At 72.0% G+C, this 54,999-nt stretch carries 55 protein-coding genes (2 of these 55 running past the window's edge); 26 read left to right on the top strand and 29 right to left on the bottom strand.

The window, feature by feature from the left end; translation table 11 throughout:
• The 3 genes in view from ACFYXS_RS07770 to ACFYXS_RS07760 are tightly spaced (each overlapping or abutting the next) and all read right to left on the bottom strand, a layout consistent with a single transcriptional unit that may run on beyond the window.
• On the bottom strand, positions 1-284 hold the 5' portion of the coding sequence (locus ACFYXS_RS07770; protein ID WP_319660034.1) for a DUF742 domain-containing protein. Its footprint begins 121 nt before the window's first position; the window shows 284 of its 405 coding nt (coding positions 1-284); its start codon is at positions 282-284; the stop codon falls past the left edge of the window.
• On the bottom strand, positions 284-853 hold the full coding sequence (locus tag ACFYXS_RS07765) for a roadblock/LC7 domain-containing protein (RefSeq protein ID WP_389245026.1): 570 nt from the start codon (positions 851-853) through the stop codon (positions 284-286). Before ACFYXS_RS07765 ends, ACFYXS_RS07770 begins: the two co-directional genes overlap by 1 nt.
• On the bottom strand, positions 853-3,354 hold the full coding sequence (locus tag ACFYXS_RS07760; RefSeq protein ID WP_389245024.1) for a nitrate- and nitrite sensing domain-containing protein: 2,502 nt from the start codon (positions 3,352-3,354) through the stop codon (positions 853-855). The genes ACFYXS_RS07765 and ACFYXS_RS07760 overlap by 1 nt, the downstream gene beginning before the upstream one ends.
• 389 nt (positions 3,355-3,743) lie before the next feature.
• On the opposite strand from ACFYXS_RS07760, the gene ACFYXS_RS07755 reads away from it, so the two are divergent.
• The gene (locus ACFYXS_RS07755; protein WP_389245022.1) at positions 3,744-4,589 is read left to right on the top strand and encodes a hypothetical protein; all 846 of its coding nucleotides are present in this window, start codon (positions 3,744-3,746) and stop codon (positions 4,587-4,589) included.
• 55 nt (positions 4,590-4,644) lie between these two features.
• Here the strand turns inward: ACFYXS_RS07755 and ACFYXS_RS07750 are convergent, their stop codons facing one another.
• Together ACFYXS_RS07750 and lon are read right to left on the bottom strand one after the other, a co-directional pair.
• Positions 4,645-5,067 carry a MarR family winged helix-turn-helix transcriptional regulator gene (locus tag ACFYXS_RS07750; protein ID WP_389245020.1) on the bottom strand — a complete coding sequence of 141 codons (423 nt, stop codon included), beginning with the start codon at positions 5,065-5,067 and terminating at the stop codon, positions 4,645-4,647.
• Positions 5,068-5,307: 240 nt separating this feature from the next.
• Positions 5,308-7,773 (bottom strand): endopeptidase La, encoded by a 2,466-nt coding sequence (gene lon, locus ACFYXS_RS07745; RefSeq protein ID WP_389245018.1) that lies wholly within the window; start codon positions 7,771-7,773, stop codon positions 5,308-5,310.
• Between the two features lie 147 nt (positions 7,774-7,920).
• Here lon and ACFYXS_RS07740 point away from each other — a divergent pair, with 147 nt between their 5' ends.
• The 4 genes from ACFYXS_RS07740 to ACFYXS_RS07725 all read left to right on the top strand — a co-directional run bounded on the left by ACFYXS_RS07740 (position 7,921) and on the right by ACFYXS_RS07725 (position 14,620).
• Positions 7,921-8,604, top strand: a complete 684-nt coding sequence (locus ACFYXS_RS07740; RefSeq protein WP_389245016.1) for a spermidine synthase — start codon at positions 7,921-7,923, stop codon at positions 8,602-8,604.
• Positions 8,605-8,665: 61 nt separating this feature from the next.
• A complete protein-coding gene (locus tag ACFYXS_RS07735; RefSeq protein WP_319660041.1) occupies positions 8,666-9,412 on the top strand; it encodes a response regulator transcription factor in 747 nt (248 codons plus the stop codon).
• Positions 9,409-10,503, top strand: coding sequence for an ATP-binding protein (locus tag ACFYXS_RS07730; protein ID WP_389245014.1), 1,095 nt, complete (start codon positions 9,409-9,411; stop codon positions 10,501-10,503). Before ACFYXS_RS07735 ends, ACFYXS_RS07730 begins: the two co-directional genes overlap by 4 nt.
• A gap of 247 nt (positions 10,504-10,750) precedes the next feature.
• Positions 10,751-14,620 (top strand): multifunctional oxoglutarate decarboxylase/oxoglutarate dehydrogenase thiamine pyrophosphate-binding subunit/dihydrolipoyllysine-residue succinyltransferase subunit, encoded by a 3,870-nt coding sequence (locus ACFYXS_RS07725; RefSeq protein WP_389245012.1) that lies wholly within the window; start codon positions 10,751-10,753, stop codon positions 14,618-14,620.
• Between the two features lie 85 nt (positions 14,621-14,705).
• Here ACFYXS_RS07725 and fxsT read toward each other — a convergent pair whose 3' ends face one another.
• The 6 genes from fxsT to ACFYXS_RS07695 form a co-directional block, all read right to left on the bottom strand.
• On the bottom strand, positions 14,706-18,515 hold the full coding sequence (fxsT, locus tag ACFYXS_RS07720; RefSeq protein ID WP_389245010.1) for an FxSxx-COOH system tetratricopeptide repeat protein: 3,810 nt from the start codon (positions 18,513-18,515) through the stop codon (positions 14,706-14,708).
• Positions 18,512-19,486, bottom strand: coding sequence for a hypothetical protein (locus ACFYXS_RS07715; RefSeq protein WP_389245008.1), 975 nt, complete (start codon positions 19,484-19,486; stop codon positions 18,512-18,514). Before ACFYXS_RS07715 ends, fxsT begins: the two co-directional genes overlap by 4 nt.
• On the bottom strand, positions 19,483-20,481 hold the full coding sequence (locus ACFYXS_RS07710; protein ID WP_389245006.1) for an AAA family ATPase: 999 nt from the start codon (positions 20,479-20,481) through the stop codon (positions 19,483-19,485). The genes ACFYXS_RS07715 and ACFYXS_RS07710 overlap by 4 nt, the downstream gene beginning before the upstream one ends.
• Before the next feature lie 5 nt (positions 20,482-20,486).
• The gene (locus ACFYXS_RS07705) at positions 20,487-21,728 is read right to left on the bottom strand and encodes a toll/interleukin-1 receptor domain-containing protein (RefSeq protein WP_389245004.1); all 1,242 of its coding nucleotides are present in this window, start codon (positions 21,726-21,728) and stop codon (positions 20,487-20,489) included.
• A 93-nt stretch (positions 21,729-21,821) separates the two neighbouring features.
• Positions 21,822-22,991 carry an FxsB family cyclophane-forming radical SAM/SPASM peptide maturase gene (locus tag ACFYXS_RS07700; protein WP_389245002.1) on the bottom strand — a complete coding sequence of 390 codons (1,170 nt, stop codon included), beginning with the start codon at positions 22,989-22,991 and terminating at the stop codon, positions 21,822-21,824.
• Positions 22,992-23,062: 71 nt separating this feature from the next.
• Entirely contained in the window at positions 23,063-23,281 is a 219-nt protein-coding gene (locus tag ACFYXS_RS07695) for a hypothetical protein (protein WP_389245000.1), read from the bottom strand.
• A 193-nt stretch (positions 23,282-23,474) separates the two neighbouring features.
• Between ACFYXS_RS07695 and ACFYXS_RS07690 the strand changes: the two genes are divergently transcribed.
• The 3 genes from ACFYXS_RS07690 (at position 23,475) to ACFYXS_RS07680 (ending at position 25,707) form a co-directional block, all read left to right on the top strand.
• Entirely contained in the window at positions 23,475-23,654 is a 180-nt protein-coding gene (locus tag ACFYXS_RS07690; protein ID WP_389245805.1) for a DUF6104 family protein, read from the top strand.
• Positions 23,655-23,918: 264 nt separating this feature from the next.
• A complete protein-coding gene (locus ACFYXS_RS07685; RefSeq protein ID WP_389244998.1) occupies positions 23,919-24,794 on the top strand; it encodes a DUF4097 domain-containing protein in 876 nt (291 codons plus the stop codon).
• Between the two features lies 1 nt (position 24,795).
• Complete coding sequence (locus ACFYXS_RS07680; RefSeq protein ID WP_389244996.1) at positions 24,796-25,707, top strand: helix-turn-helix transcriptional regulator; 912 nt, start codon at positions 24,796-24,798, stop codon at positions 25,705-25,707.
• Positions 25,708-25,772: 65 nt separating this feature from the next.
• Here ACFYXS_RS07680 and ACFYXS_RS07675 read toward each other — a convergent pair whose 3' ends face one another.
• Together ACFYXS_RS07675 and ACFYXS_RS07670 are read right to left on the bottom strand one after the other, a co-directional pair.
• On the bottom strand, positions 25,773-26,735 hold the full coding sequence (locus ACFYXS_RS07675; protein ID WP_389244995.1) for a zinc-binding dehydrogenase: 963 nt from the start codon (positions 26,733-26,735) through the stop codon (positions 25,773-25,775).
• A 90-nt stretch (positions 26,736-26,825) separates the two neighbouring features.
• Positions 26,826-28,055, bottom strand: coding sequence for an NADP-dependent malic enzyme (locus ACFYXS_RS07670; RefSeq protein ID WP_389244992.1), 1,230 nt, complete (start codon positions 28,053-28,055; stop codon positions 26,826-26,828).
• Between the two features lie 494 nt (positions 28,056-28,549).
• Here ACFYXS_RS07670 and ACFYXS_RS07665 point away from each other — a divergent pair, with 494 nt between their 5' ends.
• From ACFYXS_RS07665 to ACFYXS_RS07655, 3 genes are read left to right on the top strand one after another with little or no spacing between them, the layout of a single operon-like run.
• A complete protein-coding gene (locus ACFYXS_RS07665; protein WP_389244989.1) occupies positions 28,550-29,491 on the top strand; it encodes an ABC transporter substrate-binding protein in 942 nt (313 codons plus the stop codon).
• 34 nt (positions 29,492-29,525) lie between these two features.
• The gene (locus ACFYXS_RS07660) at positions 29,526-30,491 is read left to right on the top strand and encodes an amino acid ABC transporter permease (protein WP_389244986.1); all 966 of its coding nucleotides are present in this window, start codon (positions 29,526-29,528) and stop codon (positions 30,489-30,491) included.
• Positions 30,491-31,279, top strand: a complete 789-nt coding sequence (locus tag ACFYXS_RS07655; RefSeq protein WP_389244984.1) for an amino acid ABC transporter ATP-binding protein — start codon at positions 30,491-30,493, stop codon at positions 31,277-31,279. Before ACFYXS_RS07660 ends, ACFYXS_RS07655 begins: the two co-directional genes overlap by 1 nt.
• A 131-nt stretch (positions 31,280-31,410) precedes the next feature.
• Here ACFYXS_RS07655 and ACFYXS_RS07650 read toward each other — a convergent pair whose 3' ends face one another.
• On the bottom strand, positions 31,411-32,172 hold the full coding sequence (locus tag ACFYXS_RS07650; RefSeq protein WP_389244981.1) for a class I SAM-dependent methyltransferase: 762 nt from the start codon (positions 32,170-32,172) through the stop codon (positions 31,411-31,413).
• A 79-nt stretch (positions 32,173-32,251) separates the two neighbouring features.
• Between ACFYXS_RS07650 and ACFYXS_RS07645 the strand changes: the two genes are divergently transcribed.
• Entirely contained in the window at positions 32,252-32,881 is a 630-nt protein-coding gene (locus ACFYXS_RS07645) for a CGNR zinc finger domain-containing protein (protein WP_389244979.1), read from the top strand.
• On the opposite strand, the gene sodX is transcribed toward ACFYXS_RS07645, so the two are convergent.
• The gene (gene sodX, locus ACFYXS_RS07640) at positions 32,785-33,219 is read right to left on the bottom strand and encodes a nickel-type superoxide dismutase maturation protease (protein ID WP_389244977.1); all 435 of its coding nucleotides are present in this window, start codon (positions 33,217-33,219) and stop codon (positions 32,785-32,787) included. The two genes, ACFYXS_RS07645 and sodX, sit on opposite strands and share 97 nt — an antisense overlap.
• A 138-nt stretch (positions 33,220-33,357) precedes the next feature.
• On the opposite strand from sodX, the gene sodN reads away from it, so the two are divergent.
• Positions 33,358-33,753, top strand: a complete 396-nt coding sequence (gene sodN / locus ACFYXS_RS07635) for a superoxide dismutase, Ni (protein WP_018563636.1) — start codon at positions 33,358-33,360, stop codon at positions 33,751-33,753.
• 95 nt (positions 33,754-33,848) lie between these two features.
• Here sodN and ACFYXS_RS07630 read toward each other — a convergent pair whose 3' ends face one another.
• From ACFYXS_RS07630 to ACFYXS_RS07595, 8 genes are all read right to left on the bottom strand, one after another.
• Complete coding sequence (locus tag ACFYXS_RS07630; protein ID WP_389244975.1) at positions 33,849-34,085, bottom strand: hypothetical protein; 237 nt, start codon at positions 34,083-34,085, stop codon at positions 33,849-33,851.
• Positions 34,086-34,328 carry a hypothetical protein gene (locus ACFYXS_RS07625; RefSeq protein WP_319665723.1) on the bottom strand — a complete coding sequence of 81 codons (243 nt, stop codon included), beginning with the start codon at positions 34,326-34,328 and terminating at the stop codon, positions 34,086-34,088. It abuts the gene before it with no gap.
• Positions 34,325-34,996 carry an IS3 family transposase gene (locus ACFYXS_RS07620; RefSeq protein ID WP_389244973.1) on the bottom strand — a complete coding sequence of 224 codons (672 nt, stop codon included), beginning with the start codon at positions 34,994-34,996 and terminating at the stop codon, positions 34,325-34,327. Before ACFYXS_RS07620 ends, ACFYXS_RS07625 begins: the two co-directional genes overlap by 4 nt.
• A 20-nt stretch (positions 34,997-35,016) precedes the next feature.
• Positions 35,017-35,319: a transposase gene (locus tag ACFYXS_RS07615; RefSeq protein WP_389244970.1), complete on the bottom strand. Its 303-nt coding sequence runs from the start codon at positions 35,317-35,319 to the stop codon at positions 35,017-35,019.
• 127 nt (positions 35,320-35,446) lie between these two features.
• Positions 35,447-36,139 (bottom strand): hypothetical protein, encoded by a 693-nt coding sequence (locus ACFYXS_RS07610; protein WP_389244968.1) that lies wholly within the window; start codon positions 36,137-36,139, stop codon positions 35,447-35,449.
• 65 nt (positions 36,140-36,204) lie between these two features.
• Entirely contained in the window at positions 36,205-38,049 is a 1,845-nt protein-coding gene (locus ACFYXS_RS07605) for a hypothetical protein (RefSeq protein WP_389244966.1), read from the bottom strand.
• Between the two features lie 67 nt (positions 38,050-38,116).
• The gene (locus ACFYXS_RS07600) at positions 38,117-38,329 is read right to left on the bottom strand and encodes a hypothetical protein (protein WP_319665719.1); all 213 of its coding nucleotides are present in this window, start codon (positions 38,327-38,329) and stop codon (positions 38,117-38,119) included.
• A gap of 44 nt (positions 38,330-38,373) precedes the next feature.
• On the bottom strand, positions 38,374-38,589 hold the full coding sequence (locus ACFYXS_RS07595; protein WP_319665718.1) for a hypothetical protein: 216 nt from the start codon (positions 38,587-38,589) through the stop codon (positions 38,374-38,376).
• A gap of 363 nt (positions 38,590-38,952) precedes the next feature.
• Here ACFYXS_RS07595 and ACFYXS_RS07590 point away from each other — a divergent pair, with 363 nt between their 5' ends.
• Together ACFYXS_RS07590 and ACFYXS_RS07585 are read left to right on the top strand one after the other, a co-directional pair.
• Positions 38,953-39,213 carry a hypothetical protein gene (locus tag ACFYXS_RS07590; RefSeq protein WP_389244963.1) on the top strand — a complete coding sequence of 87 codons (261 nt, stop codon included), beginning with the start codon at positions 38,953-38,955 and terminating at the stop codon, positions 39,211-39,213.
• A gap of 295 nt (positions 39,214-39,508) precedes the next feature.
• A complete protein-coding gene (locus ACFYXS_RS07585; RefSeq protein WP_389244961.1) occupies positions 39,509-39,865 on the top strand; it encodes a hypothetical protein in 357 nt (118 codons plus the stop codon).
• A 76-nt stretch (positions 39,866-39,941) separates the two neighbouring features.
• Here the strand turns inward: ACFYXS_RS07585 and ACFYXS_RS07580 are convergent, their stop codons facing one another.
• Both ACFYXS_RS07580 and ACFYXS_RS07575 read right to left on the bottom strand, forming a co-directional pair.
• Positions 39,942-40,202 (bottom strand): hypothetical protein, encoded by a 261-nt coding sequence (locus ACFYXS_RS07580; protein ID WP_389244959.1) that lies wholly within the window; start codon positions 40,200-40,202, stop codon positions 39,942-39,944.
• A 289-nt stretch (positions 40,203-40,491) separates the two neighbouring features.
• Positions 40,492-40,938 (bottom strand): helix-turn-helix domain-containing protein, encoded by a 447-nt coding sequence (locus tag ACFYXS_RS07575; RefSeq protein ID WP_389244957.1) that lies wholly within the window; start codon positions 40,936-40,938, stop codon positions 40,492-40,494.
• 620 nt (positions 40,939-41,558) lie between these two features.
• Between ACFYXS_RS07575 and ACFYXS_RS07570 the strand changes: the two genes are divergently transcribed.
• Complete coding sequence (locus ACFYXS_RS07570) at positions 41,559-42,038, top strand: hypothetical protein (RefSeq protein ID WP_389244955.1); 480 nt, start codon at positions 41,559-41,561, stop codon at positions 42,036-42,038.
• 9 nt (positions 42,039-42,047) lie between these two features.
• Here the strand turns inward: ACFYXS_RS07570 and ACFYXS_RS07565 are convergent, their stop codons facing one another.
• Complete coding sequence (locus tag ACFYXS_RS07565) at positions 42,048-43,379, bottom strand: polysialyltransferase family glycosyltransferase (RefSeq protein ID WP_389244953.1); 1,332 nt, start codon at positions 43,377-43,379, stop codon at positions 42,048-42,050.
• 385 nt (positions 43,380-43,764) lie between these two features.
• Between ACFYXS_RS07565 and ACFYXS_RS07560 the strand changes: the two genes are divergently transcribed.
• Both ACFYXS_RS07560 and ACFYXS_RS07555 read left to right on the top strand, forming a co-directional pair.
• Positions 43,765-44,130: a YciI family protein gene (locus ACFYXS_RS07560; RefSeq protein ID WP_389244951.1), complete on the top strand. Its 366-nt coding sequence runs from the start codon at positions 43,765-43,767 to the stop codon at positions 44,128-44,130.
• A gap of 67 nt (positions 44,131-44,197) precedes the next feature.
• Entirely contained in the window at positions 44,198-45,514 is a 1,317-nt protein-coding gene (locus ACFYXS_RS07555) for an RNA polymerase sigma factor (RefSeq protein WP_389244949.1), read from the top strand.
• Here the strand turns inward: ACFYXS_RS07555 and ACFYXS_RS07550 are convergent.
• Entirely contained in the window at positions 45,478-45,711 is a 234-nt protein-coding gene (locus tag ACFYXS_RS07550) for a hypothetical protein (RefSeq protein ID WP_389244947.1), read from the bottom strand. The two genes, ACFYXS_RS07555 and ACFYXS_RS07550, sit on opposite strands and share 37 nt — an antisense overlap.
• 316 nt (positions 45,712-46,027) lie before the next feature.
• On the opposite strand from ACFYXS_RS07550, the gene ACFYXS_RS07545 reads away from it, so the two are divergent.
• From ACFYXS_RS07545 to ACFYXS_RS07520, 6 genes are all read left to right on the top strand, one after another.
• Positions 46,028-46,654, top strand: coding sequence for a histidine phosphatase family protein (locus ACFYXS_RS07545; protein WP_389244945.1), 627 nt, complete (start codon positions 46,028-46,030; stop codon positions 46,652-46,654).
• An 85-nt stretch (positions 46,655-46,739) separates the two neighbouring features.
• Positions 46,740-49,493, top strand: coding sequence for a SpoIIE family protein phosphatase (locus ACFYXS_RS07540; RefSeq protein WP_389244943.1), 2,754 nt, complete (start codon positions 46,740-46,742; stop codon positions 49,491-49,493).
• A gap of 51 nt (positions 49,494-49,544) precedes the next feature.
• Positions 49,545-50,435 carry a 1-aminocyclopropane-1-carboxylate deaminase/D-cysteine desulfhydrase gene (locus ACFYXS_RS07535; protein ID WP_389244941.1) on the top strand — a complete coding sequence of 297 codons (891 nt, stop codon included), beginning with the start codon at positions 49,545-49,547 and terminating at the stop codon, positions 50,433-50,435.
• A gap of 10 nt (positions 50,436-50,445) precedes the next feature.
• Positions 50,446-50,955: a GNAT family N-acetyltransferase gene (locus ACFYXS_RS07530; RefSeq protein WP_319665705.1), complete on the top strand. Its 510-nt coding sequence runs from the start codon at positions 50,446-50,448 to the stop codon at positions 50,953-50,955.
• 206 nt (positions 50,956-51,161) lie between these two features.
• Positions 51,162-51,575 carry an anti-sigma regulatory factor gene (locus ACFYXS_RS07525; RefSeq protein ID WP_319665704.1) on the top strand — a complete coding sequence of 138 codons (414 nt, stop codon included), beginning with the start codon at positions 51,162-51,164 and terminating at the stop codon, positions 51,573-51,575.
• 43 nt (positions 51,576-51,618) lie between these two features.
• Positions 51,619-52,548, top strand: coding sequence for an RNA polymerase sigma factor SigF (locus ACFYXS_RS07520; RefSeq protein ID WP_389245803.1), 930 nt, complete (start codon positions 51,619-51,621; stop codon positions 52,546-52,548).
• Positions 52,549-52,567: 19 nt separating this feature from the next.
• Here ACFYXS_RS07520 and ACFYXS_RS07515 read toward each other — a convergent pair whose 3' ends face one another.
• Positions 52,568-52,987: a hypothetical protein gene (locus ACFYXS_RS07515; RefSeq protein ID WP_389244938.1), complete on the bottom strand. Its 420-nt coding sequence runs from the start codon at positions 52,985-52,987 to the stop codon at positions 52,568-52,570.
• Between the two features lie 71 nt (positions 52,988-53,058).
• Between ACFYXS_RS07515 and ACFYXS_RS07510 the strand changes: the two genes are divergently transcribed.
• Entirely contained in the window at positions 53,059-54,027 is a 969-nt protein-coding gene (locus ACFYXS_RS07510; protein ID WP_389244936.1) for a diacylglycerol/lipid kinase family protein, read from the top strand.
• 318 nt (positions 54,028-54,345) lie between these two features.
• Positions 54,346-54,603, top strand: coding sequence for a WhiB family transcriptional regulator (locus ACFYXS_RS07505; protein ID WP_018563321.1), 258 nt, complete (start codon positions 54,346-54,348; stop codon positions 54,601-54,603).
• A gap of 132 nt (positions 54,604-54,735) precedes the next feature.
• On the opposite strand, the gene ACFYXS_RS07500 is transcribed toward ACFYXS_RS07505, so the two are convergent.
• On the bottom strand, positions 54,736-54,999 hold the 3' portion of the coding sequence (locus tag ACFYXS_RS07500; RefSeq protein WP_389245801.1) for a sensor histidine kinase. Its footprint extends 1,185 nt past the window's final position; only the last 264 of its 1,449 coding nucleotides appear in the window; the start codon falls outside the window, past its right edge; it ends in the stop codon at positions 54,736-54,738.

Here is a 54,999-nt window from a genome sequence, read left to right as displayed (position 1 = left end):
CGGACGACGCCCAGCGGCATGCGCAGCAGCGCGGAGATCTCGGCGACCGAGCGCATCCGGCGGCACAGTTCGACGATGGCGCGCATCTCCGGCATCACGCGCTCCGCCCAGCCCCCGGAGGTCAGTTCGCGGCGTTCCTGCGCACCGTCGATCGTGGCCACGAAGGTCTCGACGAGCAGCACGTGCCCGAAGGACGTCCGGCCACCGGTCAGCGCGTAGGGGCGCACCCGGGCCGAGCGGCGCCCCGCGCCGCGTACCGGGAGCGCGGCGGCGTGCCGGGGCATCAGCGGGCTCCTTCGATCGCCTGCCGCAACTCCGTGCGGAGTTGCGGGGTGAGCACATGGCCGGCCCGGCCGACGAAGAGGGCCATGTGGTACGCCACGACGCTCATGTCGCACTCGGCGTCCGCGTGGACGCCCAGCAGCGAGCCGTCGCTGATCGACATCACGAACACGCTGCCGTTGTCCATCGCCACGGCCGTCTGCCGGACCCCGCCGCCCTCCATCAGGCGCGCGGCGCCGTCGGTGAGCGACGCGATGCCGGAGACCACCGTCGCCAGGTCGGCGAAGGTGCCGGCCGGGCCCTTGGGCGGTCCTGCGGCGGGGTCGTCGTCATCGTCGGCGGACCGCTCGGACGCGTCCGCGGCACCCGCCGAGCCGTCCTGCCCGTCGGGCTCGTCCGCTTCGTCTGCTTCGTCCGACTCGGAGTTCAGCAGCAGCAGTCCGTCCGACGAGACGACGGCCACGGAGCGGACGCCCGGCACGTCGTCCACGAAATTGCGCAACAGCCACTGGAGGTTGCGTGCCTCGTGACTCAGGTCCCGCTCGCTCTGGGTGTCCGTTCTGGCCGACATCAACCGCGTGCCTCCTCGACGCCTTCGGCTTCGACTTGTTGTGGTCCCCCCGAGCTGACTTTCTTTTCCGCTGTTTCCGTCGTCCCCTCGGGCGCGTCCGTGTCGCGCCGGATCTCACGTGTCTCGGCGTCCGCGTCCGCCCGTCCGTCGCGCAGGCCCTGGGCGAAGCCACCGAGCTTGCGCCGCAGTTCCTCCGGGTCCACCGCCCTCCCCTGGCGGGCGTCACGGACCTGGGGCTCGCCCGACAGGCCGGTGGCGCGCGGGACGCGCTGCGGCAGTCCCTTGGCGGTCAACGGTGTCCCGTCCGCGGCGAGCGCGGGCGCCGGTGCGGGGACGGGCGCCGGTGCGGGCATGGGCGTCGACACCGGCTGGTCTGCGCGGGCGTGCTCGATCGGCTCGTGCCCGGTGCCCTCCCCCTCGGCCGCGGGCTCCCCCGCGTCCTGGCCGGCCGGCAGTCCGTCCCGCTCCTCGCGCGGGGCGGGCAGCGGGGCCGACCGGGGCCGGACCGCACGCGGCTGCCACGGCTCCCCCGCGACCGCGGCCTCGACCGGGCTCTGCGGCCCCTCCGGGTCCTCCGCGGGCGCGGTGAGCGAGGCGGGGACGACCACGACGGCGGTCGTGCCGCCGTGCTTGGCGTCGCGCAACTGGACGCGGATGCCGTGCCGGGCGGCCAGCCGGGCTATCACGTACGCGCCCATGCCGGTGGCCTCGGACGTCGGCGCGGCCGGGTCGGCCTGCGTCAGCAGGGCGTTGAGCTCCTCCCGCCGGGCGGCCGGGAGGCCGATGCCCTCGTCCTCGACGGACAGCATCAGTTCGCCGTTCTCCAGCATCCAGCCGGACAGCTGCACCTCGGTCTCCGGCGGCGAGAACGTGGTGGCGTTCTCCAGCAGTTCGGCGACGAGGTGGCTGAGGTCGTCCGAGGCGAACCCGGCGATCCGGCCCGCGGGCAACTGCTGGATGCGGACCCGCTCGTACTTCTCGATCTCGGAGACCGCGGCGCGCGCCACGTCGACCAGCGGCACCGGCCGGGGGTGCGCGTGGCCGTGCTCGGTGCCCGCGAGCAGCAGCAGGTTCTCGCTGTTGCGGCGCATGCGGGTGGCCAGGTGGTCCAGGCGGAACAGCTGGGCGAGCTCGTCCGGGTCGTGGACCAGCTCCTCCAGCTTCTCGATGAGCGTGAGCTGCCGCTCGACCAGGCCGAGCGTGCGCAGCGTGAGGTTCACATAGGTGGCGCTGACGCTGCCGCGCAAAGTGGCGAGTTCGGCGGTCAGTGCCTCCTGCCGGCTGCGCAGCAGGTCGCGTTCGGCGGCGAGCGCGTCGCGCACGCCCTGCACCCGCGTGTGCTCGGCGTCCTGGCCGGCGACCCGGTCACGCAGGCCCACGGTCTCCGCGCGCAGCGCGTTGACGGCGCGGGCCACCGCCGCGAACTCGTCCGAGCCGACGGCCCTGACCTGCTCGTCGGCCGGTACGTCACCGCGCGCGAAGCGGTTGAGGGCGGCGACGGGCCGGGTGATCGAGCGGGCGGTGGAGACGCAGGTGCCGAGGACCAGCAGGAAGCAGACGCCGGCCAGCGCGACGTGCAGTTCGAGGCCGGTGACGTCGTCCGAGCGCAGCGCGGCGAGGTGGTCGGCGGAGGCCGCCGCGAGCGAGGACTCGACCCCGCGCATCAGGTCGATCCGCGCGGAGAGCGCGGACTGCGCGGAGGAGGACGTGAGCTCCTGGTCGTGGGCCGAGAGCGAGCCCGCGTTCAGCAGGGTCTTCAGCTGCCGCTCGGCGGTGGAGACGTCGGAGCCGGTGACGGTCTGCTCGTACTGCTCGTCCGCGGCGGACGAGGCCGCGGCGTGGAAGTCGGCGAGCGCGGTCCGCTCCCCCACCGCCGCGGTCTGCGCGGCGCCCACCAGTTCGGCCTGCGGGCCGCCCGCGGCGAGAGCGCCGACCAGCAGGCCGCGCTGGAACGAGGCCTGGTCGACGGCGCGCGCGAGGAAGGGCAGCGCGGTGGTGTCGGCGGAGGCGCCGCGGGCGGGCAGCGACCGGGCGACGGCCGCGCCCACGCCGTTCAGCGCGTCGATGGGCGGCTGGTAGGCCATGACGGCCGCGACGGCGCCACCGGTACCGGAGTGCGCCTTCTGCCGGATCGCGGGCAGTTCGCCGAGCCGTTGGTCGGCCTCGGCGAGCGCGGCCGCGAAAGCCGGGGCGTCGGCGGTGTCGGCGTCCGCGGCGGCGGCGAGGAATTCCTCGATCTGCCGGTCGACACGCCCCTTCTCGGCGTCGGAGTCGCCCGTGCCGCCCTCGGCGGACCGGCCGGTGGCGACGAGCACCGCCGTGTCGTCGCGCTCGTCGGCCAGCACATGGCCGAGGGAGACCGCCTGCGCCTGGAGCCGGGCCATGCCCAGCAGTCGCTGGGACTCGGCGAGGTCCCGTACGGCGGTCGCCACCCCCGGAGCGGAGGCGGCCAGAACGGTGACGGCGCAGATCAGCAGAGCACCGAGCAGTCTCTGCCGCACGCGCTTGGTCCGCGGGTTACGTCGTGTTCGCACCGGTGCTCGCTATCCCGTCTGCCTGGTCCAGTTGTCCCGAGATGACGACACATCGGCCGAGCGCCGAGCACGGCAACGTCTGGCCTCTTCCCGGCATCGTCCCGACCATCTCAGGCCGACCCGGAATGCAGATGTGCGTCCCTCACCTCGACACCCGAACGAGTGAATCGCACGGACAAGTTGACGTCCAACTCCCGCACGGGATCGTTACTCGCGGGTTCACCGACGGGATCGGTGGGGAACTGGCGTCCTCCTCGCGGTCCTGGCAGGATGCGCGCCTTCACGGCCCGGGCCCCGCGGCGGGCCCCCGCCAGGGTTCGAACAGGCCGTGCGAGCGGGTGCCGCACACTGGACGCATGCGCGTCGAGACGGCCACCGAGCCCGGCACCCCCGATCGTCCGAACGAGGACTTCGCGGCGATCGCCATGCCCGCATCAGGTGGCGGCGGTTCACTGGTCCTGCTGGACGGCGTCACCCCGCCCGACGGCCCCACCGGATGCCGCCACTCGGTGCCCTGGTACGTCTCCGAGCTGGGCGGTTCCATGATCGAACTGTCCGTTTCGCCCTCGGCGCCACCGCTGGCGCAGTGTCTCGCGCGGGCCATCGCCCGGACCGCCGACACGCACCGCGAGACCTGTGACCTTTATCACCGGCGCACTCCCCAGGCGACGGTTGTGGCGGTCCGGTGGAATGCGGACAGCGTGGAGCATCTGGTGCTATCCGACTCGGAGTTGCTCATCGAGGACGCCTCCGGCGCGGTGCACGCGGTCCTCGACGACCGCCTGGACCGCCTGCCCGATCCGGTGCCCGCCCTGCGCGCCGCCGTCCGCGCGCTGCCGCGCGGCGGCGCGGAGCGCGCGCGGGCCGCGGCGGCGTACGTCGAGGCCGTCGAGGCGCTCCGCAACGCCGAGGGCGGCTTCTTCACGGCCGCGGCGGACCCGGGGGTGGCGGCCCGCGCCGTCACCGGCGTACGGCCGCGGTCCTCGGTGCGCGCGATCGCCGCCCTCACCGACGGAGCGACCCGCCTCGCCGACGTCTTCGGCGAGACCGACCGCCCCGGCCTGCTCGCCCTGCTGCGCAAGTCCGGTCCCGACGAACTCGTCCGCCGGGTCCGCCTGGCGGAGTCCGCCGACCCGGCCGGCACCCGCTTCCCCCGCGGCAAGCCCAGCGACGACGCCACCGCGATCCTCGTGGAGCTCTAGCGGCGCGGCCTCGAACCCCGCGCCACCACCCCACCCGGTGCAGCCGAGCGCGGCGTCACGCACCTTCCTGCGAGTCGTTCAGCTGAGCCAGCAGCCGCGCGAGTTCCGACAGCTCCAGGCGGTCCCAGCCGCGCAGCCGGCTGACGTAGCGGGCCCTCCGTGCGAGGCGGACGCGGGTGAAGCGGGCCTCGCCCTCCGCGGTCAGCTGGACGAGGAAGGCCCGGCCGTCCGCCGGGTCCGGCTCGCGGAGGATCAGCCCGAGTTCCTCCAGGGCGCGCAGTTGGCGGCTCATCGTCGCCTTGCCGACCCCGAAGTACCCGGCCAGGACGGTCGCCCGCTGCGGCCCGGTCTCGGCGAGCCGGGCGAGCAGCCCGTACGCCGCCGGTTCGAGTTCGGGGTGGACCTCGCGGGCCATTTCGCCCTGGGAGGCCCTGGCCCGCCGGAACAGGACGGTCAGTTCGCGTTCGAGCGCCTCCATCACTGGGTCTGCACCTCCGTGGGACCCGGCCGTCTCGGCCACGCGGTCACCCGCTTTCAGGACGGAAACTTCTCTTCAGGTGCCGCCGTATGTGCAGCGCCCCCAGTATTTCGCAGACGTGGATCAACGACGTGACCAGGGGCACATGCGCGCCGGGTGTCACTCGCCCACCCACGGGAGCGGCCCCTCCCAGGCGCATGGGAGGGGCCGCTCTCTTCTCTCACCCGGTCGGGGCGTCACTCACGCCGCGACCGAGGTCTCCAGGCCGGAGTCCGCGTCGGAGTCCGATTCCGAGTCCGCACCGGTGACGGCGGGCTCCAGGGCCAGCTTGAGCACGTGCCGGACGTCCGAGACCGCGTGGACCTCCAGCTTCTCCAGGACCTCCGCGGGGACGTCGTCCAGGTCCGCCTCGTTCCGCTTGGGGATCACGACGGTGGTGATCCCGGCGCGGTGCGCGGCCAGCAGCTTCTGCTTGACGCCGCCGATGGGCAGCACGCGCCCGGTCAGCGACACCTCGCCGGTCATCGCCACGTCCGTGCGGACCCGGCGCCCCGACAGGAGCGAGGCCAGCGCGGTGGTCATGGTGACGCCCGCGCTCGGACCGTCCTTCGGGACCGCGCCCGCGGGGACGTGGATGTGGACGCCGCGCTCCTTCAGGTCGCCGACCGGCAGCTCCAGTTCGGCGCCGTGCGAGCGCAGGAAGGAGAGCGCGATCTGCGCCGACTCCTTCATCACGTCGCCCAGCTGGCCGGTGAGCTGCAGCCCGCTGCCGCCGGTCTCCGGGTCGGCGAGCGACGCCTCGATGTAGAGGACGTCACCGCCCGCGCCGGTCACCGCCAGGCCCGTGGAGACACCCGGCACCGCCGTGCGCCGCTCCTGCGGGTCCTGCGCCGACTCCGGCACGTGGTGCGGCCGCCCGATGAGGTCCCGCAGGACCTCCGGGGTCACCGTGAACGGCAGCTCGCGCTCGCCGAGCTCGTGCTCGGCCGCGACCTTCCGCAGGATGCGGGCGATCGACCGCTCCAGGGTGCGCACGCCCGCCTCGCGGGTGTACTCACCGGCCAGCTTGCGCAGGGCCGCGTCGTCGACGGCGACCTCGTCCTCGCCGAGCCCGGCCAGCTCGCGCTGGCGCGGCAGCAGGTGGTCACGCGCGATGACGACCTTCTCGTCCTCGGTGTAGCCGTCCAGCCGTACCAGTTCCATACGGTCCAGCAGCGGCTCGGGGATGGCCTCCAGGACGTTGGCGGTGGCGAGGAACACCACGTCGCTCAGGTCCAGTTCGACCTCCAGGTAGTGGTCCCGGAAGGTGTGGTTCTGGGCCGGGTCCAGGACCTCCAGCAGGGCCGCGGCCGGGTCGCCGCGGTAGTCGGAGCCCACCTTGTCGATTTCGTCCAGCAGGACCACCGGGTTCATGGACCCGGCCTCCTTGATGGCGCGCACCAGGCGGCCGGGCAGCGCGCCGACGTAGGTGCGGCGGTGGCCGCGGATCTCCGCCTCGTCGCGGACGCCGCCGAGCGCGACGCGCACGAACTTGCGTCCCATGGCGCGGGCCACGGACTCGCCGAGCGAGGTCTTGCCGACGCCGGGCGGACCCACCAGGGCCAGCACCGCACCGCCGCGGCGCCCGCCGACGACCCCGAGACCGCGGTCGGTGCGGCGCTTGCGCACGGCCAGGTACTCGGTGATGCGCTCCTTCACGTCGTCCAGGCCCGCGTGGTCGGCGTCCAGCACCGCCCGCGCGCCGGGGATGTCGTAGGCGTCCTGGGTCGTGGTGTTCCACGGCAGCTCCAGGACGGTGTCGAGCCAGGTGCGGATCCAGCTGCCCTCGGGGGACGCGTCGCTGGACCGCTCCAGCTTCTCGACCTCCTTCATGGCGGCCTCGCGCACCTTCTCGGGCAGGTCGGCGGCCTCGACGCGGGAACGGTAGTCGTCCGCCTCGTCCTCCGGGTCGCCGTTCAGCTCGGCCAGCTCCTTGCGGACGGCCTGCAGCTGCTGCCGCAGCAGGAACTCGCGCTGCTGCTTCTCCATGCCCTCCTGGACGTCCTTGCGGATGGTCTCCGCGACGTCCTGCTCGGCCAGGTGGTCGCGCAGCCACTGCGTGGCCAGCTTCAGCCGGGCGACCGGGTCCACGGTCTCCAGCAGCTCGACGCGCTGCTTGGTGGTGAGGAAACCGGAGTAGCCGGCGTTGTCGGCCAGCTGCGAGACGTCGTCGATCTGCTGGACGCGGTCCACGATCTGCCAGGCGCCCCGCTTGCGCAGCCAGCTGGTGGCCAGTGCCTTGTACTCCTTGACGAGCTCCGCGACGGTGCCGGGCGCCTCGGCGGGCACCGGCTCGGCGAGCTCGGTCCCCTCCACCCACAGCGCGGCGCCGGGTCCGGTCGTGCCGGCACCGATGCGCACGCGGCTGACGCCGCGGATCACGGCCCCGGGATCGCCGTCCGACAGCCGTCCCACCTGCTCGACGGTGCCCAGCGTGCCCACTCCCGCGTAGTCGCCGTCCACCCGGGGAACGAGCAGGACCCGCGGCTTGTTGCCGACACCGGGCAGACCGGACCGCTGCGCGGCCTGGGCCGCCTCGACCGCGGCACGCGCCTCGGCGTCGGTGAGGTCCACGGGCACGACCATGCCCGGCAGGACCACCGCGTCGTCGAGCGGCAGCACGGGCAGGGTGAGCGGCGCGAACGCCGACGAAGACGATTGAGCCATTATCTCTCCCTAAAGCAATCAAGTTGAGCTATGCAGACTCAATGCTTCTGATGCCCCCGGTGTTCCCCGGACCGTGTTCGCTCTGAGCGATCGACCCCCTACCGGCCTCCGACCGGCCCCTGACCAGCCGCTCATTACGCTGAGCCCATGCACGCGAACGAAGAGGGACGACCCGTCACGCTCGACCGCCGCGAGGGACCGTACGGCGAGGTGGCCCTGCGCCGGCACGGCGAGCGGTTCGAGATCATCGCCAACGGCACCTTTCTGATGGACACCTCCGACGGCCGCTCCGAGCGGCTGCTGGTCGACGCGGCCCTGGCGGCCCTGCCGGCGGACCGGGCGGACCTGTCGGTGCTGATCGGGGGCCTGGGTGTGGGCTTCTCACTGGCCCACGCGGTACGGCAGCCGCGCTGGGGGCGGATCGCGGTGGCCGAGCGCGAGCGCGCGGTCGTCGACTGGCACCGCGCCGGGCACCTGGCCCCGTTCTCCGAGCACGCGCTGGACGATCCGCGGGTGACGGTCCTGGAGGGCGACCTCGTGGCGTACCTGCGGGAGGCGGACGCGATCTACGACGCCCTGTGCCTGGACATCGACAACGGCCCCGACTGGACGGTCACCGACGACAACCGGGGCCTGTACAGCCCCGAGGGCCTGGCGGCCTGCCGGGCACGGCTCACACCCGGCGGCGTACTGGCGGTATGGTCGGCCCAGCCGTCCGCCGCGTTCGAGGACGCACTGCGGGCTGCGCAGTTCACGCAGGTCCGGACGATCGAGACACCCGTGAATCGGGGCGTTCCGGATGTCGTGCACCTGGCAATCACACCCGGATAGCCGCGGCACGGTTGTGCCCCGTACGCTGCTGCGCAACGCAAACGACCATGGGGGACCGCACATGGACACCACTCAGCCGACTCCGGGCGACGCCGCAGCGGTCGCGGCCACCCCCGGCGCGCAGCGCCGGGTGCTGGTGGTCGAGGACGACGCGACGATCGCCGACGCCATCGCCGTACGCCTGCGGGCCGAGGGCTTCCAGGTCCGCACCGCCGGCGACGGGCCGGCCGCGGTGGACACCGCCGCCGCCTGGCAGCCCGACCTGCTGGTGCTGGACGTCATGCTGCCCGGCTACGACGGCCTGGAGGTCTGCCGCCGCGTGCAGGCTGCGCGGCCCGTGCCGGTGCTCATGCTCACCGCGCGCGACGACGAGACCGACATGCTGGTCGGCCTCGGCGTGGGCGCCGACGACTACATGACCAAGCCGTTCTCGCTGCGCGAGCTCGTCGCCCGGGTGCACGTCCTGCTGCGCCGCGTGGAGCGGGCCACCATCGCCGCCCGCGACCCGCGCGGCGCCAACATGCAGCTGGGCGACCTGGAGATCGACAACGCCCAGCGGCGGGTCCGGGTCCGCGGCGCGGACGTGCACCTGACGCCCACCGAGTTCGACCTGCTGGTGTGCCTGGCGCAGCAGCCGCGCGCCGTGCTCTCCCGCGAGCAGCTGCTCGCGGAGGTCTGGGACTGGGCGGACGCGTCGGGCACCCGGACCGTCGACAGCCACGTCAAGGCCCTGCGGCGCAAGATCGGCGCGGAGCGCATCCGTACCGTCCACGGCGTCGGCTACGCCCTCGAGACCCCCACGCCATGAGCCCTTTCAGCGCGCCACCCCCGCCGAGCCTGCGGGACCGTGTGTGGGCCGCGCTGCGGCCGTGGGACCCGTTCCGGTCCATCAAGGCGGCGCTGCAGTTCCTGGTGATCGCCTCTGTGGCGATCACCACGTTCCTCATCTATGTGGCGATGCACTCCGCGACCGAGATCAGGATCATCACGATCTTCTCGATCATCGCCTCGCTGCTCATCTCCCAGCTGGTCGCCCACGGGCTGACCGCGCCGCTGCGGGAGATGACCTCGGTGGCCATCGGCATGGCCCGCGGCGACTACGGACGCCGGGTCACCGCCGCCCGCCGTGACGAGGTCGGCGAGCTGGCCGACGCCTTCAACCGCATGGCCGCCGACCTGGAGGCCGTCGACCGGCACCGCAAGGAGCTGGTGGCGAATGTCTCACACGAGCTGCGCACCCCGATCGCGGCGCTGCGCGCGGTCCTGGAGAACGTCGTCGACGGCGTCTCCGAGGCCGACCCGGAGACGATGCGCACCGCACTGCAGCAGGCCGAGCGGCTGAGCCTGCTCGTCGCCCACCTGCTGGACCTGTCCCGCCTCGACAGCGGCATCGTTCCGCTGGACGCCAAGCGCTTCGAGGTGTGGCCCTACCTGTCGGCCGTGATCAAGACCGCGAGCCTGGGGCTGCAGGACAGCGGGCCGGGCGCCCGGCCGCGCAAGGACGTCCATCTGCACCTGGACGTCTCGCCGCCGGAGCTCACCGCCTACGCGGACGCCGAGCGGCTGCACCAGGTGGTCGCCAACCTGGTCGACAACGCCGTCAAGCACAGCCCGCCGAGCGGCCGGGTCACCATCCGCGCCCGGCGCGGCGCCGGCCCCGGCAGCCTGGACCTGGAGGTGCTGGACGAGGGTCCCGGCATCCCCGAGGCGGAGCGCACCCGGGTCTTCGAGCGCTTCAACCGCGGCACCGCGGGCCCCGGCGACGGCGGTACGGGACTGGGGCTGGCCATCGCCCGCTGGGCGGTGGACCTCCACGGCGGCGACATCAAGGTGGCCGAGTCCCCGCGCGGCTGCCGGATACGCGTCACCCTGCCGGGTTCCGCCCCGGTGCCGGTCTGACGCACTCGCGCACTCGCGCACTCGCGCCCTGGCGCACTGACGTACGCAGTACGGCCGGGGGCTCGCTGCGCCCGGCCAGAGGCAGTCGATTCGGGACCTCTTTCCCGCCAATCTCCGCGCCGAAACCGCACTTTCGATGTGACTTAGGCGACGACTGGCCCCCGGGCCTGCATGAACCGGTCCAATAGGCGTAGCCTTTATTCCCGCTGTCCATCACCTTGTGAAGCGGAAGAGGGCGGTTACCGCCGTGTCGCCACAGTCCCCCAATAGCTCGAGTTCCCCCAGCCTCCGGCCGGGCGGTACCCCCAGGACCGAAACCGACGGGCAGGGTCAGGACCCTGCCGCTGGATTCGGGCCGAACGAGTGGCTTGTCGATGAGATCTACCAGCAGTACCTCCAGGACCCGAACTCGGTCGACCGAGCCTGGTGGGACTTCTTCGCCGACTACAAGCCGGGAGCGGATACGGGTTCCGCGGTCGCCACGGGCCGTCCTGCGACGCCCCCCGCAGCAGCGCCGGCCGCTCCGCCGGCCGCCAACGGTGCCGCCGCTCCCGCCCCGGCCCCCGCGGCTCCGGCAGCCCCGGCCCCCGCGCCGGTGAAGCCGGTCGCGGCCGCGCCCGCCGCGCCCGCCCCGGCTCCGGCCGCCGCCCCGGCTCCCGCCCCGGCGAAGCCCGCCGTCGTGAAGCCCACCCCGGCGCAGCAGCCGACCCCGGCCCCCAAGGCCGCCGCCGGCGAGAGCCCCGCGGGCCCCGAGTTCGTGACGCTGCGCGGTCCGTCCGCGGCCGTGGCGAAGAACATGCACGCCTCGCTGGAGCTGCCCACGGCCACGTCCGTGCGCGCCATCCCGGTGAAGCTGCTGTTCGACAACCGCATCGTCATCAACAACCACCTCAAGCGCGCCCGCGGCGGCAAGGTCTCCTTCACGCACATCATCGGCTACGCCATGGTGCAGGCGCTGAAGATCATGCCGTCGATGAACTGGTCCTTCGCCGAGAAGGACGGCAAGCCGACGCTGGTCAAGCCCGAGCACGTCAACCTCGGCCTCGCCATCGACCTGGTCAAGCCCAACGGCGACCGCCAGCTGGTCGTCGCGGCGATCAAGCAGGCCGAGACCCTGAACTTCTTCGAGTTCTGGCAGGCCTACGAGGACATCGTCCGCCGCGCCCGCGTGGGCAAGCTGACCATGGACGACTTCTCCGGCGTCACGGTCTCCCTGACCAACCCCGGCGGCATCGGCACCGTCCACTCGGTGCCGCGGCTCATGCCCGGGCAGTCGGTGATCCTCGGCGTCGGCTCGATGGACTACCCGGCCGAGTTCCAGGGCACCTCCCAGGACACCCTGAACAAGCTGGGCATCGCCAAGGTCATGACGCTGACCAGCACCTACGACCACCGGGTCATCCAGGGTGCCGCGTCCGGCGAGTTCCTGCGGATCATGAACCAGCTGCTGCTGGGCGAGAACAACTTCTTCGACGACATCTTCGAGGCGCTGCGCATCCCCTACGAGCCGGTCCGCTGGCTCAAGGACATCGACGCCAGCCACGACGACGACGTCACCAAGGCCGCCCGCGTCTTCGAGCTGATCCACTCCTACCGGGTCCGCGGCCACGTCATGGCCGACACCGACCCGCTGGAGTACAAGCAGCGCAAGCACCCCGACCTCGACATCACCGAGCACGGGCTCACCCTGTGGGACCTGGAGCGCGAGTTCGCGGTCGGCGGCTTCGCCGGCAAGTCCCTGATGAAGCTGCGCGACATCCTCGGCGTGCTGCGCGACTCGTACTGCCGCACCGTCGGCATCGAGTTCATGCACATCCAGGACCCGCTGCAGCGCAAGTGGATCCAGGACCGCGTCGAGCGGGCGCACACCAAGCCCGAGCGCGACGAGCAGCTGCGCATCCTGCGCCGGCTCAACGCCGCCGAGGCCTTCGAGACGTTCCTGCAGACCAAGTACGTCGGCCAGAAGCGCTTCTCGCTGGAGGGCGGCGAGTCCGTCATCCCGCTGCTCGACGCCGTGATCGACGCGGCAGCCGAGTCGCGCCTGGACGAGGTCGTCATGGGCATGGCCCACCGCGGCCGGCTGAACGTGCTGGCCAACATCGTCGGCAAGTCGTACGCGCAGATCTTCCGCGAGTTCGAGGGCAACCTCGACCCGAAGTCGATGCACGGCTCCGGCGACGTGAAGTACCACCTGGGCGCCCAGGGCACCTTCACGGGTCTGGACGGCGAGCAGATCAAGGTCTCGCTGGCCGCGAACCCCTCGCACCTGGAGGCGGTCGACCCGATCGTCGAGGGCATCGCCCGCGCCAAGCAGGACGTCATCGGCAAGGGCGGCACCGACTTCACCGTCATGCCGGTCGTCCTCCACGGCGACGCGGCCTTCGCCGGCCAGGGCGTGGTGGCGGAGACCCTCAACATGTCGCAGCTGCGCGGCTACCGCACCGGCGGCACCGTGCACGTGGTGATCAACAACCAGGTCGGCTTCACCGCCGCCCCGGAGTCCTCGCGCTCGTCGATGTACAGCACCGACGTCGCGCGCATGATCGAGGCGCCGATCTTCCACGTCAACGGCGACGACCCGGAGGCCGTGGTCCGCGTCGCGCGGCTCGCCTTCGAGTTCCGCCAGGCGTTCAACAAGGACGTCGTCATCGACCTCATCTGCTACCGCCGCCGCGGTCACAACGAGGCCGACAACCCGTCCTTCACCCAGCCGCTGATGTACGACCTGATCGACAAGAAGCGCTCGGTGCGCAAGCTCTACACCGAGTCCCTGATCGGCCGCGGCGACATCACCCTGGAAGAGGCCGAGCAGGCCCTGCAGGACTACCAGGGCCAGCTGGAGAAGGTCTTCACCGAGGTCCGCGAGGCCACCGCGCCCGCCACCTCGCAGCAGGAGGAGAACGCGGCCACCGGACCGGAGTTCCCGGTCCCGGTCGCCACGGCGATCAGCCAGGAGTCCGTGAAGCGGATCGCCGCCTCGCAGGTCAACATCCCCGAGCGGATCACCGTCCACCCGCGTCTGCTGCCGCAGCTGCAGCGCCGGGCGGCCATGGTCGAGGACGGCACGATCGACTGGGCCATGGGCGAGACCCTCGCCATCGGCTCCCTGCTGATGGAGGGCACCCCGGTCCGGCTCGCCGGCCAGGACTCCCGCCGCGGCACCTTCGGCCAGCGGCACGCCGTCCTGGTCGACCGGGAGACCGGCGAGGACTACACCCCGCTGCTCTACCTCTCCGACGACCAGGCGCGTTACAACATCTACGACTCGCTGCTCAGCGAGTACGCGGCGATGGGCTTCGAGTACGGCTACTCGCTCGCCCGCCCGGACGCGCTCGTCGCCTGGGAGGCCCAGTTCGGTGACTTCGTCAACGGCGCGCAGACCGTCGTCGACGAGTTCATCTCCTCCGCCGAGCAGAAGTGGGGCCAGACGTCCGGCGTCACCCTGCTCCTCCCGCACGGCTACGAGGGCCAGGGCCCGGACCACTCGTCCGCCCGCATCGAGCGCTTCCTGCAGCTGTGCGCGCAGAACAACATGACGGTCGCGGTCCCGACCACCCCGGCGAACTACTTCCACCTCCTGCGGTGGCAGGTCCACAACCCGCACCACAAGCCGCTCATCGTCTTCACCCCGAAGTCGATGCTGCGTCTGAAGGCGGCGACCTCGACGACCGAGGACTTCACCTCCGGTCAGTTCCAGCCGGTCATCGGCGACTCCGCCGTCCGGCCGGAAGAGGTCCGCAAGGTCGTCTTCTGCTCCGGCAAGGTCTACTACGACCTCGTCGCCGAGCGGGAGAAGCGCGGTGCCTTCGACACCGCCCTCATCCGGATCGAGCGGCTCTACCCGCTCCCGGGCCTGGAGATCCAGGCCGCCCTGGCCCCGTTCACCAAGGCCCAGAAGTACGTCTGGGCCCAGGACGAGCCGGCCAACCAGGGTGCCTGGCCCTTCATCGCCCTCAACCTGATCGACCACCTCGACCTGGTCCTGGGCGCCGCCCCCGACAACGCCGACCGGCTGCGTCGCGTCTCGCGCCCGTCCTCCTCGTCGCCGGCGGTCGGTTCCGCCAAGCGGCACCAGCAGGAGCAGGAGCAGCTGGTGCACGAGGTCTTCGAGCTCTGAGGCACTGAAGCACGAAGGCACCACTGAGCGACACCACGCGAGGGGCCCCGCACTCACCGAGTGCGGGGCCCCTCGCGTGCCGGGCTCAGATGGGCTGGGGTTCGAAGTCCCAGTGGAGGCGTTCGCGGCGGCGCACGGACATGGTGTGCGGGTGCTGGGCGCTGAGGGTGTCGGTCAGCTGCTGCAGTGCCTCGCGCTCCAGCTCGCCCGCCTCCTCGGCACGCCGCAGGGTCCTCAGGTCGTCCGCGAGGGCCGCCTTGCAGGACAGCGTGAGGGGATGGGTGCCGCCCAAGGTCCGCACGGCCTGCCGGAGATTGCCGCGGCTCAGCTCGAGCGCGTCCTCCTCGTGACCCGCCAGGTGCCGGGCACCCGAGGCGTTGAGGGCACAGCCCAGGACCCAGGGGTGGTCCTCGCCGACGGCCCGGCGCATGCCCACCAGGACGCGTTCGGCGATGGCCAGGGCGGCGTCGCGCTCGCCGTACTCCCACAGCACCAGGCCGGTGTTGCCGTAGGTGCCGATCGTGTACGGGTGGTCCTCGCCCACCAGCTCGCGGTAGCGCTCCGCGACCCTCTCGGACAGTTCGCGGCTCTCGTCGAGGTTGCCCTGCTCCCGGGTCAGGGCGGCGAGATCCGCCTGTACCATCAGCGTCTCCGGGTGACGGAGCCCTTGCACCTGCACGCAGCGCGCCACGACGCTGCTCATCAGGGCCTCGGCCCCCGTCAGGTCGCCCTGGCGGCGCATGCACAGGGCGAGGTTGTGCTCCGCCCGCAGCGTCTCGGGGTTGTTCGGGCCGAGCCGCCGGCGGTGCAGGCGGACGTTGAGCTCCTGCCTGGGCATGGCCTCCGTGTACCGGCCCAACAGGCGCAGCATCCTGGTGGCGTCCAGTACGGAGCGCAGTGTGTCGGGGTGGTCGCCCCGGTACAGCCGCGTGCGGACGCGCGCGTTCTCGTCGTACAGCTCCAATGCCGCCTCATAGCGACCGAGGAGGCCGAGAGCGAGACCCAGGTTCTCCCTCGCCTGGAGCGTCCGCGGGTTCTCCGCTCCGAAAGTGCGCTGGTTGTGCCGGTGCATGTCCTCATAGAGCTCATGGGCCTCGTGGAACCGCCCTTGGGCGAGCAGGGCGCCTCCAAGGGCGTTACGGGCGGTCAGCAGGTCGGGATCGTCCGGCGCCCGGTCCGCGAACGCCAGCACCACCGACCGGCCCACCGCCTCGGCCTCGCGGTAGCGGCCGGACCTCCGCAACAGGTTGGTGTGCAGCGTCGTCGCGAGCAGCATGACGCGACGGGTCGGCGGGATGCGGCCGTGCCACCTGGCCAGTGCCTCCTCGCACAAGGTGAGACCGGTCTGGTACTCGCCGCATGTGCGCAGGTAGTTCATGCAGTTGACGACGAGGTCCTGCACTTCCTCGTCGTCGCTCTCCAGGGCCCCGGAGTACGTCAGGTGCGGGACCAGCTCCGCGTAGCGGTGCCACACGCCCGGCTCGGTCGGCATCCGGGGGTCCGCACGGGCCAGGATCCGGCACGCGGTCGCGGAAAGGGCGACGCCCTCGTCCTCGCTGAGGTCGTTGCGGAGGAAGCCGTGGTAGAGCCGGTGCATCTGCACGGTGTCGGCCACGGTCTCCTGGTCCAGACGCACCGCGGTGGCCTCCGACAGGCGGCGCAGCGCGGTGGGCCAGCCGATCGGATCCGCGGCGAGCGCGGCGAGGTGCTCGGGCAGGTCCGGGGCGCGGGCGGACTGGATCAGCCGGACGGGAATGGCGTCCGGGGAGAAGAACGCCAGCAGCTTCAGCAGTTCGGCTGCTCCCGGGGCGCGTTCGCGAAGCGTGTTGAGCGTTATCGACCAACTGGTCTGGAAGCTCATCGGGTAGTTCTCGCCGATGCCGATACCCACCTGGTCGGGCTCGCCCCGGCGGATCAGGGCCACGTACTCCCGGACGGGCATCGGGTTGGTGTCCAGCCAGGCGGCGGTCTGGGCCAGCAGCAGCGGCAGGTCCTCGACGGCGTCGGCCAGGTCATCAGCCTCGCCGGGCGTCAGGCGCGGCGCCCTGCGCAGGGCGTAGGCGGCGCTCTCCTCACGCAGGAAAGGCGGTACCTCGATCTCCTCGGCACGACCCGCGGCAGACCAGTCACGCGTGAGTGTGGTCAGCAGCACGTGGCCGCGGCCCTCCGGGATCAGGTCCTCGATCTGGTCCATGAAGTCGGCGCCGTCGAAGACCAGCAGCCAGCGCTCGTGCGGGCGACCGGTACGCAGGGCCTCCTGGACGGCACGGATGCGGTCGCCGATCTCCTGCCCCACCGACAGGCCCAGATGCTCGGCCAGCTGCGCGAGCTGTTCGCGGGCCGTGCCCCGGTAGTTGGCGCTGACCCAGTAGACGACGTCGTAGGCGTTGCCGAAGCGGTGGGAGTACTCCTGCGCGATCTGGCTCTTGCCCACCCCCGAAATACCGTGGAGGGCGCATCGCGCACCCTCGTTCCCACCGGCCGTCAGCCTGTCGTGGAGGTCTTCGAGGATCTTGTCGCGGCCGGTGAAGCGCTCGTTGCGGCGTGGGATCCTACGGATCTCCGGGGGGTCGTCGGGGTAGCGGGGGGCGTTGACGTCGCCTTCGGCGGCCGCCGTGACGACCGGGTCGATGTCCAGGCGCCGCAGGATGCGGCGGCGGGCCTCGGCCGCGGCAAGCCCGTGCAGGCCGGCGGGACGCAGGGCGGCGACACCCGCCGGCAAGGCCTCGTTCGCGACGCTCACCGCGGCGAGCCGGTCGGCGTTGGGCGGCACGACCTCACGCAGCGCCGAGGTCCACTCCTCGCCGGTCCGGGGACCGAGCCGGAAGTAGGAGTCGTCGAGCACGAGCAGCAGCCGCCCGGGGACCCGCAGGAGGTCCGACAGCATGTCGGCCAGCCGGCCCTCGGACCCGGGGTCCCAGCGCAGCATCGTGGTGCGCAGTCCGACCTGCTCCAGCTGGTGAGCGATCCACGCCGCCCACGGCCGGTGGAAACCGGCGTAGCTGACCGTGATGTGCTCGCTCGTCGCCCCCCGGCCCGGCTCACGACCGGCCGGGAGTTCATAGACCGCGCCGTCCGCGCTGACCAGGCGCACGCTGTCCGGACCGACCCACTCCTCGACCGTCTCGCCCGGACCGACGAGGACGGTCCGGGTCGAAGTCCCGACGACGAGCTCCAGGATCCTCGGATCGCTGTCCGGAACCGTGAGGGCGAATCCACCAGGGCCCCGTGCCCCCTCGCCGAGTACGATGCGGACGCCGTCGCGACGGACGGGCAGGCGGACCGCGGGCAGTTGTCCGGCGATCGGCCCCAGGTCGGCCAACGTCAACCGGGCCGGCTGGTCCAAGGACACCGCACGGGCCGGGAAGCGGGCGAAGGACAGGGTGGCGAGCTGCCATCCCACCGTGGACGTCCGGACGGCTTCGGGAAACCTTCTCCACGCGTCGACGAACCACCGGGCGATTCCCTCGCGCCCTTCCTCCACCAAGGCCCGCAGCGCGGGCTGCAGGACAGCGGAGATCTGGGTGTCGGCGTCCCGAGGCCGGGCGACGGCGAGCCAGGTGACGCGTTCCTCGGCGAGCAGGGCCGGCGAACGGCCTCCGTGCACCCGGCTGATCGCCTCCTCGAGCTTGTGGACGGGCGCGCCCGGAGGCGACTCCTCCAGCAGCCCGGCCAGTTCCTGGCGGAGTTCGGGCAGAAGTTCCTCGCGGAGCGTGATGTACCCGGCGCCGCGCTGGTCGACCAATTCGCCGAACCAGAGGTCGCTCTCGGCGCCGACATCGAGGCGGGGCGCGGCAACCACCCGCACCGCGCGAATGAGTTCGGGCTCGATACGACTCGTGACGCTGAGCAGCACGGCGAGCTCGCGTCCGGGCCGTACGCCGTGAACCCTCATCCCACGACTCCGAGGACACGGCTGACCGTCGTGCCCCGGTCCCAGGGCACCACGGGCAGGAGCGTGCGCCACCACTTGGGCCATTGCCGTTCCGGGAGCGGCACCAGGGCCACCACGTCGCATCCGCGCTGCCTGATGGCGTGCACGGTCCGGTGCCACTCCTCCGGCCGGGCCCGCCACGGGTTGAACAGCGGGCCGCCGGCACCGAGGTCGGAGAGCACGAGCACCCGCCTGCCCTGCTGCGGCGGCCGGTACGCCTGCCAGGCACCGCGCGGGCCCGGACCCGCCCCGCGCGAGGGCACGTCGCAAAAGCGCAGCACCTGGGTACCGGCAACGCCGACCTGCGCACGCACCTGACCGATGATGTCCTGCACATCACCGGCGAACGGCTCCATGCTGGCCGAGATGTCCGCCAGGACCTGCACTCCGTAACGGAGGGTGGGGAGCGGCCGGCGCGGGATCTCGTGGAGGGGGCGGGCACGGGCCAGTTGCTCAGCCGCTGTCTCCACGTCGAGCTCGCCCTCGGCCGTGATCCTGGCCAGCGCGGTGCGCAGGATCGCGGCGGTGGAGCGGGGCGCGAGCAACGGAGTGTGCGGCAGCGGCGCGGCGAGGGAGGAGCGCCCGTCGGGAGGGGGCAGCGGGTCCACCGTCCAGCGGAGCCCGAGCGGCGACGTCCGTTCCACCGGGTCCAGGTCCGGTGTGTCGTCGTCCTCGGGCGCGGTGGGGGGCCGGTGCCGCCGCGGCCGGTGACCGGTATCAGAAGGCTCCGGCTCCTCGCGGTCCCGAGGGGGGACCCCGTTCACGGCACCGTCGCCGGGGACGGGAGTGTCCCGGGAGACACGAGCGGTCTCGTCCGGCGGGTCGTGGCCCAGCCCGAGTGCCGCGGCGATGCGCGCCCATTCCTGCGGGGTCGAGGCTCCCAGGGCCCGGCCCGCGCGCAGGAGGTCCCCGAGCCAGGCTTCGCCGCTCACATGAGCCCCTCGGCCACCTGCTGGGGCTTGATGAACACGTTGTTCACCAGCCACCTCCACTGCTGGGTGTCCGCGTGCGGGTGGACGCCGAGGGTGCGGCAGGCCCGCAGGGCGTCGAGGTACTCGGCGGTGCTGGGCGACCGCAGGTCCTGGGCCTCGGCACGTTGCCGGACGATGGCCAGTTCCGCGGCCACCGCTTCGGCGAGACCCAGGTCCCGGGCGCTGACGCCGCCCGGCCAGTGCTCCATGTGCTCACGGGCGATGCGGACCAGGGTCTCCTGGTCGTGCTCGGGGAGGACGGCGACCACGCACCGCCGGAGGAATGCCTGCGGCAGTTCCCGTTCCTCGTTGGTGGTGATGACGATGAGGTGCCGGGACAGCCGCTGGTCGGCGCCTGCGCGCGGTTCCTCCGTGCGGATCTCGGTACCGGTCTCGGCGATCGTGAACCGGTGGGATCCCAGGGGTACGAGCAGGCTGTTGGGGACATCGGGGTCCGCTTTGTCGATCTCGTCGATGAGGACGACGGCGCAGTCCGGGGCCCGGTTCGCGTTCACCTCGGCGAACGGTTCGCGAGCGGTTCCCTGCCCTCCACCCGCTGCCGGGCGGCCCAGGCGCCGCGCGGACTGCGGGGCGAGTGCCCACCACAGGGCCTCGGGGCGTACATAGGCCCAGTCGTCGAGCTTGTGACCGTCCCGCGCGGGCCTTTGGGCGTCGTGGAGCCGGCGCAGGCTGTCGTACGTCCACAACAGGTCCCGCGGCTGCGTGCGGTTGGTGACGACGTGTTCGTAGTACCGCCATCCCCGCTGCATGGCGATGTGCGGGGCGAGGGAGGACTTGCCGGACCCGGGCTTCCCTCTCAGGAGCAGCGGTCTGCCCGTGGCGAGAGCGACGTCGACCGCGAACGTGATCGGCTCCGACATCACGTAGACCCGTCCGTCGCCCCGATCCGGTGTGTCGAGCCACGACTCCGGGGTCATGCCGTTCCCCTCCGCCACGTCGGTCACCTCATCATCCGCACATGTGAGGTGAGCTCCTCCGCGACCCGGAGCGCCACCTGCTCGTCGTCCGCGCCGAAGGGCGGATTCACCAGGACTGCATCGGCCAGACCCCCGGACCGCCGTTCTCCCGCCCCCACCGGACCGGGCGGGATCAACAGGATGTGCAGCCAGGGCAGACGCTCGTGCAGCCACGCGACGACGCGCTCGGCCTGCTCCAGGCTGTCGCACCCCTTGCTGTCCAGGATCACGTACAGACAGCGGTCCTTCTCCTCCACGGCTGTCTCCCACGGATCGGCCGGCTCCATGCCGAGCCACCGCTTCACGTTCCTGCCGCAGGCCTCGCGCAGCAGACGCTCCGGGTCGTCGTCGTCGAAACGGCCCCCGATGCCGACGATCAGGTAGTGATAGCGCCTGACGTCCATGCAGAAGGCGCGGTCCAAGTAGTGGGTACCCGTGCCGGCCTTGCGGACGTTGAGGAGGACGGTGTGCCGCGTGCACTCGCGTCCCGGCAGGACCCTCCGTGCCGAGGCGGCGTCGACCCACACCGGGAGCACCAGGGTGACGAGATTGGCCAGCGAGCCGGGGTCCATCTGGTACCGGACGGCGTGGACGAGGTTGCGGATGCGGACGGCGGGATGGGTGTGCAGCATCTGCACGGCGAGGAAGTCGGTGGCCGCCGTGCCGCCCACGGTCAGCAGGTCCCGGTCCTCCTGCGGTAGTTCGAGGGCTTCGGCCACCATGTCCAGTCCCGGGCCCTCGCGGACCTGCGACAACTGGCTGGATATGTTCCGCAGCCACTGGTGCATCGCGCCCCCGGCCGGGGTCTCGCCGATCACCGGGAAGAGGTGGACGATGCTCTGGGCCGCCTGCTCCGCGGATGCGACGGATCCCAGGGCCTGCATCTCGTTGAGTTCGCCGAACCTCTCCTCGGAGATCTCCCCCGGCGCGACGTCGCCGACCAGCGCGGGCAGGATGTGGAACCCGTTCCCGGAGGCCTGCCGCCAGAGCAGGATATCGACCTCGCGCTGCACCCAACGGGATTCGAGCGCCTTGCGATTGACCAGGACAACGGCGGCGTGGCAGTCGCGGAGCAACTCGTAGATGCGGGGCCGCCACTTCTGACCGGGCAGAATGGCGCTGACGTCGACGAGAACCTCGTAGCCCCGCTTTCTGAGTCCCTCGGCCACCAGATCCCTGACCTGCGCGGCGTGGTCGTCATGGGTGGAGCTGTGGCTGATGAACACCTTTACCACCCTGGGCTGCCCCCTCGTCTCCCAGCGCACGGCGCCCTCGGCGTCACTCGTCAAAATTCTGACGTGCGTTCACGTTCCCTGCAATCAGGCCGAATTGGCGCCGGCCGGGGCGGGGATCACCACCGTGGACAACCGGCCGGCGATGTGCCGGATCAGGCGCTCCAGGTCGGCGCAGTGGACCGACGGATTCCGGAAGCCGCTGCCGGACCGGAAGCGATGGGCGTAGTTGCCGCCGCCGCACACCAGCACCACTGGGCAGGCGCGGCAGCGCGGAGGCAGGGCGTCGAGCCCCAGCTGGCGGGCCACGATCCCCGGGTGATCCAGCAGCTGGTCGAAGGGGGCGCTGAAGACGTCCATCCCGGTGGCGGAGGCCCCCTCGTAGGCGGTCCGCAGGGAATCCACCTGCTCCAGGCTTCCGTCCGTCTCGACGACGACCGCGGCGAGCGGCGACAGCCCCATGGCCTCGCTGCGCCCCGGCATGCCCAGCAGCAGGCCGATGATCTCGGAGAAGAGCCGGACCTTGACCCGTTCGCCCCCGTACCACCACTGGTCGAAGACGCGGGCGAGCCAGTCGCCGTACGGAGTGGCGCGGGACGGCTCCGCGGGGTCGGGCACCCCGGGGGGCGGCGTGTCCCAAGTGGCATGCGGCAGCAGGAAATCCATGGCGGGCGGGTGGAACGCCAGCAGGCCGGCGTAGACCTCCGCAGGGTCGAGCGCCGGGTCGACCGTGCACAGGATCCCGGCATACGCCTCGGGCCGCCGTGCCAGCATCCGAAGACCCCGTGTCGCCGCACCCCAGGAGGAGCGTCCGGCGTGGTCGACCCGGCGCCGGTTGTGCAGGGCCGAGCCGCCGTCGAGGCTGACCCCGACAGAGATGCCGGCCGCGGCGAGTCGACCGACGACGTCCTCGGTGAGCAGGGTCCCGTTGGTCTGCACCCCGACCTGCACCACACATCCGGAGCCCACGGCGGACGCGACGGCCTCACGGACGGCCGCCGCCTGGCCGATCACCCGGCCCGGCCCGCCCAGCAAGGGCTCGCCGCCGTGGAGTTCGACCCGGATGGCCGTGAGCCCGTGCGTGGCGACATGCTCCGCGATCCGCTCCGCGGTGCGCCGCAGGACCTCGGAGGACGCGCGGGCCGGCCGAGTCCGCCAGCCCTGATCGGCGCCCTGGTAGATGTAGCAGTAGGTGCAGGCCAGGTTGCAGCGGCCGTTGGTCTTCAGCACGAACTGCCTGAACGGCACGGCCGGCATGCCCTCGCGCCGCACAGCGGCGACATCTAGCTCCGCGTGGGGCCAGGGGGCGGGATCGTGACGCGTCGCCCTCACTCCACCCGCCGCGAGAGGCCCCCGGGGCTGTCGTCGTAGTAGGAGACGGTGAGCTCTCCCCCCGGCTCCATCCGGTCCCGCAGATCGGCGAGGACGCGCAGCAACTGCGGATGCCCGCTGCCCTCCCGCAGCATCGTCAGGGGATCGACCCCGGTGAAGTCGGGCAGCGCCACCCCGGCCACCGAGGGCGACACGCCGCCCTGCGAACCCACCAAGCTCCCCTCCCTCAGGATGTCTCGGCACAGCTTCCCATGCCCGGGCCCATACCTGTGGCAAGCCACGGCATACGCCGCCCGCGCACGGGTGCGCGGGCGGGCGGGGGGAAGAGGGGGAGCCTCCGGTTTGCGTCGCGGGGAGTACTTATCCTGATCCGTGACGTCGCCCTTCGACCCTGATCCGGAGCACCCCTTGTACTTCACCGACCGCGGCATCGAGGAACTGGAGAACCGCCGGGGCGAGGAGGAGGTGAGCCTCGCGTGGCTCGCCGAGCGACTGCGTGAGTTCGTCGACCTCAACCCCGAGTTCGAGATCCCCGTGGAACGGCTGGCCACCTGGCTCGCCCGGCTGGACGACGAAGAAGAAGAGTGACCTGAGCGACCCGGGGCCGGGAGGCCCGACGTGCCGCCGCGCGCCTGCTTCCGCGCCCGTCCCCCGGGCGTGACACGGTCCACTGGTAGCCCTGGGCAACCGGTCCCCACATGCCCCGGCCCGGCGGGGACTCGGTGCCGCGGGATGCGCGGGGGCGCTTGACTTCCCCGGTACGCGATATATCGTGTCTAGCAAGAGACGCGATATGTTGCGTTGTCGGTGTCGGCGCGGCCCCCGCGCCCGGCGACCCCGAGGAGGGGCGGAATGAGCGGAACACCCGGCACACGGGAGTGGAAGGTCACCGAGCCGCACAAGCTGGTCTTCGACGGAGCCGTCGACACCTTGCACGTGCGCATCGTCAACGGCGCGGTCAACGTCGTCGGCGTCGACGAGGGCCCGGCGCGGCTGGAGATCAGCGAACTGGAGGGGCCGCCGCTGATCGTGACCCACGAGGGCGGCACCCTCACCGTCTCCTACGAGGACCTGCCGTGGAAGGGCCTGCTCAAGTGGCTCGACCGCAAGGGCTGGCGGCGACACGCCGTGGTCTCGCTCGCGGTGCCGCAGCGCACCCAGGTCTCGGTCGGGGTCGTCGGGGCCAGCGCGGTCGTCTCGGGGATCGCCGACCGCACGGCGGTCCGCGGGGTCAACGGCGACATCACGCTCGTCGGGCAGGCCGGACCGGTGACGGCCGAGACGGTGGCCGGGAACGTCGAGGCCCAGGCGGTCTCGGGCGACCTGCGGGTGAACACCGTCTCCGGTGACCTCACCGTGGTCGAGGGCAGCGGCAGCCACGTCAAGGCCGACTCCGTGAGCGGCAACATGGTGCTCGACCTGGACCCGCGCAGCGGCTCCGAGGTCCGCCTCACCTCCGTCTCCGGCGAGATCGCCATCCGCATCCCCGACCCGGCCGACGCCGAGGTGGACGCCAACACCACCAGCGGCGACGTCTCCTGCGCCTTCGACGAGCTGCGGGTCAGCGGGCAGTGGGGCGCCAAGCGGATCTCCGGCCGGATGGGGACGGGCGGCACCCGGCTGAAGGCGACCACCGTCTCGGGCGCGATCGCCCTGCTGCGCCGGCCACCCTCCTCGGACGGCCCGTACGGCGGGGACGCCGCGGACCCGTTCCGGAAGGGCGTCTGACATGGCCGCCGTCTTCGCCCACGGCCGGCTCCGCCTCTACCTGCTGAAACTGCTGGACGAGGCCCCCCGCCACGGCTACGAGGTCATCCGCCTCCTGGAGGAGCGCTTCCAGGGCCTGTACGCCCCCTCCGCCGGCACCGTCTACCCGCGGCTGGCGAAGCTGGAACAGGAGGGCCTGGTCACCCACTCCACGGAGGGCGGCCGCAAGGTGTACTCCATCACCGACGCCGGCCGCGCCGAACTCGCCTCCCGCGACGACGAGCTGGCCGACCTGGAGAACGAGATCCGCGACTCGGTCTCCTCCCTGGCCGCCGAGATCCGCGAGGACGTCCGCGGCGCCGCGGGCGACCTGCGCCGCGAGATCCGGGCCGCCACCCAGCAGGCGACGCGCACGCAGCCGAAGAACTCCCAGTCCGACTGGAAGGAGCAGATGCGCCGGTCGAAGGAGGAGATCCGGCAGGCCCGCGAGGAGGCCCGCAGCGCCAAGCGCGCCGCCAAGGAGGCCCAGGACGCCGCCCGCGACGAGGTGCAGCGCATCGCGCGCCGTGTGCAGGAGGAGGTCCAGGACCATGTCAGGCGCGGCGACTGGCAGGCCGGCGTCCGTGAGGGCCTGGCCGAACTCACCCGTGAACTCGGCGCGTTCGGCCGTACGACCAGCTGGCCGCCCCCGTACACCAAGCCCGAGCAGCCCGCCGAGACCCCCGAGTGGGGGGCGGAGGACGCCGCCGTGACCGACGACCCCGCCCGCGATCTGGAACGTCTCCTCGACCGCTTCCGCGACGACGTCCGCGACGCCTCCCGCGACAACGGCGTCGACGCCGAGCAGCTGCGCGAGGTGCGCCGCCACCTGTCCACGGCCGCCGCGCACATCGGCGTCGTGCTGCGCGGCAAGCACAAGGACCAGAAGGACTGATCGGCCGGCCCGCACGGACGCCGCGGGGGGGCGTCCGTGCGGACGCCCCCCGGGCCGTCAGACCGTCAGACCGTCAGGACGACCTTGCCGAACAGGTCGCCGCCGGCCATCTTCTCGAAGCCCTCGCGGGCCCGGTCCAGCGGAAGCACCGTGTCGACGACCGGACGCACACCGGTGACCGCGCAGAAGCTGAGCAGGTCCTCCAGCTCGTCCTTGGTGCCCATGGTGGAACCGACGACCTTGAGCTCCAGGAAGAAGATCCGGTTGAGCTCGGCGGCCTGCGGGTTGGGACCCGAGGTCGCGCCGGAGATGACGAGGGTGCCGCCCGGTCGCAGCGACTTGACCGAGTGGGACCAGGTGGCGGCGCCCACCGTCTCGATGACGGCGTCCACCCGCCGGGGCAGCCGCGCGCCCGGCTCGAAGGCGGCGTCCGCGCCCAGGTCCTCCGCGCGCTTGCGCTTGGCCTCGTCGCGGCTGGTGGCGTAGACCCGCAGGCCGGCGGCCTTGGCGAGCACGATCGCGGCGGTCGCGACACCGCCGCCGGCGCCCTGGACGAGCACGGAGTCGCCGGGGCGGACACCGGCGTTGGTGAAGAGCATCCGGTAGGCCGTCAGCCACGCGGTGGGCAGGCAGGCGGCCTCCTCGAAGGACAGTTCCTTCGGCTTGGGCACCAGGTTCCAGGTGGGCACGGAGACCTTCTCGGCGAAGGTGCCCTGGTACTTCTCGGTGAGGATGGAGCGCGGCTCGTCCGGGCCGACGCCGTGGCCGCTGAGGCCGACGACCGGGTAGACGACGACCTCGTTGCCGTGCTCGTCGATCCCGGCGGCGTCGCAGCCGAGGATCATCGGCAGGCTCTCCTCGCCGAGGCCCACCCCGCGCAGCGACCACAGGTCGTGGTGGTTGAGGGAGGCGGCCTTGACGGTGACGGTGCTCCAGCCGGGGCGGGCCTGCGGCTCGGGGCGTTCCCCGAGTTCGAGGCCGTTCAGGGGCTGGTCGCGGTCGATGCGGGAGGCGTAGGCAGCGAACATGGCCATGACGCTAGCGGCGCGCGGCACCCCGGCGGAACCGTACCGGGCTGTGACACGCGCCGCTGGGCGACGACCGTCGTGACGACCGGCTCAGCGCCGGGCGACGCCCTCGGCGCGGGCGGCGGCGGCCACGGCCGCGGCGACCGCGGGCGCGACCCGCTCGTCGAAGGGCGAGGGGATCACCCGGTCGGCCGACAGGTCGCCGTCGACGACGGCGGCGAGCGCCTCGGCGGCGGCGATCTTCATGCCCTCGGTGATCCGGGAGGCCCGCACCTGGAACGCGCCGGAGAAGATGCCGGGGAAGGCGAGCACGTTGTTGATCTGGTTGGGGTAGTCGCTGCGGCCGGTGGCCACGACGGCCGCGTACCGGTGCGCCACGTCGGGGTGGATCTCCGGCGTGGGGTTCGCCATGGCGAAGATGAAGCACCCCTTGGCCATGCCCGCGACGGCCTCCTCGCGGACGGTGCCGCCGGAGACGCCGATGAAGACGTCCGCGCCCTGGAGGGCCTCCTCCAGCGAGCCGGTCAGCCCGGTCCTGTTGGTGTACGAGGCCAGCTCCCGCTTGGCGGAGTTGAGGTCGTCGCGCCCGGCGTGCACCACGCCCTTGCGGTCGGTGACCGCGACGTCGCCGATGCCCGCCTCGACCAGGATCTTGGCGATCGCGACACCCGCGGCGCCGGCGCCGGAGATCACCGCGCGCAGTTCACCGAGCGTACGGCCGGTCAGCCGGACGGCGTTGCGCAGCGCGGCGAGGGTGACGACGGCCGTGCCGTGCTGGTCGTCGTGGAACACCGGGATGTCCAGGCGCTCCTGGAGCTTGCGCTCGATCTCGAAGCAGCGGGGCGCGGAGATGTCCTCCAGGTTCACCCCTCCGAAGGACGGCGCGAGGCGCACGACGGTCTCGACGATCTCGTCCACGTCGGTCGTGGCCAGCGCGATCGGCACCGCGTCGACCCCGCCGAACTGCTTGAAGAGGATCGCCTTTCCCTCCATGACCGGGAGCGAGGCCTCGGGGCCGATGTCACCCAGGCCCAGCACCGCCGTGCCGTCGGTGACGACGGCGACCACCTGGGACTTCCACGTGTAGTCGTACACCAGCTCGGGCTTCTCGGCGATGGCCGTGCACACGCGCGCGACGCCCGGGGTGTACGCGAGCGACAGATCGTCGGCGTTGCGCAACGGGACGGTCGCGGCCACCTCCATCTTGCCGCCGCGGTGCAGCGCGAAGGCCGGGTCCACCGGGCTCTCGGGACCTTCACTGCCCGCGCTGTCACCGGATTCACTGCCGTCGGTGCGAGGATTCAGAATCTCCGCTGCCACTATCGACCCCTTTGTCGGAATTGTCTTTGAGGGTACTACCCCCTGCAACAGGGGATAGGTGGGCTGGCTTCCGCGCCCGGGCGCGCAGTGGTCCCGGGCAGCCCGGACGCCGGGCGCGCCGCACGCGCACCGAGGGCCCCAGGTGAGGGGTAAGGATCTGTTGTACCGGAAGACGGTTTCCGCCGACGAGCCGACTCCGGCGTTGCGCGGTGTCGCACATCGGAGAGTTCCCCGCCGAACGCGACAAGTCGTCCGAATAGCGGGACGGAAAAAGTGATGCACGCAACGACGCGGCACGGCCCCATCGCGGTCCGGCCTTGGTGTACCGGCCCGATGAGGTTCAGGGGATCGCCCGTTATGCGATTTTGACACAACCGGACACCTATGAAGACCTGCCCGGATGGCAAGATGCGGGGATCACACGCGGTAGCGATAACCGAATACACGTACCCGGAAGATCGGCTACTTCAGGACTCCCGCAGGAGGAACCAGCAATGACCGCACCCACCCCCCGTCGCTCGACCGTCACGATTCGCCTCGCCACGGTCGGAGCGATCGCGGTCGCCGGTGCCCTCGTGCTCACCGGCTGCGGCGACCAGACGGACAAGGGCGCCTCCGCGTCCCCCTCCGCCGGCGCCTCCAAGGCACCGCTGTTCGACAAGCTCCCGGAGTCGGTGAAGTCCGCCGGTGTGATCAAGGTCGGCTCCGACATCGCGTACGCGCCCGTGGAGTTCGTCGACGGCGGCAAGACCGTCGGCATGGACCCCGACCTGGCCGACGCCCTCGGCAAGCAGCTCGGCGTGAAGTTCGAGTTCAACAACGGCACCTTCGACACGCTGCTCACCGGTCTGCGCGGCAAGCGCTACGACGTGGTGATGTCCGCGATGAGCGACACCAAGAACCGCCAGGACGGCGTGGACTCCGCCACCGGCAAGAAGGTCGGCGAGGGCGTCGACTTCGTCGACTACTTCACGGCCGGCTCCTCGATCATCGTGAAGAAGGGCAACCCGCAGGGCATCAAGTCGCTCGCCGACCTGTGCGGCAAGAACGTCGCCGTGCAGCGCGGCACCACCTCGCAGGACCTGCTCAAGGCGCAGAAGTGCGACAAGCCGATGGCGATCCAGCCCTTCGACACCGACGCGGACGCGCAGACCCGCCTCAAGGCCGGCGGCGTGGTCGCCGACGTCTCCGACTTCCCCGTGGCGGCCTACGCGGTGAAGACCTCCGGCGGCGGCGCGAACTTCGAGCTCGCGGGCGAGCAGGTCGAGGCCGGCCCGTACGGCATCGCCGTCTCGAAGTCCAACACCCAGCTGCGCGACGCCCTCCAGGCCGCGCTGGACGCCATCATCAAGGACGGCTCCTACACCAAGGTGATGGACAAGTGGGGCGTCGGCGACGGCGCCGTCACCGAGGCCAAGGTCAACGGCGGCTCCTGAGCCACGACGGCAAGAGGCACTCCCCATGTCAGACATGACAGAACCGAATGACGAGGGCAAGGCGGTCCCGGCCGGCACACCGGCCGGGCCCCCCGTCACCACGTCCTCCCATCCCGAGGCCATCAAGGCGATCCCCGTGCGGCACTACGGCCGCTGGGTCGCCGCGCTGGTGGTGCTCGCGGTGCTGGGCCTGCTCGTCAACGCGTTCGCCAACGCGAACATCAACTACGCGGCCATCCCGGACTTCCTGTTCGACTCGGCCGTCCTCAAGGGCCTGCGCAACACCGTGATCATCACGGTCGTGGCCATGCTCGTCGGCCTGCTGCTGGGCATCGTCCTCGCGGTGATGCGCCTGTCGAAGAACCCGGTCACCTCCTCGGTGGCCTGGGGCTACATCTGGTTCTTCCGCGGCACCCCGGTCTACGTCCAGCTGCTGATCTGGTTCAACCTGGCGCTGATCTTCCCGGTCATCAATCTCGGCTTCTACAAGGACGAGATGAACCAGTTCATGACCCCGTTCATGGCCGCTCTGCTGGGCCTGGGGCTGAACGAGGCCGCGTACATGTCGGAGATCGTGCGGGCGGGCATCCAGTCCGTCGACGAGGGCCAGACCGAGGCGTCCCACGCGCTCGGCATGACCCAGGGCCAGAACCTGCGCCGCGTGGTGCTGCCGCAGGCGATGCGGGTGATCGTGCCGCCGTCGGGCAACGAGTTCATCAACATGCTGAAGACCTCGTCGCTGGCGGCACAGGCCGCGCAGTACGCGGAACTGCTGCGGTCCACCACCGACATCGGCAACACCACCGGCGCCACGGTCGAGATGCTCTTCCTCGCCGCAGTCTGGTACCTGGTGCTCACCTCGGTGTTCTCCGTCGGCCAGTACTACCTGGAGCGCCGCTACGCGCGGGGCACGACGCGCAACCTGCCGCCCACCCCGTGGCAGCGGATCAAGCAGAACCTGGGCCCGGTCCGCCGCAGCCCGGTAGCGGGAGGTGCCTGATGACCGACTTCAGCGAGGGCACCGGCGGCCGTCCCATGGTCAAGGCCGAGGCGGTGCACAAGTACTTCGGCCCGGCCCACATCCTCAAGGGCATCGACCTGGAGGTCGCGCCCCGTGAGGTCTTCTGCCTGATCGGCCCGTCCGGCTCGGGCAAGTCCACCTTCCTGCGCTGCATCAACCACCTGGAGCAGATCAGCGCGGGGCGGCTGTCGGTCGACGGCGAACTCGTCGGCTACCGGCAGAAGGGCGACAAGCTCTACGAGCTCAAGGACCGCGAGGTCGCCGCCAAGCGCCGCGACATCGGGATGGTCTTCCAGCGCTTCAACCTCTTCCCGCACATGACCGCGATGGAGAACATCATCGAGGCCCCGGTGCGCGTGAAGAAGGAGTCCAAGGCCGTCGCCCGTGAGCGGGCCGAGCGGCTGCTCGACCGGGTCGGTCTCGGCGACAAGGCGGCGAGCTATCCCTCGCAGCTCTCCGGCGGCCAGCAGCAGCGCGTGGCCATCGCCCGCGCGCTGGCGATGGAGCCGAAGCTGATGCTCTTCGACGAGCCCACCTCCGCGCTCGACCCCGAGCTGGTCGGCGATGTCCTGGACGTCATGCGCGGGCTCGCCGAGGACGGCATGACGATGATCGTCGTGACGCACGAGATGGGCTTCGCCCGCGAGGTCGGCGACGCGCTGGTCTTCATGGACGACGGTGTGGTGGTCGAGTCCGGCCACCCCCGCGACGTGCTGACCAACCCGCGGCACGACCGCACCAAGGCGTTCCTGTCCAAGGTGCTCTGACCGGAGCACCCGGGCACGGGAACAGCAGCGACGAGGGACGGCGCCCGGCGGCGCCGTCCCTCGTCGTTCACCTCCCCGGAGCCCCGGTCGGGGGTCGGGGGTCGGGGGTCGAGATCAGGATCGAAGTCGGGTCAGCGCAGCCCGAGGACGATCGCGTCCGTCGCCGAGCGCCAGATCTCCCGCGCCTCGGCGAAGCCCGCCTCCCGCAGGGCCGCGACGTGCCAGGAGGGCGGCAGCTCGTCGCCGTCCGCGTGGGAGCCGTAGATCGCCCAGCGCTCCTCGGTGGGGCCGGCGAGCAGCGGGTCGGCCTTGGCGGTGGCCCACCACTGCTCCCAGTCCAGGACGCCCGCGGCCTTCTCGCGGTCGCGGCGGGCGTGGTCGAAGGCGCGGACGGCGGCGTTGATCCGCGGGGTGGAGGCGTCGGGCATGTGGTCGGCGTTCATCAGGACACCGCCGTCGCGCAGCAGCCCGGCGAGGGTGCCGTACAGGGCGCGCAGCGGCTCCGGCTCGAGCCAGTGCAGGGCGGTGGCGGTGAGGACGGCGTCGTAGCCGCCGTGCGGCAGCCGGGCCGGCCACTGCGGATCGCGCAGGTCGGCGGTGACGAACTCGACGCGCCGTTCACCGGCGAAGTACCCGCGGGCGATGGTGAGCAGCGCCGGGTCGAGGTCGACGCCGGTGGAGGTCGCCCCGGGGAAGCGGCGCAGCAGGCGGTCGGAGATACTGCCGGTGCCGCACGCCAGGTCCAGCACCCGCGGCTCCGGGCCGGCCAGGGCCTCGACCATGTCGAGCATGACCCGGAAACGCTCCTCGCGGTCCGGGAGGTACCACTCCTGCTGCCGGTCCCAGCTGTCCTGCCAGGCCTGCCAGTCAGCCGCCGCGGTGGTTTCGGACATACGGATCCCCTCCAGATGTAATACCCTGACAGCCAGATCAGCCATTACCGACCCTAGAGCGCGGGCGTAAGGACTACAAGTGGAACTGGCCCATTACTCAGACCTCGCCTCGCGCCTGGTGAACAGCGAGGAGCCCGAGCGCGGCATCGACACCCTGACGTCGGTGGACGCCGTACGGGCCCTGTTCGGCCCGTCCAGCCAGGCGGGGGCCCGGGTCACCGAGGCCGATGTGCAGCGGCTGCGCGGCGTGCGCACCCGGCTGCGAGGGGTCTTCGAAGCCGCCTCGGAGGGCGACGAGGTCCGGGCCGTGGACCTGCTGAACTCGCTGCTGCTGGAGTTCCCGGTCAGCCCGCAGATCTCCGGGCACGAGCACCTGGACGAGAGCGGCCGGCCCGACTGGCACATGCACCTGGCCGAGCACGCGGCCACCGCGACGGCGTCCTACGCCGCGACCGCCTGCATGGGCCTGGCGTTCCAGCTCACCGACCTCGGCGTGGACCGGCTCGGCATCTGCCAGGCCACCGCCTGCCGCAACGCCTACATCGACACCTCGACCAACCACTCGCGCCGCTACTGCTCCGACCGCTGCGCCACCCGGGCCAACGTCGCGGCCTACCGCGCCCGCAAGCGCCTGGAGAACGACCGGTCCGCCCTCAGCGGCCGCACCGACGACGCCACCCAGCCCGCCACCCCCGCCACCGACCGCTGAACCTCGATCGGCGGCCGGAACCGGCCGAGCCCGCGGGCGAGCACCAGCTCGTCCGGGACGGTGCCGAACTCCCGGCTGTCGTTCTCCACGAAGGTGTTGTCGCCCAGCACCCACCAACCGCCCTCGCGCCGCTCGACGGCGCGTTTGACGATCAGCAGGTCCTGCTGCAGCGGATGGCGCAGCACCACGACCTCACCCTCGCGGACGTCGGCGGCTCCCGCCACATGACGCACGAGCAGCCAGTCTCCGTGGACCAGTGTCGGCGCCATCGACGGACCTGTGACTTCGACCAGCTGGAACGGCACTCTCCTCCTCTGCCCAGCCCCCGGCTCCCGCATGCTCCGCCTCCTCGTCCCGTCCTCCACCAGCCCAGGGTGTCACCAGACTTTTGTCCTAAGCACCAAGGGGCCCCGAGAAAACCACTCGCACAGGGAGTAATCTCGCTCGTGGAAAGACGATCACGAGGAAGGACAGTCATGCTCGCTCGCCTGTTCGCGCCCAAGGTGAAGGTCAGCGCCCACTGCGACCTGCCCTGCGGCGTTTACGACCCGGCCCAGGCCCGCATCGAGGCGCAGTCCGTCAAGGCGGTCCAGGAGAAGTACCAGGCCAACGAGGACCCGCACTTCCGCGCGCGCGCCATCGTCATCAAGGAGCAGCGTGCGGAGCTCGTCAAGCACCACCTCTCGGTGCTGTGGAGCGACTACTTCAAGGCCCCGCACTTCGAGAAGTACCCCCAGCTGCACCAGCTCTTCAACGACGCGCTGAAGGCCGGGAGCGCCGCCAAGGCGTCCACCGACCCGGCGACGGGCCAGAAGCTGCTGGACCTGATCGACCAGATCGACGCCATCTTCCAGGAGACGAAGAAGGCCTGACCTGGCATCGGCAGGTGTGCGCCCGGCCGCGGAAGCGGCCGGGCGCTGCCGTACCCGGGACCACACGCCGTCAGGCGGCATCTCCCGGGGCGGGTTCACCCGCGGTCGTGGACGGCCGGCGGCGGCACCGGGGAAGGGGTGCCGCGCACTCGGCGCAGGAATTCCAGCTCGTCCATGACGCACAGGACGGTCATGGGCAGCAGCGGCTCCGGGGCGGGCGCCCGGCGGCGCACCCCGGCGAGGCGGCGGACCAGGCGGGCGGCGCGCGGCAGGACGCCGCGGCCCGGCCGGAACGGGCGCGAACGCCGTCGCGCACGGAGGACCGCGCGCATCTAGGACGCCGCCGGTCTGGAACGCAGCCAGCAGATCACCGCGTTGACCGTCGGGAAGTCCAGCTCGGCGATGCGGGCGACGGCCCAGGCGTCGTCGCCGCGCATACGGACACCGGCGGCGTCCAGCGCGCAGTGCAGCATGACCTGGTGGGCCTGGGTGGCGGGCAGGGTCTGCCCCGGCCGGATGTGCTGCCGCAGCGACGAGGAGATCGGCAGCGGCGGCGTCGGTCGTTCCACGGTCATGCGCGGATCCCCTCGAAGTAGTCGGACAGGGCGCCGGTGAGTTCCGGCCTGCTGTGCCATTCCCGGTGACCGATGAGTTCGGTGTAGACCCGGGACCAGAAGGCCGCGACCACCGCGTGGTCGGCGCGGTCGGCCACCAGGCCGGTGGGCGGGGCCAGTCCGCCCGCGTGCGCCCGGTCGGTGAAGACGAGCGTGACGAGGGGGGCACGCTCGCTCTCCGGACCCGCGTCCGCGGGTGTCGCGTCCCGCAGTACGGCCCTGCTCAGGGCGTCCGCGGCGACACCGGCGGCGGGCGCCGGCCCCGTGCTCCAGCCCATCAGCCGCCGGCTGTGGGCCTCCAGGACGACCACGCACAGCACATCGCCCTGCCGGGTCGGCAGCGAGACGGCGTCGGTCACCCACAGCCGTCCGGGCACGCCGGACCTTCCCTGCAGACCGGCCCGGCGCATCAGCAGTTCCACCGTGCCGTGGCTGACCGAGACCCCGTGCCGCAGCAGCAGTTCCTCGTGGACCCGGCGGTACCCGAAGGTGCCGCGGGAGGCGGTGTGGATCGAGGTGATGAGGTCGGTGAGCCATGCGTGGCGCAGGGAGCGCGCCGAGGGAGTGCGGTTGCGCCAGGTGAAGTACCCCGACTCGGAAGTGCCGAGCACGCGGGTGGCGGTGCGCACCGGCAGCCCCTCCCCCGCCATCATGTGCACGGCCTCGAAACGCCTTTTGGGGACACCACATCGCGCAGCATCTCCGTCGCGCGCCGGTGCACGGCCAGTTCGGTCTCCAGCTCGTTGATACGCCTGCGCGCCGCGCTGAGCTCGGCGCCGGTCGTCGGCTGCCGGCGCTTCCTGCCCAGGTGCGGCAGGTGGGTGCGCCGCCACTGGTAGACCGTCTGGTCGCTGAGGTCGAGTACGTCGGCGACCTTCCGCACGGGCTCACCGGCGGTCAGCAGATCGAGGGCCTTGCGGCGCAGCTCGGGCGGGTAACGGCGACTGGGCACTTCTTTTTCCTCCGGGGGGAGCCGGTTCGGGATGTGCCCCGGACCGGGGCCCGCCCTGGGGGTAAGGGGGTGTGTGCGGGCGGGCCCCGGTCCGGGAGTTCGGAAGGTCGGGAGTTCGGGAAACGTTTCAGCTGACGTGGCGTCGCATGCTGACGGTGGGCTGGAATTCGCTCAGCGGGCTCACGCCGCGTCCGGCCGGCACGGCGTCCGCCGCGCGTCCGAGGATCGCCTTGACCTCGGCGGCCAGGGCGTCGGCCCGGCTTTCCACCACACCGGCGGAGTCGTCGCAGCGCTCCAGCGCGGCCAGCCGGCGGCGGACATCGGCGAGCCGGGCGCGGTCGGCCCGGCCCAGGACGAGCGGGCGCGGGGTCGCGACGATGAACTGGTAGGCGCCGGCGAAGGTCTGGCAGCCGGCGCAGTGCTCGTTGACGGCGCGGCTGATGTTCGTGGCCGTGATCCGCCGGATGTCGACCCCGGACGTGGTGACGATCTGGAAGGACAGGGCGACCGAACGGCACGGCCGGTCGAGCGAGCAGCCGACGGAGGCGGCGACCGCCCGGTTGTGCGCGACGGCGGCGACGAGCGGGCCGTACTCGTGGAGGGAGAACGAGTCGTCGTACTGGACCCGGTGGGCGCGGTTGGCCAGCGTGTGGGCCTCGTCCACGGCGGCGGCGACATCGCGGGGGATGGCCGACCGCGGTGCCACGATCGCGCCGGCCGGGGCCGCGGTGGCGAGGGCGGCCAGTCCTGCGGTGGCCAGCATGACCGGCCCGACGGCCTTGCGGCCGAACGTGCCGGTGCGGGGCTTTCGGTGCGTCACGTGCTTCTCCTGTACGGGTGTGCGGAAGGGGGGGAGGGTGCGACGGGGGTGGGACCGGCCGCGGGTCACGAGGGGAAGGGCGCGGGGCTGCTGAAGGTGAACGGCGGGGTGGACGGGGGCACCGACGGCGTCTCCGACTCCGTGGGCGAGGCGCTGGGCGAGCCCTCGGACGGACTGGGCCCGGCCGTGCCGGAGGTCGAGCTGCCGCTGGGGGTCGGGCCGCTGCGGGTGGGCCGCGGCTGGGCGGAGGTCCTGACGGCCGAGGGGGAGGCGCTGGGCGTCGCCGGAGCGGAGGAGGAGGCGCTCGGCGACGGTGACGCGGACGGCTCGGCCGTCAGGGGTACGGTGCTCGCCGCCGGGGGCAGCGAGGGCGGGGTCGTGCTGGGCAGCGGCGAGGGGGCGACCGTGCGCAGCGGCCGGATCTCCGGCACCCCGGGCTGCAGGATCGGCGCGATCGGCGGCTGCGGCGGCAGCGGCTTGGGGGTCACACCGCCCAGCCACGCGCCGCAGAGCGCGGCGCCTCCCGCCAGGACCACCCCGGCCAGGGCCAGCCGGAGCCGCAGATTGCCCTCGGTGGCGCGGACCACGGCACGTACCAGCCGCCCGCCCAGGCGGACCGACAGGTAGGCCGCGCCGGCCAGCGGGCAGATCAGCATGAGGCTGCCGAGGATGCCGACCAGGCCCGCGGCGATCTCGCCGTCGGCGAAGGCGAACCAGGTCCCGGCCAGTTGCTCGGCCAGCGACCGCAGGCTGGTGGCCAGCAGGCGTGGCAGGTTCCACAGCACGTAGCAGAGTTCGGCCAGCAGCAGCGGCACCATGGTGACGACCCACGCGGTGACGATGACCCGGGCGGAGCGCTTGAGGTCGGCGACGTCGGGGTGCACCGGGCGGCCCGGCCGCATGCTGAGCAGGATGGGCTTGATCTTGCCGAAGAGGTCGGGGACCCCGGCCAGGTCACCGAGGATGTAGTAGCCGTCGAGCCGCACGGCGGGCATCAACTGCTCGACGATCTCGAAGTGCGCGAGGTAGATCGCGCCGAGGAAGAAGGACTGCCCGGTGGCGAAGTACCCGCCGGCCAGCGCGAGTATGAAGACGACGTTGAAGTAGACGCCGCCCAGGTCGGTGCGCATGCGTCCGGCCCGGCCGATCCGGTAGACGTCGGTGACGTCGGTGTACATGGACGGCCAGATCAGGAAGAGCCCGCAGCCGATGGCACCGGGCCGGGCTCCGCTGTAGCGGCATGCCGACGCGTGCCCGAACTCGTGGAAGACCAGCGAGCCCACCGTCAGCGCGAACACCACCAGCATCAGCACCGGCTGTTCCAGTACTTCGAGCACCGGTGTCATCGCGCCGTGCACCAGGAACAGCCAGAGCTCCATGACGGCTGCCGCGCCGAGCACCAGCGCGACCACCGGTGGGCGGTGCAGCCAGGCCAGGGCGCTCGCGATCCGGGCGACCTGCCGCTCGCGCAGGACCACCCGGTGGCCCTTGAGGACCAGCAGCAGGTCCGCGGTCGGGCCGCTCACCTTGTCGTCCTCCTGCCCGAACGGCACGGTGACGCCGAGCGGCTGGAGCTTGTGCTCGATCAGGTAGTGGATGTTGTCCGCGCTGACCTCGCGGCCGAACCGGCCGCTCACCCGGTGCGAGACGGCCTCGGTGTCCCGGCGGCCGTCGATGGCGCCGGCGACCAGGTAGAGCAGCCTGCTCAGCTGCACGACCTGCCCGTCTCCCCGGCGGACCAGGTAGCGGGGCTCGGTGAAGCCCGATCCCTGGTACTCGCCCAGGAGTTGGAGTCCCGCGCCGAGACGCGGAACCGGAAAGCCGGTGTCGTACGCGGGTGCGCTCGCCTCCGCCTCGTACACCGCCGTTCCCGTGGGGCCGGGACTGCCCGCCCTGTGACTGTGGGGCACCGTCTGCTCTTCCTCCCGAGGCGGACCGCACCGCGCCGGGCGCGGTCCGCACGGATCCGGGGTGTCGTTACTGGCGGATGCTGATCGCCTGGGTGGCCTCGGACTGGGCGACCGCGAACGGCGAGTCGACGTTGACGGCGAGCGAGTCGTTGTGGGCCTCGACGTGCGCGACGTGCTTGGTCACGTGCGTGGTCTTGACGAAGCTGAACTTCAGCTTGCCCAGGGCCTCCCGGCCGGGCAGCAGCTCCGCGGACTCGGCGTCGAGCTGGTCGTTGTTCATGAACGGGTACCTCTCTCGGATGATGTGGAGCCGTCGGCCGCGGGCTACTGGCAGATGCTGATGGCCTGGGTGGCCTGCGACTGCGCGACGGCGTACGGGGAGTCGACGTTGACGCCGAGCGACTGGTTGTGGGCGTCGACGTGCGCGACGTGCTTGGTCACGTGCGTCGTCTTGACGAAGCTGAACTTGAGCTTGCCCAGGGCCTCGCGGCCGGGCAGCAGCTCCGCGGACTCGGTGTCCAGCTCTCGCATGTCGAGCATGAGGGTTCCTTCGGACGATGGGTGCGGGCAGGCAGCGGATCCCAGAATCCGTCCATCCACACCGGACGAACTGTCTGACGGCGTTGGACAGTAGCCGCGCACCCCACCCCCGGCAAGCGTCGCCGAATGTGCCGACGCTGCGTCAACTGTGCTTCCTGATACGGGAAACGACTGGTGGGAGGCCACTCCACGGCCGGCCGGCCCCACACCCCGGCCGCCCCGTTATCACTCGAACGGGTCAATCCGCCCACTTCCCGAACTGAGGAAGTCCGCACGGAAGCGGCGAAGTCCGGCGAAACGGTGGCTATCCTCTCGATCTCCGAGGTGCAAGAGCCGACCGAGCCTCCGGTGAGAGGGGTGCACGTGCTTTTCGTTCAAGGGGCGTCCGCGACCGCAGTCGTCCGCCACCGGACGGGAGAGTCCGTCGTCCTGCTTTCCGGCGAACTCCCCGCGGTGCTGACCCCGTCGAGTCTGAACGAACTGCTGAATCTGGCCGCGGCCGTTCTGAGCCCGGAGGAGATGGAGCTGTTCCGCAGTTGCCTGACCGCGCTGCGCTGCGGGGAGAAACTGCAGGAACGCCGCATCGAGGTCAGCGGCGCGGTCCTCACCGTCCACAGCAGCTGAAATACACCACGAGGAATTTGGCAGACGGCATTTCCGGGGCATTTACAAAAACATCCCGAACGACCGACATGCCGAATACCGGTCACCCTGGAGTGTGTTTCCCGGGACCGTTCCCGGAAAGCCCTTCCAGTAGTCGACAGCAAAGCTCACAGGCGGTTTCACCCCTCGTCAACGACACCCTTGCGAGGTCGTCCGATCGGCCTCCAGGCCACCTGTCGCCGAATGAATTCCGTGCGGTCGCCGAGTAACGTCTGGCGGGCCATCCGGCAATTCATCCACTGTGAGGAGAAAACCGATGAGAAAACTCGCTCGGGCCGCTGCGACGACCGCCCTGGCAGCCGTCGCGGTGATCGTGCCGCTCACCGGCACGGCCCAGGCCGCGCCCTCGCACGCCGTGACCGGCAGCGGCTACGACGGGGGCGGCTACAGCCGGGGCGGCTTCGACCGGGGTCACCACGGAGGCTGGTGCGGCGGCCACCGGGGCGGTGTCCGGCTGTGGACCTACTACCGCTGGAGCAACCACTGGGGCCACGGCCGGGGCTGGGACGACCGAGGGGGTGAGCGGTTCGGCTTCGGACGCGACCGCTTCGAGTTCGGACGCGACGGGAGGGACTGCGGCTGCAGCTACGCGTTCCGTGGCGGGCGCTTCTGATCCCGCCGGCTCATGAGGCGGGTCCCCGGGGGGCGCATTCCCCCGGGGGCCCGCCCTTGCCCGCCATGATGCGGGATCAACTGCTGTAGACGGTGAGGACCGCGCCGCTGACCTCGATGCGGCGTTCCTGCAGTTTCTCCCCGCAGCGCAGCGCGGTCAGGCAACTGCGGAACAGCTCCATCTCCTCCGGGCTCAGAACGGCCGCGGCCAGATTCAGCAGTTCGTTCAGACTCGACGGGGTCAGCACCGCGGGGAGTTCGCCGGAAAGCAGGACGACGGACTCTCCCGTCCGGTGGCGGACGACTGCGGTCGCGGACGCCCCTTGAACGAAAAGCACGTGCACCCCTCTCACCGGAGGCTCCGGGGGCCCACCCACTCGTCCCGGGACTGGAGAGAATATCCCCGTTCCCCCCGCCCTTTGTCCCTTCTTGGGTTACTTCACCACCACACACCACGGCAGAACCGGCATGGGCATGTCGCTCCGGCGGGGATGCCCCGGTCAGCGGACTCCGGCAATGACCAAATCAGCACCGTGCTGCATCAGACCGTCCGGGCCATCGGCAGTACCCATGCGTCCACCAATGGCGTCCCCATCTTCCCGCCACCGCGGTGACCATGACGGAGGTTCAGCCGGAGGACTCCGGGGCTGCCGCGGGACCGGCACCGGGCCCGGGCCCGGCCTCCGGTTCGGGTGCGCTGCGCAGCAGGGACTCGACGAGAGCGGCGACGTGCCGGCGATCGGCCTCGGACAGCCGCTGGACACTGGCGATCAGGGTGGCGACCTCGGGGTCCGGGGCAGTGCCGCCCTCGCCGCCGGCGGCCGCGCCGTCCGCGAAGTACAGGTGGATCCCGCAGGCCTCGGCGGCGGCTCTGCGCACGGTGTCCAGCGGGAGTTCCAGGCCCCGGGCCAGCCCGTCCAGGGTGGACTGCTGGGGCATCCGGGCGACCCGCGCGCTGGTCGCCAGGTGGTGCACGGTCGAGCGCGGCACGCCTCCCCGGCGTGCCACCTCGCCGTACGACCAGCCCCGCTGCTCCAGCCGGCGCCTGATCAGTTCCTGCAGTGCGTTCACCACGGGATGGATTCTTCCTGCTAGCACGTCGGTTGACCCGTCCGAGTGAGATCGAGTCTATATCCGCCACCGCGGTTCGCTCCGGCTGCGGCCGCCCTCACCTGCACCTTCACCCTTCCACGCGACACCGTCCGGACCCAAATGCCGCGAAATGCTTGCCGCAGGACGTCCCAGCCACTAGCGTCCAACGTGACCAGACGGGCCGTCCAACACTTCTGGACAGCGCAGCGCGGACCACCGTCCGCCCCGTCCGCCCGGGCCGGTCCTCCTTCCGACGGCGGTCCGTGTCCCGGAATCCTGACAGTGATTCCACGCACCCCGGGGCGATTTTCCGCAGCATCACGAAAACTGCACTCCGGCCGCGTAGTCCTAACCTTCAACGCTCCCGCGACGCGGCACGTCACGCCCGGCACCCGCCGCATCCGGACGGAATCTAGAGGTGATCAACCCCGGCGAAACCCAGATGCCCAAAACTGGCCGCTTTTGCTCCATCCGATCAAGTGATTCAACGTCATGGGCATTGCTCACAGCACATGCCGACAGCAGACTTTCGGTGTTTTGACGACACCTCCCGCCGGCCCCTCGTGCTCACGTTGATCACTTGCGGAAGATCCGGGAGAGGTATGTGCGACGAATTCTGCGGGCCCGCCCTCGCGGCCTGGCTCGCCCAGGGAACCGGTGGGACGGCGTGCCGGCTGCGCGCGTGGGAGCGCGCCAGGAACCGGGTACTGCTGCTGCCCGCCGGCGTGCGCTGGGACGCGGTGCGCGTCCCCGAACGACCCGGCCACGAGATCCACGCGCGACTGCAGGACAGCACCGCGCCACTGGGACCGGTCATGTGGGACCGCCGCTGCGGCTTCCTCTACTTCCTTGTGCCGCCCCACGGCGAGGACGTGTGGGCCCCGTTGGGGCTGCGCCGTCTCACCCGCGGGTCGTGGCTGGCCGCGCGGGACCCCCGCCGGGCGGCCCCGCACCCGGCCGTGTGGCTCTACCCCAGGGACGGCGTCCGGCTGACCGGCCCGGCGTTCCTCCTCATCGCCTGCATGGAGGTGCTCGCCGCGGGCACCGGCGCCCGGCAGCGGCTGCCGGTGCCCCTCGGCTGACTGCCGCGGTCAGCTCCTGACGGCCCGCAACCTACGCACGATGCGCCGCACGGCCGGGTGGCGGCGCAGCGCCTCGGCGCGGACCGGCGCCCCACCCGGGAGCCGCAGGCTGGTCAGCCGGCGTCGCTTGAAGTACCGCGCGGGACCGGCCTGATGGCCGGTGAGCCAGGCCTCCGCGTCGGCGCGCAGGGCCGGATGGGCCCGTGCCTGCATGCAGTAGCCGACGGCGCGGATCAGTGGTGCGAGTCGTTCGGCGACCATCTCACCCGTGAGCGCCGGGGGCTTGCCGACCACTTCCATGTCGCGTTCCAGATCGGGCAGCGCGGCGTCGATCAGTGTGAGCGGCACGCGATTGCTGTTCTCGTACGGCGTGATCCGTTCCAGCAGCAGCTCGGTGCCGACCCGGGCGACCGGGATGCCGTAGAAGGACGCGGCGGTGACCAGCGCCGTCGAGAAGCAGCCCACGACGAGCTCGGGGCGGTCCCGTTCGAAGAGGGTCTCGGCGAGCACCGGCGAGCCGAGGACGGTGAGTTCGGCCCCGAGCTCCGCGGCCGCCCGCTCCAGGGAGCGCGACCGGTGCACTGGGGCACTGGGGTGCGGTTTGAAGAGCACCGAGGTATGGCCCGCGGCCACCGCGCCGCGCAGTATGCGCGCGTGCAGCTCGTCCTCCTCCCGTTCGGAGATGAGGTCGAGCGCCGACAGGTACTGGCCGAGGAGCACCGCGGTGTACCGGCCCGGCGCGGGCGGCGCGCCTGCGCCGATGCCGGAGAGCGTGCGCAGGAAGGTCTCGACGGGGATCGGCACCGCCTCGACGTCGTACTCCGAGAGCAGCAGTGGGCGCAGTCCCGGGAGCAGGTCGAGGTGGAGCAGGCGCGCGACGCGGCAGGCGATGCCGCCGGGGAGCCGGTCACGGGTGGGGCCGTAGCTCATCAGGCCGTCGGCGTACACGTGGATCGTGCTCTCGGCGAAGATCTCGGCCGCCGCGCGGGAGGGGTTGGCCTGCAGCGACTCGCAGGCGATCTCGACGGGCCCGTCCCCGAGGTCCCAGGCCATGCGCAGCGCCCGTTCCCACACGGTGAGGTCCTGCTCGCGGGGGGACCAGCCGACCGGGTGGTGCGGGGCGATCGTCTCGTTCCAGGAGTGCACCGCGTCGAACTCCGGGCGCAGCGCCTCGAAACCGGCCATCCGGTCCAGGGGCGTGGTCAGTTCGGGGATGGCCGAGGTGTTGCTCACCACGAGGAGGCGGCGGTGCCCCTCGCGCGGGCCGAACAGCCCCGCCCGGACGGCCGCCGTGACGGTCGCCGCCGCGTACTGGGTCGCCGCGAAGAAGATCTGGATCATCTAGGACAATTCCTTCATGCCGGGCACACGCCCGCCGCGCACCCGGCGCGGCGTCTGGTCCGGGGCGCAGCCGCTTCCTGCTCAGCATCACGGCCCGGCTCCCCCGGGACCAAGCCCGGCTGCCGGATATCACCGGACCGGGTGACCCCTGTACGGGCGGCTTACGCGCACGTCACCCGTTTGCCCACGCTCATGGCGGGGCCCGCTCCACCGGCGGGGGCTCGGCCGGGGCGTGCCGGTGGGGACCGCCCGGAAAAATCTTCGGCCGCCGTGTCGATCCGTGCGCCGCCCGTTCGACGCGTATGCAGAAGCGGGGCCGCGGCGCCGCCGGAACGGCACGACACACGCGAACGACCGAGAACGACCGAGACAGAGGAGTACGGCAATGCGTTTCATGTCACTGATCCTGATCAACGAGGACAAGGTCCCGGCGGGCGGCCCGAGCGAGCGGCTGATGGAGGACATGGGCAAGCTCATCGAGGAGATGTCCGCGGCAGGTGTGCTGCTGGACACCGCCGGGCTGCGCCCGCCGGCCGAGGGCTTCCGGATGCACTGGGACCACGGCAAGCTCACCGTCACCGACGGGCCCTTCGCCGAGTCGAAGGAGTTCATCGGCGGCTACGCGATCGTCCAGGCGAAGTCGAAGGAGGAGGCGCTGGAGTGGACCAAGCGCTTCCTCCAGGTGCACGGCGACGAATGGGAGCTCACCTGCGAGGTTCGCCAGATGGAGGAGGCCCCGGAGCTCGCTTGAGGGCGGGGGCGCGCCGCTCCCCCGAACGGGTTGCGGCTGCCCGGGGCGGCTGCTCTGATGGGTGGCTGTGACCGGTACGGCTTCTGGCTCCGATGACGCCCGCCGAGCGATCGACGCGGTGTGGCGGATCGAGTCGGCCCGGGTGATCGCCGCTGTCGCGCGCGTCGTGCGCGACATCGGCGTCGCCGAGGAGCTGGCCCAGGACGCCCTGGTGGCCGCCCTGGAGCAGTGGCCGCGGGACGGCGTCCCGGCCAACCCCGGCGCCTGGCTGACGGCCGCGGCCAAGCGCCGCGCGATCGACCTCGTCCGCCGCAAGGAGGTCTTCGCGCGCAAGCTGGAGGAACTGGGACACGCCCTGGAGGCACGCCCGCCGGAGTCCGAGGCAGGGTTCGCGGCGGCCGAGGCGGCGGCGGACGACGACATCGAGGACGACCTGCTCCGGCTGGTCTTCACCGCCTGCCACCCGGTGGTGTCCACCGAGGCGCGGGTGGCGCTCACGCTGCGGCTGCTGGGCGGGCTGACGACCGCCGAGATCGCGCGGGCCTTCCTGGTGCCCGAGGCGACGGTCGCGCAGCGCATCGTCCGGGCGAAGCGGAACCTGGCCAAGGCGGAGGTGCCCTTCGAGCAGCCGCAGGGACCGGAGCGGGTCGAACGGCTGTCCTCGGTGCTGGAGGTCATCTACCTGGTCTTCAACGAGGGGTACTCGGCGACCGCCGGGGACGACTGGATGCGTCCGGCACTGTGCGAGGACGCACTGCGCCTGGGCCGGCTGCTGGCCGGCCTGATGCCGAAGGAGCCCGAGGTCCACGGACTGACCGCGTTGATGGAGATCCAGGCCTCCCGCGCCACCGCCAGGACGGGCCCGGACGGCGAGCCGGTGCTGCTGATCGACCAGGACCGGCGGCGCTGGGACCGGCTGCTGATCCGCCGCGGTTTCGCCGCCCTGGCCCGCTCCGACGCGGCCGGCGGCCCGCCCGGGCCCTACGCGCTGCAGGCGGCCATCGCGGCCTGCCACGCCCAGGCCGCGCGCGCCCAGGACACCGACTGGCGGCGCATCGCGGATCTGTACGGGGTGCTGGCGGTGCGGGCACCGTCCCCGGTGGTGGAGCTCAACCGGGCGGTCGCGGTCACCATGGCGTACGGGCCGCAGGAGGGGCTGGCGGTCGTCGACCGGCTCACCGACGAGCCCGCCCTGCGCGAGTACCACCTGCTGCCGAGCGTGCGGGGCGACCTGCTGGAGCGCCTGGGCCGGCACGACGAGGCGCGCGCGGAGTTCCTGCGCGCCGCGGGGCTCACGCGCAACGAGCGGGAGCGCGCGCTGCTGCTGGGACGGGCCTCGGCGGCTGCTCAGCCCCGCCGCGGGGAGTCCGGCGGCCGGACCTGAAAGCCGTCGCGGCGCGGGCCGCGGAGCGCGTGCAGCATGATCACCATCAGCAGCGGGCCCATCAGGGCGACGGCGAGGATGAACACCGCGGCAAAGGGGACGCCGACGCTCAGTGCGACCACCACGGCGACGGCGGCGAGGACGGCGACCACCGCCCAGTGGCGTCCAGTCCGCGGCAGGCCCGGCGTCCTCGGCATCCGTGGCGCCTGCTGCCTCCGCTGCGGCTTGGGCATTCCGGGCGTTCGCATCGCGGCCTCCCGCGTCGGCTCGCCTAGGGCGTCCGTCCCATTTTACGCCGGGGGCGGCGTCCCGCCCCCGTGGCAGCCGTCGGGGTGCCGGACGGGGGCCCGCCAACTCCCGCCTGCCCGAGGGCGATTGGCAGGCGGGTGCCGCCGGGCGGCCGGACGGCCCGTGGCATCATCCTGCGGGGTACGCTCCGCGGCACGGCGGAACCGGGCCGGTACGGGGGACGTCTCCACGCCCAGCATCCCCGACACCCGAGAGGGGCCCGGCATGACCGGCACGGCGAGCCGCTACCTCTATCTGACCCGGCACGCGGAGGCGCTGCCCGACGAGAGCGGCCTGACGGAGAACGGCTTCCGGCAGGCGGAACTCCTCGGCGAACGCCTCAGGGGAACCCCGCTCGCCGCCGTCCACCACGGCCCGCTCCCCCGGGCCGCGCAGACCGCCGCGCTCATCGGCGAGCGACTGGGCGCCGCGGTGCCCGTGGAGGCGAACGAGCTGGCCGGCGACTACCCGCCCCACTTCCCGCGGGAGTCCGAGCTGCCCCCGGACAGCGCGTACTACCTCTCCCGGTTCCTGGACCGCTTCGGCCCGGAGGACCGCGCGTGGGGACCGCAGCTGGCGCGGGAGGCACTGGCCCGCTTCACCGGGCCGCCGGCCGCGGGCAAGGCCACGCACGAGCTCGTGGTCACCCACAACTTCCTCATCGGCCGGCTGGTCTCGGCGGCCCTCGACGCGCCGCCGTGGCGCTGGCTCGGCCTCGACCACGCCAACGCCGCGCTGACCGTCATCCGCTACACGCCGGGACGTCCGCACTCCGTCCTGCTCTACAACGACATGCGCCACCTTCCGGAGGAACTGCGCTGGACGGGTTTCCCCGCCGAGCTGCACTTCTGAGGCCGTCCGCGCGCGCCCCGCGGCGTCGCGGGGCGCGCCGACGGCCCCTTCGGCCTCTGGCAGCGCCCCACCCGCAGTGCTAGAAATGCGACATGGTCGACGTTTTCGGCCGATTCGGGGCGTACCGGTGCGGTCACTGAGCGAGAAGAGTCCCCGTAGCGTCGCCGGGCAGGTGTTCGTCCTGCAGGTGGCGGTCGTCGTGCTGCTCGTGGTCTGCGGGATGTTCGCGCTGGTGCTGCAGTCGCGGCACGACAGCGAGCGCGAGGCCGTCAACCGCTCCGTGGCGGCCGCGCGCACCTTCGCGCGTTCCCCGGGGCTGCCGGAGGCGCTGAAGGGCCCCAACCCCTCCAAGGTGCTGCAGCCGGTCACCGAACTGGCCCGCAAGGAGGCGGGGGTCGACTTCATCGTTGTCATGAACACCCACGGCATCCGCTACACGCACCCCATACCGGCACGGATCGGCCAGCGGTTCGTCGGCACCATCGAGCCGTCGCTGCACGGCCACGTCCACACCGAGAGCGTCCAGGGCCCGCTCGGCCACGAGGTGCAGGCCGTCGTGCCGGTCCACGACCCCGTCGACGACCCGCACGGAAGGATCATCGGCCTGGTCTCGGCCGGCATGAAGGTCACGAACGTGACCGTCGTGGTGAACCGGCAACTGCCGATCATCCTCGGCGCGGGCGCCGCCGCGCTCGCCCTGGCCATGGGCGGGACGGCGCTCATCACCAAACGGCTGCGACGGCAGACCCACCGCCTGGACCCCGTCGAGATGAGCCGCATGTACGAGCACCACGACACGGTGCTGCACTCCGTCCGGGAGGGCGTGCTCATCGTCGCCGGCAACGGCCGGCTGCTGCTCGTCAACGACGAGGCCGAGCGCCTGCTCGACCTGCCGGCCGACACCGAGGGGCGGTACGTCACCGAGCTGGCGGACCTCGAACCCGCCATGGTCGAGCTGCTGACCTCCGGCCGCGAGGCGACCGACGAGTTCCTCCCGGCCGGCGACCGCCTGCTGGCGGTGAACCAGCGGCGCACGAACGCCACCGGCGACCTGTCGGGCTCGGTGGTGACCCTGCGCGACTCCACCGAGCTCCAGGCACTCGCCGGCCGCGCCGAGGTCGCCCGCGAGCGCCTCAAGCTGCTCTACGACGCGGGCCTGGGCATCGGCACCACCCTCGACGTGGTCCGCACCGCCGAGGAGCTGGCGGAGGTCGCGGTCCCCCGCTTCGCCGACTACGTGACCGTCGATCTGGCCGACCCCGTCCTGCACGGCGAGGAGCCCACCGGCGGGAAGGCGGTCGACATGCGGCGCACCGCGGTCTGCGGCATCCACGGCGACGCCCCGCTGTACCCGCTGGGCAAGCTGATCGACTTCCTGCCGTCCACCCCCCAGGCGCGCGGCTTCGGGACCGGGCGCTCGGAGCTGGTGACCGACCTCGGCAACGACCCCGGCTGGCTCGCCCAGGACCCCGAGCGGACCCGCGACGTCGTCCGCTACGGCATCCACTCGCTCATCGCGACGCCGCTCAAGGCCCGCGGCGTCGTCCTGGGCGTGGTCAACTTCTGGCGCTCGGAGAAGCCGGAGCCGTTCGACGAGGAGGACCTCTCGCTGGCCGAGGAGCTGGTCGCCCGCGCCGCCATCAACATCGACAACGCCCGCCGCTACACCCGTGAGCACGCCCTGGCCGTCACCCTGCAGCGCAGCCTGCTGCCGCGCGCCCTGCCGGAGCAGAGCGCCCTGGACGTCGCCCACCGCTATCTGCCGGCCCAGTCGGGCGTGAGCGGCGACTGGTTCGACGTGATCCCGCTGCCGGGCAACCGGGTGGCGCTCGTGGTCGGCGACGTCGTCGGCCACGGGCTGCACGCCGCCGCCACCATGGGCCGGCTGCGCACCGCGGTGCACAACTTCTCCACCCTCGACCTGCCGCCGGACGAACTGCTGTGCCACCTGGACGACCTCGTCGGCCGTATCGACCAGGACGAGTCGGACACCGAGGTCGGCGCCGGTGTCATGGGGGCCACCTGCCTGTACGCGATCTACGACCCCGTCACCGGGCGCTGCACCATGGCGCGGGCCGGGCACCACCCACCCGCGCTGGTGCACACCGACGGCACCGTGGAGTTCCCCGACCTGCCCGCGGGCCCGCCGCTGGGGCTGGGCGGCATGCCGTTCAGGACCGCCGAGCTGGAGCTCGCCGAGGGCACCCAGCTCGTCCTGTACACCGACGGCCTCATCGAGGACCGCACGCGCGACCTGGACGTGGGCATGGAGATGCTGCGCGCGGCGCTGGCCGCGCGGCCGAAGCGGCCACCGGAGGAGAGCTGCCAGGCCGTGCTGGACGCGCTGCTGCCCGGCCGGCCCAAGGACGACGTGGCCCTGCTGATCGCCCGGACCCGCCGGACCCCCGCCGACCACGTCACCGAATGGGACGTACCGCTCGACCCCGCCGCCGTCGCGGGCGTACGGGCGGCGGTGACCGAGCGGCTGGAGGAGTGGGGCCTGTTCGAGCTGAGCTTCGGCGCGGAGCTGATCGTCAGCGAGCTGCTCACCAACGCCATCCGCTACGGCTCCCCGCCGATCTCCGTACGGCTGCTCCGCGACCGGTCCCTGACCTGCGAGGTCTCCGACGGCAGCAGCACCTCGCCGCACCTGCGCTACGCGGCCACGACCGACGAGGGCGGCCGCGGCCTCTTCCTCGTGGCCCAGATCGCCGAACGCTGGGGCACCCGCTACACCCCCGACGGCAAGGTCCTGTGGGCCGAGCAGCCGCTGCCCGCGTGGGACGCCGGGGAGGCGGCCGTGGGGCTGTCGGACGCCCTCGACGCGGCGGCACCGTGACCGGCCCCCGACCGGGTCCCGCTCCCCCCGCCGTGCCGCCACAATGAAGCGGTGATCGCGGATGTCCGGCTGCCCTCCCCCCTCGTCGAGCTGACCGGCGACGAGCGGCTGACGGGGCGCGGGCTGCGCATGCTGGTCAAGCGGGACGACCTGATCCACCCTGAGGTGCCCGGCAACAAGTGGCGCAAGCTCCACCTCAACCTGCGCGCCGCGGCCGACGCGGGACACCGGGTGCTGCTGACGTTCGGCGGCGCCTACTCCAACCACCTGCGCGCGACCGCCGCGGCGGGCCGCCTGCTGGGACTGGCCACCGTCGGTGTCGTGCGCGGCGACGAGCTCGCCGGGCGCCCGCTGAACCCCTCGCTCGCCCGTGCCGCCGCCGACGGCATGCGCCTGCACTTCCTGGACCGCGCGACCTACCGCCGCAAGGACGAGCCGGAGGTCCTCGCGGCACTCCTGGAGCGGTTCGGCCCCGCCTATGTGGTGCCCGAGGGCGGCAGCAACGCCCTGGCCGCACAAGGGTGCGTGGCACTCGGCGAGGAACTGCGCGGCGCGGCGGACGTCGTGGGGATCGCCTGCGGCACGGGCGGCACCCTGGCGGGGCTGGCGGCGGGTCTGGACCCCGGGCAGCGGGCGATCGGCTTCGCCGTCCTCAAGGGGGGCGGATTCCTGCGGGAGGACATAGGCCGCCTCCAGGAGGCGGCCTTCGGCGGGCCGCGCGGCGACTGGCGCCTGGAGGAGCGGTTCCACCACGGCGGCTACGCGCGCCGCACACCCGCCCTGGACGCCTTCGCGGAGGACTTCGGCGCGCGCCACGGCTTCGTGCCGGACCCCGTGTACGTCGCCAAGATGCTGCACGGGGTGTTCACGCTGGCCGCCGAGGGCGCCTTCGCCGAGGGGACGGTCGTCGCGGCCGTCGTGACGGGCCGGCCGAGCGGTTAGCCTTGGCCGCATGATCCGATCCGCGGCGCCCGAAGACATCCCGGAGATCCACGCGATGATCCGCGAACTCGCGGAGTACGAGCGGGAGCCGGACAGCGCGCGGGCGACCCCGGCGCAGCTCCACGAGGCGCTCTTCGGACCCGGCGCCGCGGTCTTCGCGTTCATCGCCGAGGACGACGACACCGGCGCCGTGGTGGGCTTCGCCGTGTGGTTCCTGAACTTCTCGACCTGGACCGGCACCCACGGCGTGTACCTTGAGGACTTGTTCGTACGCCCCTCCGCGCGCGGGGGCGGCCACGGCAAGGCGCTCCTCGCCGAACTGGCCGCCGTCTGCGTCGAGCGGGGCTACGAGCGCTTCGAGTGGTCCGTACTGGACTGGAACGAGCCGTCGATCGCGTTCTACCGTGCGATGGGCGCCCGTCCCCAGGACGGATGGACGGTGCAGCGGCTGACCGGCGAACCGCTGCGCACCCTCGCGGAGCAGGCACGTGTCAACAAAGCGACTTCTCTTTCGAATTGAGACCCCTCGCCCCCTACCCACGGTGCGTGCGCATGCGCCTACTATGGGTGACAGCCATGGGGTGCCGGGCCGGGGCTCATTCATGGCGGCGGCCGTGCTCCGTCCGGGCGACACCGGGGTACGGATCGCGATAGCGTCGCTGGCGAACCGAACCAGATCAGTGCAGTGCCGATGAGGGCAGTGCGAGTGCCACCTTGGAGGTGAGGGTGTCCGAGATCGCAGGCGAGCCCGGGTCGAAGGACTTCGTCGAGGTCCGGCTGCCCGCGGCAGGGGCCTATCTTTCGGTGCTGCGTACGGCGACCGCCGGCCTCGCGGCCCGCTTGGACTTCACCCTCGACGAGATCGAAGATCTGCGCATCGCCGTTGACGAGGCGTGCGCGATCCTGCTCCAGCAGGCCGTCCCGGGGTCCGTGCTGAGCTGCGTCTTCCGCCTGGTCGGGGACGCGCTGTGGGTGACCGTGTCGGCCCCCACGACCGACGGCCGCGCCCCGGAGCGCGACACCTTCGCCTGGACGGTGCTCTCCGCCCTGGCCGGCGAGGTGGACTCCAGCGTGGCCGAGGACAAGACCGTGAGCATCGCCCTGCACAAGAAGCGCGGTGCCGGACCGGGACAGCTGTAACGGGGGAATCGCCGTGAACGATCTGGAAGGCAGTACGCCCGGGGTGAGGGGCCGCCCCGTACCCGCCCCTGCGGCGCGACAGGACGAGGCACGGCCCCACCCCGGCAGTGGACCGGCGGACCGTCCCGACGAGAAGGACGCGCCCGAGCAGACGGATCAGGCGGATCAGGCGGGTCGCATGGAGCAGGAGCAGCAGGCGCACCACGAGCACCACGACCCGCACGACCGGGCCGGGGCGCGTGCGCTCTTCGTGGAGCTGGGCAAGCTTCCGCCGGGTTCGCCGGAGCGCGCCGAGCTGCGCAACCAGCTGGTGCGGATGCACCTGCCGCTGGTGGAGCACCTGGCCCGGCGGTTCCGCAACCGCGGCGAGCCGCTGGACGACCTCACCCAGGTCGCCACGATCGGCCTGATCAAGTCCGTCGACCGGTTCGACGTCGACCGCGGGGTGGAGTTCTCCACCTACGCCACCCCCACCGTCGTCGGCGAGATCAAGCGGCACTTCCGGGACAAGGGCTGGGCCGTGCGCGTCCCGCGGCGGCTCCAGGAGCTGCGCCTGGCGCTCACGACGGCCACCGGCGAGCTCTCCCAGCGGCACGGGCGGGCCCCGACCGTCCACGAGCTGGCCGAGCACCTGAAGATCACGGAGGAGGAGGTCCTGGAGGGCCTCGAGTCCGCGAACGCCTACAGCACGCTCTCGCTCGACGTCCCCGACACCGACGACGAGTCGCCGGCCGTCGCCGACACCCTGGGCGCCGAGGACGACGCCCTGGAGGGCGTGGAGTACCGGGAGTCCCTCAAGCCGCTGCTGGAGCAGTTGCCGCCGCGCGAGAAGAAGATCCTGCTGCTGCGCTTCTTCGGGAACATGACGCAGTCGCAGATCGCGCAGGAGGTCGGCATCTCCCAGATGCACGTCTCCCGGCTGCTGGCCCGCACCCTGGCGCAGCTGCGCGACAAGCTGCTCGTCGAGGAGTGACGGCCGTCGCGCCGAGGGGCTAGCCCTCGGTGGTGGCGATGCCCAGGGCCTCGGTGGCGGCGGGGTGCACGAGGAGCACCAGCTCGGCGATCGCCGCGGCGCCCAGTGCGGCGCCCGCGGCGATCATCACGCCGCCGTTCTGCGCCATCGTCCAGGCGACCGGCAGCGCGACGAGCTGAATGATGAGGGCGGGTCCGCGGCTCCAGCGGCGGGCCTGCCACAGGCCGTAGGCCGCCGCCAGGGGCATGACCGCCAGGGCCAGCACCGTGAGGCCGCCGGCCTCGGCCTGGCGCGGGCTGTCGGGGTTGCCGACCAGCCCGAGGACGAGCATCGCGATGCCCCACGCGGCCAGCGCGGCGCCTTCCAGCGCCGCGACCGCGGCGGCCGCCGCGAGGCGGCTCGTACGGCCCGGGCGCACGGGGTTCTCCTTGCCACTCACCCCAGCAGGGTAGCCGCCCGGCTCCCACCGGGAGTACGGGGCGGTACCGCCCGGTAGGTACCCTGGCGGTCATGCGCGCTCTCCTCGTGGTCAATCCCGCCGCCACCACCACCAGCGCCCGCACCCGTGACGTCCTCGCGCACGCGCTGGCCAGCGACCTGAAGCTGGAGGTGGCCGCCACCGAGTACCGGGGGCACGCGCGCGACCTCGCACGGCAGGCCGCCGAGGGGGGCGAGATCGAGCTCGTCGTGGCCCTGGGCGGCGACGGCACGGTCAACGAGGTCGTCAACGGGCTGCTGCACAACGGCCCCGACCCGGAGGGGCTGCCGAAGCTCGCGGTGGTGCCCGGTGGCTCCACCAATGTCTTCGCGCGCGCCCTGGGCCTGCCCAACGACCCCGTGGAGGCGACCGGCGCCCTGCTGGACGCGCTGCGCGAGGGGAGCTCGCGGACGGTCGGCCTGGGCCGGGTGAGCGGCACGCCGGGCACGGCGGACGAGGGCGTGCCGGCGCGCTGGTTCACCTTCTGCGCCGGCCTCGGTTTCGACGCGGGCGTCGTCGGCCGGGTCGAACAGCAGCGGGAGCTCGGCAAGCGTTCGACGCACGCGCTCTACATACGGCAGATGGTCCGGCAGTTCCTCGCCGAGCCCTCCCGCCGCGGCGGGTCGATCACGTTGGAGCAGCCGGGCGAGGCCCCGGTCACCGACCTGGCGATCGCCATAGTCTGCAACACCGCCCCCTGGACCTACCTGGGCAATCGCCCGGTCTACGCGTCGCCGCGGGCGTCCTTCGACACCGCCCTGGACGTGCTCGGGCTGTCCCGTCTGTCGACCACCGCGGTGACCCGCATCGCCACCCAGCTGCTGCGCTCGACCCCCGAACGGGGGCCGCACGGCAAGCACGCGACCTCGCTGCACGACCTGACGGACTTCACCTTGCATTCGCAGGCGCCACTGCCGTTCCAGGTGGACGGAGACCACCTGGGACTGCGAATCAGCGCAACCTTCTCAGGCGTACGCCGTGCACTGCGTGTGATTGTGTAAGCAGAAGGACATAAAGTCCTTCCACTCGAACGTTTAGGCTGCCCTGCACCCCATGGAAGTACGGCTGTGACCGAGCCGACACCGAGGAATCAAAAAAAAGTTTCCGGAAGGGGTTGTATCCGCAGCCCAGGTTTGCGAGTCTCTTCTTGGCGATCGGGACAGCCGCTCTTCGGGCGTCCTCAGTAGCCGGAATCCTCACCACACCCCCGCGGGACCGCACCCAGGAGACTGGGCGATGTCCCGTGTCGTGTCTGGGGATTCGTGAAAGCGTTCACATTCACAAGCAACGTGCAAGCAATACAAGGAGATGGAGCAGCCATGGACTGGCGTCACAACGCCGTTTGCCGCGAAGAAGACCCTGAGCTCTTCTTCCCTATCGGCAACACCGGTCCTGCGCTGCTGCAGATCGAGGAAGCCAAGGCCGTCTGCCGCCGCTGCCCCGTCATGGAGCAGTGCCTGCAGTGGGCGCTTGAGACCGGCCAGGACGCCGGCGTGTGGGGTGGCCTCAGCGAGGACGAGCGTCGCGCAATGAAGCGCCGCGCCGCCCGCAACCGCGCCCGCAACGCCAGCGCCTGACGCACTCGCTTACCCCCGAGCCGCAGCGCGCAGCACCTCCGAACCGCGCAGCATCGCGACGCAAGAAGCCCCGGCAGCTCCCCCGAGCAGCCGGGGCTTTCGCGTTCCTCCGGCCGGTCGCACGACGGGCGTTCAGCTCTCCAGCGAGAGCTCCAGCACCACCTTCGTGCCGCGCTCCTCCGCCGGGACCATGTCGAAGGTGCCGCCCAACTCCCCCACCACCAGGGTCCGTACGATCTGCAGACCGAGGTTGCCCGCCCGCTGCGGATCGAAGCCCTCGGGCAGGCCGCGGCCGTCGTCGCGCACCGCGATCGCCAGCTTCCCCTGGCGCCGCTCCGCCGAGACCTCGACCGAGCCCTGCTCGGTGGGGCCGAATCCGTGCTCCAGGGCGTTCTG

The organism is Streptomyces sp. NPDC002574 (assembly GCF_042889545.1).
Lineage (GTDB): Bacteria > Actinomycetota > Actinomycetes > Streptomycetales > Streptomycetaceae > Actinacidiphila.
The sequence above is the reverse complement of the archived record's forward strand: the minus strand, read 5'-3'. Positions and strand labels throughout refer to the sequence as shown.

Bases quoted from the DNA above. Each gene is read 5' to 3' on its own strand.
- ACFYXS_RS07765 (WP_389245026.1), bottom strand. From the start codon at position 853: ATGTCGGCCAGAACGGACACCCAGAGCGAGCGGGACCTGAGTCACGAG.
- ACFYXS_RS07755 (WP_389245022.1), top strand. From the start codon at position 3,744: ATGCGCGTCGAGACGGCCACCGAGCCCGGCACCCCCGATCGTCCGAAC.
- ACFYXS_RS07750 (WP_389245020.1), bottom strand. From the start codon at position 5,067: ATGGAGGCGCTCGAACGCGAACTGACCGTCCTGTTCCGGCGGGCCAGG.
- lon (WP_389245018.1), bottom strand. From the start codon at position 7,773: ATGGCTCAATCGTCTTCGTCGGCGTTCGCGCCGCTCACCCTGCCCGTG.
- ACFYXS_RS07740 (WP_389245016.1), top strand. From the start codon at position 7,921: ATGCACGCGAACGAAGAGGGACGACCCGTCACGCTCGACCGCCGCGAG.
- ACFYXS_RS07735 (WP_319660041.1), top strand. From the start codon at position 8,666: ATGGACACCACTCAGCCGACTCCGGGCGACGCCGCAGCGGTCGCGGCC.
- ACFYXS_RS07730 (WP_389245014.1), top strand. From the start codon at position 9,409: ATGAGCCCTTTCAGCGCGCCACCCCCGCCGAGCCTGCGGGACCGTGTG.
- fxsT (WP_389245010.1), bottom strand. From the start codon at position 18,515: ATGAGGGTTCACGGCGTACGGCCCGGACGCGAGCTCGCCGTGCTGCTC.
- ACFYXS_RS07700 (WP_389245002.1), bottom strand. From the start codon at position 22,991: ATGCCGGCCGTGCCGTTCAGGCAGTTCGTGCTGAAGACCAACGGCCGC.
- ACFYXS_RS07685 (WP_389244998.1), top strand. From the start codon at position 23,919: ATGAGCGGAACACCCGGCACACGGGAGTGGAAGGTCACCGAGCCGCAC.
- ACFYXS_RS07680 (WP_389244996.1), top strand. From the start codon at position 24,796: ATGGCCGCCGTCTTCGCCCACGGCCGGCTCCGCCTCTACCTGCTGAAA.
- ACFYXS_RS07675 (WP_389244995.1), bottom strand. From the start codon at position 26,735: ATGTTCGCTGCCTACGCCTCCCGCATCGACCGCGACCAGCCCCTGAAC.
- ACFYXS_RS07665 (WP_389244989.1), top strand. From the start codon at position 28,550: ATGACCGCACCCACCCCCCGTCGCTCGACCGTCACGATTCGCCTCGCC.
- ACFYXS_RS07660 (WP_389244986.1), top strand. From the start codon at position 29,526: ATGACAGAACCGAATGACGAGGGCAAGGCGGTCCCGGCCGGCACACCG.
- ACFYXS_RS07655 (WP_389244984.1), top strand. From the start codon at position 30,491: ATGACCGACTTCAGCGAGGGCACCGGCGGCCGTCCCATGGTCAAGGCC.
- ACFYXS_RS07650 (WP_389244981.1), bottom strand. From the start codon at position 32,172: ATGTCCGAAACCACCGCGGCGGCTGACTGGCAGGCCTGGCAGGACAGC.
- sodX (WP_389244977.1), bottom strand. From the start codon at position 33,219: ATGCGGGAGCCGGGGGCTGGGCAGAGGAGGAGAGTGCCGTTCCAGCTG.
- sodN (WP_018563636.1), top strand. From the start codon at position 33,358: ATGCTCGCTCGCCTGTTCGCGCCCAAGGTGAAGGTCAGCGCCCACTGC.
- ACFYXS_RS07630 (WP_389244975.1), bottom strand. From the start codon at position 34,085: ATGCGCGCGGTCCTCCGTGCGCGACGGCGTTCGCGCCCGTTCCGGCCG.
- ACFYXS_RS07625 (WP_319665723.1), bottom strand. From the start codon at position 34,328: ATGACCGTGGAACGACCGACGCCGCCGCTGCCGATCTCCTCGTCGCTG.
- ACFYXS_RS07600 (WP_319665719.1), bottom strand. From the start codon at position 38,329: ATGAACAACGACCAGCTCGACGCCGAGTCCGCGGAGCTGCTGCCCGGC.
- ACFYXS_RS07595 (WP_319665718.1), bottom strand. From the start codon at position 38,589: ATGCTCGACATGCGAGAGCTGGACACCGAGTCCGCGGAGCTGCTGCCC.
- ACFYXS_RS07585 (WP_389244961.1), top strand. From the start codon at position 39,509: ATGAGAAAACTCGCTCGGGCCGCTGCGACGACCGCCCTGGCAGCCGTC.
- ACFYXS_RS07570 (WP_389244955.1), top strand. From the start codon at position 41,559: ATGTGCGACGAATTCTGCGGGCCCGCCCTCGCGGCCTGGCTCGCCCAG.
- ACFYXS_RS07565 (WP_389244953.1), bottom strand. From the start codon at position 43,379: ATGATCCAGATCTTCTTCGCGGCGACCCAGTACGCGGCGGCGACCGTC.
- ACFYXS_RS07560 (WP_389244951.1), top strand. From the start codon at position 43,765: ATGCGTTTCATGTCACTGATCCTGATCAACGAGGACAAGGTCCCGGCG.
- ACFYXS_RS07550 (WP_389244947.1), bottom strand. From the start codon at position 45,711: ATGCCGAGGACGCCGGGCCTGCCGCGGACTGGACGCCACTGGGCGGTG.
- ACFYXS_RS07545 (WP_389244945.1), top strand. From the start codon at position 46,028: ATGACCGGCACGGCGAGCCGCTACCTCTATCTGACCCGGCACGCGGAG.
- ACFYXS_RS07540 (WP_389244943.1), top strand. From the start codon at position 46,740: ATGCGACATGGTCGACGTTTTCGGCCGATTCGGGGCGTACCGGTGCGG.
- ACFYXS_RS07530 (WP_319665705.1), top strand. From the start codon at position 50,446: ATGATCCGATCCGCGGCGCCCGAAGACATCCCGGAGATCCACGCGATG.
- ACFYXS_RS07510 (WP_389244936.1), top strand. From the start codon at position 53,059: ATGCGCGCTCTCCTCGTGGTCAATCCCGCCGCCACCACCACCAGCGCC.
- ACFYXS_RS07505 (WP_018563321.1), top strand. From the start codon at position 54,346: ATGGACTGGCGTCACAACGCCGTTTGCCGCGAAGAAGACCCTGAGCTC.